Below are 54,268 nucleotides of genomic sequence, written 5' to 3'. Positions count from 1 at the left end.
AGAGGCATCGGCAAAGGGTTCCTGCAATTGCGGTCAACGGTTTGCCGCAATTACATGAACGAATATTCAGATATTAGTGAAGATCAGCCGCACTGCCCGCGATGCATCAGCTTTTGATCGGCCAGCACCAGCGCCATCATTGCTTCGACCACCGGTACGCCGCGAATGCCGACGCAGGGATCATGCCGCCCCTTGGTGACGATCTCGGTCGCCTCGCGCCGCCTCTGCTCGTCGGCGCGCGTCACCGTTTCGACCGGGATCAGGATCGAACTGGTCGGCTTGAATGCGACGCGCACATGGACGGGCTGGCCGGTGGCAATGCCTCCGGCGATGCCGCCTGCATGATTGGCGAGGAATTCGGGCACGCCATCGGCGCCGGGCCGCATCGGGTCGGCATTCTGCTCGCCGCGCAACGCCGCCGCCGCGAAGCCGTCGCCGATCTCCACGCCCTTGACCGCGTTGATCGACATCATCGCGCTGGCCAGTTCCGCGTCGAGCTTCGCATAGAGCGGCGCGCCCCAGCCCGCCGGAACGCCGGTCGCGATGCATTCGACGACCGCGCCGACCGAGGAGCCGTCCAGCCGCGCCTCGTCGACGATCTTCTCCCATCGCGCCGCCGCCGCCGCATCGGGGCAGAAGAAGGGGTTGTTGCCGATTTCCGCCGCGTCGAAATTCGCCGGGTCGATGGCGTCGCCGCCGATCGCGCTGACATAGCCGAGGATCGCCACCTCCGGGATCACCAGCCGCGCCACCGCGCCCGCCGCCACCCGGCTCGCCGTCTCGCGCGCGGAGGAGCGGCCGCCGCCGCGATAGTCGCGAAAGCCGTATTTGGCGTCATAGGCATAGTCGGCATGGCCGGGGCGATAGGCCTTGGCGACCTCCGAATAATCCTTCGAGCGCTGGTCGACATTCTCGATCATCAGGCTGATCGGCGTGCCGGTGGTGCGCCCTTCGAACACGCCGGAGAGGATGCGCACCTCGTCCGGCTCGCGCCGCTGGGTGGTGAATTTCGACGTGCCCGGCCGCCGCTTGTCGAGGAAGGGCTGGATATCCGCCTCGCAGAGCGGCAGCCCCGGCGGGCAGCCGTCGACCAGCGCGCCGATGGCGGGGCCGTGGCTCTCCCCCCAGGTGGAGAAGCGGAACAGATGGCCGAAGCTGTTGAAACTCACCCTTTTTCTCTCGTTTCTATTTGTCGAGCGCGATGTCGGGCGCGTCCTCGGCCTTCATGCCGATGACGTTGTAGCCCGCATCGACATGGTGAATCTCGCCGGTGACGCCCGACGCCAGATCGGAGAGGAGATAGAGGCCCGCGCCGCCGACATCCTCGATCGTCACATTGCGGCGCAGCGGCGAATTATATTCGTTCCACTTCATGATGTAGCGGAAATCGCCGATACCGCTCGCCGCCAGCGTCTTGATCGGCCCGGCGGAGATCGCGTTGACGCGGATATTTTCCGGCCCCAGGTCCATCGCCAGATATTTGACGCTGGTTTCCAGCGCCGCCTTGGCGACGCCCATCACATTGTAATGCGGGATCACCTTTTCCGCGCCATAATAGCTCAGCGTCAGGATGCTGCCGCCCTGCGCCATCAGCGGCCGGGCGCGCTTCGTCACCGCGACCAGGCTGTAGGCCGAGACGTTCATCGTCAGCAGGAAATTGTCGAGGCTGGTGTCGACATATTTGCCGCGCAGCTCGTTCTTGTCGGAAAAGCCGATCGCGTGGACGAGGAAGTCGAGCCTGCCCCAGCGCTTCTCGATCTCGCCGAAGGCGGCGTCCAGATTGTCCATGTCGGTGACGTCGCACGGGATCAGGAAATCGGATCCGAGTTCGGCGGCGAGCGGGCGCACGCGCTTTTCCAGCGCCTCGCCCTGATAGGAGAAGGCGAGTTCGGCACCCTGCGCATGGAGGGCCTTGGCTATGCCCCAGGCCAGCGACTTGTCATTGGCCAGCCCCATGATGAGGCCCCGTTTCCCGGTCATCAAACCCGTCATCCGATCGTTCCCTTACCCTTTGTGATTATTATGTTCCGGTTCCGCTTCCTGCGGAAATTCCGTCAACGCCGCATTGAGTTCCGCGCCAATTACCACGCCCAGCCCAACGAGAAAGAAAAAAATGAGCGTTACCATCACCCCGGCGAGGCTGCCATAGGTGAGATCGTAGCTCGCCAGGTGCGAAAGCACCCAGGGCAGCAGCAGCAGCGTGCCGTACCACCAGAGCGCGGTGAGGATCGCGCCCGGCCATTTCGGGAATTGCCGACCGCGATAGCGCGAGGGCGTGAGGGAATAGAAAAGCCCGTAGAGCGCCATGGTCAGGATGACCAGCGGCACCAGCTTGGTCGCCTTGACGATGGCGATGGCGTTGTCGGCGAAGGGCAGGATGCGGGTGAGGAACTCGTCCGCCCCGGTCAGCGCGACCTGCGCCGAAAAGGCCAGCATGGTGAGGAGCACGCTGGCGACGATCAGGCCGATCGCGCGCAGCCGGTGCTTCCAGAAGGGCGTCCCGCTCTGCGTGCCATAGGCGCGGCGCAATATGTCGCGGATGGTCTCGATCAGGCTGGCGGTCGACCACAGCGCGACCAGCAGGCCGAGCCAGAGGATGCCGGAGCCGGTCCGCGCGCTGATGACCGCCTCTATGGGCCCGCGCAGCACGTCCGCGACGTTGGTGGGCACGGTCATCAGAAAGGCGTTGACGGCCGCGATGCCGTCCTGCGTCCGGCCCAATATGCTGGCGATCGACGCTGCGACGATGAAGAAGGGGAACAGCGAGAGGAGCGAGAGATAGGCGAGGTTGCCCGCATGGATGAACCCGTCATTGTAGACGCCGATCGCAACCCGCTTCGTCACTTCCCACACATAGGCGAAGCAGCGCGTGCGCCCGGCGGCGTCGCGCCAGGGCAGGCGGACGAAACCCAGCTTGCGCCGCGCTTCGGGGGTGAGAGGGGATCGGTCCATTCGCTCTCCTTTTCACGGGAGGGCCATCAGAACAGCCCTTTCGCCTCTATTCCACCCGTCAAACGCCCAGCGATGCGCGCGGGTTGCGATCGTCCTGCCAGCTTTCGACGAACTCCCTGAGGCGCGCGTCGTCGGCGGGGATGTCGATCACCAGCGTCACGAACTGGTCGCCGCGCCGGTCGTCCTTGGTCGTGAAGCCCTTGCCCTTGAGGCGCAGCGTCTTGCCCGACGTGCTGCCCGCCGGGATGGAGAGCATCACCGGGCCGTCGACCGTCGGCACCTTGACCTTGCCGCCTCGCACCGCCTCGGCAAGGGTGATCGGCAGATCGAGCCGCACATCGTCGCCGTCGCGGGTGAAGAAGGGGTGCTTGCGCACCTCTATGGTGAGGATCGCGTCGCCTGCGCCGCCGGGGCCGGGCTGGCCCTTGCCCTTGAGGCGCATCTGCGTGCCGTCCTCGACCCCGGCGGGCAGCCGGACGTCGATCGTCTTGCCGTCCTGCAAGGTGATGCGCTGGGTCGCGCGGGTGGCGGCATCGACGAAATCGACCGCCAGCCGGTAGGTCACATTGGCGCCGCGCGGGGGCGGGGCGTTGCGCCGGCCGAAACCGCCGCCGAAGCCGCCCGCCTGACGCGCCCCGCCGCCGCCGAACAGCCCCTCGAAAATATCGCTGAAATCGGCGCCGCCCTCGCCGCTGCGGAACTCGAAGCCGCCCGCGCCGGGCTGGCCATGGGCGGAATAGCCGCCCCCGCCGCCGAAGCCGAAGGGCGCGGTCGGATTGCCGTCGCCGTCTATCTCGCCCCGGTCGAACTGCGCGCGCTTGTCCTTGTCGGAAAGAAGGTCATAGGCGCCCGTCACCTGCGAAAAGCGTTCCGCCGCCTTGGGATTGTCCGCGTTGCGATCGGGATGCAGTTCCTTCGCCAGCTTGCGATAGGCGGATTTGATTTCCTTCTCGCTCGCGTTGCGGGAAACGCCCAATATGCTGTAGGGATCAGCCATCTTGCCCAGTCGTTCCTGACAAAGTCGTTGTTCCTGCCAAATTCGAAAGTCGAAAACCTGTCTGACATGTGGCGTGCCGCGCCCTTTGCTTCAAGTCGTAAATAACAACGGGAACAGCGCATGATCTCGACAGAATTTGCCGCGCGTTCTAGAAGCGGCGCATGAACGACGATCCCTTCAGCCTGTTCGACGACTGGTACGGGCAGGCCCGCGAAACCGAACTCAACGACAGCAACGCGATGGCGCTGGCCACCGCCGACGCGCGCGGGCGGCCGTCCGTCCGCATGGTGCTGCTCAAGGGGCATGGGCCGGGCGGGTTCATCTTCTACACCAATTTCGAGGGGCGCAAGGCGGGCGAGCTGCTCGCCAATCCTTATGCGGCGCTGCTGTTCCACTGGAAGTCGCTGCGGCGGCAGATCCGCATCGAGGGCGCGGTCGAGCGCGTCGACGATGCGACCGCCGACGCCTATTTCGCCACGCGCAGCCGCGACAGCCAGCTCGGCGCATGGGCATCCGACCAGTCCCGCCCGCTGGCAAGCCGCGACCTCTTCATGGCGCGCTATGAAGCGGCGCGCCTCCGCTACGAAGGGGGCGAGGTGCCGCGCCCGCCGCACTGGTCGGGATTCCGCGTCGTGCCGGACCGCATCGAATTCTGGCAGGATCGCGAACATCGCCTGCACGAGCGCCGGGTCTACAGCCGCGACGGCGCGGGCGGCGGCTGGAGCATGGGGATGCTCTATCCATGACCGGCGCCCCGGCTGATCCGCGCCTGCGCGGTCAGCTGACACGCCGCGCGGCCATAGCCAGCATGAGCGTGGCGCTGGCGCTGATGCTGCTCAAGGCCGCCGCCGTCTGGCGCAGCGGCTCGGTTTCGCTGCTGGGCTCGCTGGCCGATTCCACGCTCGACCTGATCGCCAGCCTGGTGACGCTGCTCGGCGTGCGCTGGGCGGCGATGCCCGCCGACCATGACCATCGCTTCGGCCATGGCAAGGCGGAGGCGCTGGCGGCGCTGTTTCAGGTGACGCTGATCTCCATGGCGGCGGTCGGCATCGCGATGCAGGCGATCCGCCGGCTGGGGACGGACCGCGCGCCCGCCGCGCCGGAACTGGGCATAGGTGTATCGCTGATCGCGATCCTGCTCAGCCTCGCGCTGGTCGCCTATCAGAAGCGCATCGTCGCCCGCACCGGATCGCTGGCGATCGGCACCGATGCGCTGCACTATCAATCCGACCTGCTGCTCAACCTGTCGGTCATCGCCGCGCTGGTGCTGGATCAATATCCCTCCTTTCGCGGCGCGGACCCGCTGCTGGGGCTCGGCATCGCGCTGTGGCTGGGCTGGGGCGCGTGGCGGGCGGCCGGGCAGGCGGTCGATCATCTGATGGACCGGGAATGGTCGGTGGAGGAACGGCGCCATTTCCTCGACGTCGCGCTGCGCCACCCGGAACTGCGCGGCATCCATGACATGCGCACGCGCACCAGCGGGCCGGAGCGGTTCGTGCAGTTCCATGTCTCGGTCGACCCCGACATGACGGTGCGCCACGCCCATCAGGTGATGGACCAGATAGAGGAGGCGCTGCGGCGCGAGTTTCCGGGCGTCGATATCCTGATCCACCCCGATCCCTATGGCTATGACGGGCGCGACGGCCAAGGCGAGCACGGGGGCGACCCGCTGCGCGCAGCCGAGGCGCGCAAGCTGCTGGAGGAAGGGCCGGGTTAGATAAGCTGTGTGAGTATTCCGTTCAGGGCGGAGCGAAAGTGGTGGATTTCGAGCACTGGCTAGGCGCTGGGGAACAGCTCCACCAACCGCGCCAGCGCATCGCGCAGCGCCTCCGTCCGGTCCTCGCCATGGGTTAGGCCGAGGCGCAGCACTACCAGTCCCTGTCCGGGCGCGACCAGCAGATACTGGCCCTGCTGCCCGACCGCGGCGAAGATCCGCTTCGATCCCCGGCCGGGGAACAGCGGATTGTCCCTGCCCTCGCGGTTGAGCCAGAGCTGGCCGCCATAGGCGGGGTTGCGCGGCGAGGGCGTGGTCATGAAGCCGACCCAGCGGGCGGAGAGCACCTGATGGCCGTTGACCCGGCCCCGGTGGCGCAGGAACTCGCCGAAGCGGGCATAGTCGCGCGCGGTCATGTGCATCATCGCGCCGCCGATCATCGTGCCGCGCGCGTCGAATTCCGGCGTCAGGCTGTCGAGGCCGACCGGGGCCATCAGCCGCCCCCGGACGAATTCCATCATCGCGTCGCGGCGCGCGTCCGGCCGCTTGCTGTCGGTCAGCATCCGCGTCATCAGGTCGGCGATGATGAGGGTGTCGCCGGTCGAATAGAGGAAATGGCTGCCCGGCGGGTCGGCGATCGGCTTGGCCTCGGCGAAGGCGGCCATGTCCTGCGCGCCGTCGGTGTAGAGCATGCGCACCGTGTCGCTTTCCTGCGGTCGGCCGGCCTCTTTCCGATGTTCGAGGCCCGACGTCATCTGCAACAGGTTGCGCAGCGTTATGGTGCCGCGCGGGTCGCCCGGCTGGCTCCACGCCTCGACCGGGACCGGCGTGTCGAGCGCCAGCCGTCCGTCCGACACCATCAGGCCGACCAGCGCCGCCGTCACCGTCTTGCCGATGCCGCGCGACAAAAGCTTCGTTTCCGGGCCGATGCCCTCGCCATAGCGCTCCACGATCAGCTTGCCGCCCTGCATCACCAGCAGCGCCTGCGTCGTGCCGACCTTGCGCGCGTCGAACAGCGGCTCGACCGCCTTGGCGAGCGCGACGCGGCTCACCCCTTCGCCGCCCTTGAGCGTGACATAGGTGGCGGGCGGGCGCGACCAGGCATGGCCGCGCAGCCCCACCGCGCTCAGCATCAGCAGGATGATGAGCATGGCGCTTGCACAGAGCCTGCTTTTGCTGTTGATGCTCCCCATCATCGCCGGTCGTGTAACGGGAATTTGGGGAAAATGAAACAGCGCTGCGCGGAAGAAATCGGGGCACCGGCGGCATGAGGCGCAGCGCATGGGCGAAGCCGGGCGCGGCGCTGCTGCTGGTCGCTTTGGTGGCGCTGGCGATCTGGAAATGGGACGACTGGCGGGCCGGGGCGCAGGCGTCCTCGGCCTATGCGGCGCGCCATGTCTGCTCCTGTCGCTATGTCGCCGGACGCAGCGCGGAAAGCTGCGCGCGGGATGTCGCGGGCGAGGCGGGGTGGGCCAGCGTGACCGACCGGCCGGAGGAAAAGCGCGTCACCGCCCGCATCGCGCTGTTCGGCCATGCGGAGGCGCGGTTCAGGGATGGTTATGGATGCCTGATGGAGCCTCGATAGGGCCGATCGATAGTATAATTTACAAGCTTGAACAGGCGTGGGCGATATCCGCGACGCTTGTCGTCTCGGCCAGCCAGCCGCCGCCCAGCACCCGGTCACCGTCATAAAGCACGGCGGCCTGACCCGGCGCGACGCCATATTCGGGGCGGTCGAACAGCAGCCGGTCGCCGTCCAGCCGCGCGGGCACGGGCTTGGCGAGCGAGCGCACCTTCGCCTGCACCGATATCGGTTCCGGCCCTGAAAAATCCCCGCCCAGCCAGTTGATGTCGGTCAGCCGCGCCGCATCCACCGCGAGCGCTTCCCTCGGCCCGACGATCACGCAGCGGCGGGGGGCGTCGATCTTCACCACATAGAGCGGCTCCGGCTGGCCGCCGATCTCCAGCCCCTTGCGCTGGCCGACCGTGTAATGGATGAGGCCCTTGTGCCGTCCCAGCACCCGCCCGTCGAGATGGACGATCTCCCCGTCCGCGTCGGCATCGGGGTGCAGCTTGCGCACCACCTTCGCATAATCGCCGTCGGGCACGAAGCAGATGTCCTGGCTGTCGGGCTTCATCGCCACGGCAAGGCCCAGTTCCGCCGCGATTTCGCGCACCTGCCCCTTGGGCAGCCCGCCGAGCGGGAAGCGCAGATAATCGAGCTGGTCCTGCGTCGTCGCGAACAGGAAATAGCTCTGGTCGCGGGCCGGGTCCGCCGCGCGGTGCAGCTGCGCACGCCCGTCCGCGCCGACGACGCGGCGCACATAATGGCCGGTGGCGAGGCAGTCGGCACCCAGATCGCGGGCGAGCGTGAACAGGTCGGTGAACTTCACCCCCATATTGCATTTGACGCAGGGAATGGGCGTGCGGCCCGCCATATATTCGGCGGCGAAATCCTCGATCACCGATTCCCGGAAGCGGCTTTCATAATCGAACACATAATGGGCGATGCCGATGCGGTCGGCGACGGCGCGCGCGTCCCTGATGTCCTGTCCCGCGCAGCAGCTGCCGGTGCGGCCCACCGCCGCGCCATGGTCGTAAAGCTGCAAGGTGACGCCGATCACCTCCGCGCCGGTGCGCGCGGCGAGCGCGGCCACCACGCTGGAATCGACCCCGCCGGACATGGCGACGACGATCTTGCGCGCGCTCATCGGTCCCGGCAGCTGGAAATCGGCGAGGGAAAGGGGATCGTTCATGGCGCGCATATAATGCGCCGGTGCGGCGGATGCACCCCCAAATATTGCGCCTGCGGCAGCGCGAAAAGGGCGAGAGGCGAAATTTTCCTTCGCCGGTTTACCTTACCTTATCCATTTGAAGATAGCATTGCTTTCATGGATCTGGGTTTCTCTCTGAGCCCGTGCGGGTGGGCGCCTTTCGAGCGCGTTTCCTTCGCGGATATCAAGGCAGCGGCGGATCAGCGGCGTCTGGGCAACGCCTCTGGATGGTTCGCCGAGGGACTGCCGGTCGGGAAGGACCGGCAGCAGGCTGTCGACTGGGTTCATATTCTGGCGTGCGCGATCGCGCCGGGCCATTGCGGCCCGGTCGATGCCGCACCTCTTGGCGGCAGCTTCAATCCGGCCGTCGCCAGGCAATTAATGGTGGGGGATAGAGTGAAGGCGGCGTTAACTCCGCGGCTTTAGCCGATGTCAAAGGCTTGGGTCGAAAAGAGAGCTGCCAAGGAACTTGAACAAGGCTCCGCGCTGTTGATTGAGGTAGGAATGATCGAGAACCAGAAAATTCGACCGGCACAGGTCGTCGGCCCATTGGGAGAACCCCTGACGCTGGAATCGCTGCCGTCGCCCGGCACGACCCGCTGGGTCGTCCGCCGCAAGGCCGAGGTGGTCGCCGCCGTCAACGGAGGATTGCTCACGGTTGACGAAGCGTGCGAGCGCTATTCGCTGACGCTGGAGGAATTCGCCAGCTGGCAGCGGGCGGTCGATCGGTCGGGCATGCCCGGTCTGCGCGTCACCCGTCTCCAGCACTACAAGTCGCTCTACGAGCGGCAGCAGCGCTTCTGAGGCGACGGCGGAAGACGGGCGTGGCGGGAGCGGCGGGCGCGCCGCCGCCCGCACGGTCCGGCGCGCCGAAAATCGCCGCGCCCGCCTCCGCCCGCGTTCAGGCTGCAATAACAACCGTCTGCCCTGCGGCAGGCGGTTTTTTCTTGCCCGCTTCCCGCGCCCTCCACGCGCGCGGAGGGCCCTGCGTGGAACTTATCGTTCCGCTCGACCGTTTCATCCCTGTTCTGAAGCAACGGATCCATATCTGGGAAGGAGGATGCCAAGATGGGATTGATACTCTGGCTCATTATCGGTGGCGTCATCGGCTGGCTGGCCAGCATCATCATGAGGACCGACGCCCAGCAGGGCATTTTGATGAATATCATCGTCGGCATCGTCGGGGCGTTCATCGGCGGCATGATCTTTTCGGGCGGCTCGATCAACAATGCCGGGCTTTCGCTCACCAGCTTCCTGGTGTCGCTGGTCGGCGCGATCATCCTGCTGGCGATCGTCAACCTGATCCGCCGCGGGTCGGTGCGCTAAGGCAATCCCTGTTGCTGTCGGGCCAACGGGGGACCGCCTTGCTGTAGAAGATAAAGCGCATCCGCGGATGCGCGGGGAAGGGTTCGGCTTGCCGAACCCTTTTTCGTGGCCGGCCCCTTTTTCGTGGAAAGCGAGGAGTAGCGCGGCGGGAAACAGGAATTTCCGTCCCGCGCGGAAATAACGCGGCAATCCTGCCGGACGCGTGTAGCCGACGCTACACGGCTTTGCCGCGGCAGGCGCGCGCGAATTATATTCGCCATCCGGCGCGCGACTGTGCATTTGCGGTCTTGATTTAGCGGGCGTCCCGATCCATTTTACCGCCCGCTGTCGCATCGCGTCGGGACCGTGCATCAGGCAGCTTATCATATGACAGGGGCGTCATCGCGGGCATGTGGCCCGTGCGGGAAAGGCTGACATGAATTTCGAGTCCGGGTTTACGGGGGATGGCCTGACGGCCGATCGCCCCCGGCTGCGCTGGAGCAGGCGGCGGATCGCGCTGATCGGCGCGGGACTGCTGCTGCTGGTTGCCGCGATCGCATATTGGAAATCAGGGTCGGGCAGCCCAGCGCCCGTCGATCCCGACATGATGGTTCCGCGTGTCACCGTGATCGTGCCCGGCGCCAGCGATGTCGCGACCGTGGTGAACGCGGTCGGGACGATCGCGGCGCGGCGCGAAATGCCGGTCGGCGTGGTCGGCGAGGGCGGAGAGGTCAGCGCGGTGCTGGTCGAGGCCGGGGACTGGGTGACCGCCGGGCAGGTGCTCGCACGGGTGGAGCGGTCCGTGCAGGTCGAGCAGCGCGCCTCGCTCGCCGCTTCGGTCCGGGTGGCCGAGGCCGATGCGCGGCTGGCCCAGAACGAGCTGGACCGCGCGCAGGCGCTGGTGTCGCGCGGTTTCATCAGCAAGGCGACGCTGGACCAGAAAACCGCCGCCCGCGACGCGGCGGTCGCCCGCGTCAATGTGGCGCGCGCGCAACTGGGCGAGCAGCAGGCGCGCATCGGCCGCCTCGACATCCGCGCGCCCGCCGCCGGGCTGGTGCTGACGCGCGCGGTGGAAAAGGGGCAGGTCGTCACCCCCGGCAGCGGCGTGCTCTTCCGCATGGCGCAGGGGGGAGAGATGGAATTGCTCGCGCGCGTGGGCGAGGCCGATCTGGCGCGCCTTTCGGTCGGCATCCCCGCGACCGTGACGCCGGTGGGCGGCAATCGCAGCTATGAGGGGCACGTCTGGCAGATCGCTTCGGTGGTCGATCCCCAATCGCGGCAGGGCGATGCGCGCATCCTGCTCTCCTATCACAAGGATCTGCGGCCGGGCGGCTTCGCCTCCGCGCGGATCGTCAGCGGCGCGGGGCAGGCGCCGCTGCTGCCCGAATCCGCGATCCAGAACGACGGCAAGGGCAGCTATGTCTACATCGTCAACGGCAACAATGTCGTCGAACGGCGCGACGTGCGCGTCGGCCAGGTGTCGGCGGCGGGCGTGCCGGTGACCGAAGGGCTGACCGGCCGGGAAAAGGTGGTGATCCTCGCCGGCGGCTTCCTCAATCCGGGGCAGAAGGTGCAGCCGGAGTTGCAAAAGGCGGCGGATGCGGCCGGAACGGCAACGCCGGGCGGCCCGCGTGGCTGAAGGCCGGGCAGGCGGGCGTGACGCGCTTTCTGGCGTGGCGCGGCGCCGCTTGCGTTCCGGCGGAAAGGTTTCAGGATGAACTTCCGTAATATTTCGAGCTGGTCGATCCGCAACCCGATCCCGCCGCTCGTCTTGTTCGCCGCGCTGCTGCTCGCCGGGCTGGTCTCGTTCATGCGCATGGACGTGAACAACAACCCGGACGTCAGCTTCCCGATGGTGAACGTGCAGGTGTCGCAGCCCGGCGCCGCGCCGTCGGAGCTGGAAACGCAGGTGACGCAGCGGGTCGAGGCGGCGGTGCGCGGCATCAGCGGCGTCGATGAGATCACCTCCTATGCCAGCGAGGGCGTCAGCGTCACCAATGTGCAGTTCATGATCGGCACGCCGGTCGACCGCGCGGTGAACGACGTGCGCAATGCGGTGTCGCAGATCCGCTCCGACCTGCCCGACGGCATATTGGAACCGCAGGTGACCCGCGTCGACATCGACGGCGGGCCGATCGCCTATTTCAGCGTCGAGGCGACCGACATGACGCTGGAGCAGCTGAGCTGGTTCGTCGACAATACGGTGGCCAAGCGGCTGCTGGGCATTCCCGGCATGGCGGCGGCCCGCCGGGGTGGCGGCGTGACGCGGGAAATCCGCGTGATCCTGAAGCCGGAGCGGTTGCAGGCGCTGGGCGTCAGCGCCGCGCAGATCAACCAGCAGCTGCGCCAGACCAACATCAACGCCGCCGGCGGCCGCACCGAGATCGCCGGGGCCGAGCAGTCGGTTCGCGTGCTGGGCAATGCGCAGACCGCCTTCACGCTGGGGCAGACGCAGATCCAGCTGCCGGGCAACCGCTCGGTGCGGCTGGATGAGCTGGCCGACGTGCGCGACATGTATGCCGAGCAGCGCAGCCTGTCGCTGATGAACGGGCGGCAGGTGACGAGCATCGCGCTCGAAAAGTCCAAGGGGTCGTCCGATGTCGGCGTCTTCGACGCGGCCACGGCGGAGCTGGAGAAGATCCAGCAGGAATATCCCAAGGTCCGGTTCAAGCAGCTGTTCACCAGCGTCGATTACACCAAGGGGCAATATCATTCGGCATTGACCGCGATGATCGAGGGCGCGGTGCTCGCCGTCATCATCGTGTTCCTGTTCCTGCGCGACTGGCGGGCGACGCTGATTTCCGCGCTGGCCATTCCGCTGTCGGCGATACCGGCCTTCTGGTTCATGGACATGATGGGCTTCACGCTCAACGGCATCTCGCTGCTGGCGCTCAGCCTCGTCGCGGGCGTGCTGGTCGATGACGCGATCGTCGAGATCGAGAATATCGTGCGTCATATGCGCATGGGCAAATCCGCCTATCAGGCCGCGCTCGACGCGGCGGACGAGATCGGCCTCGCGGTGCTCGCCACCACCATGTCGATCGTCGCGGTGTTCCTGCCGGTGGCGCTGATGCCGGGCGTGTCGGGGCAGTTCTTCATCCAGTTCGGCATGACCATCGTGATCGCGGTGCTGCTCAGCCTGCTCGTCGCGCGCATGATCACGCCGATGATCGCCGCCTATTTCCTGGAGGCCCATGGCGAGGCGAGCCATGGCGAAGGCTGGCTGATGGACCGCTATATGGACATTCTGCGCTGGTCGCTCGACCATCGGTGGAAGGTCGTGCTGCTGGGCGGCGGCGGCGCGCTGGCGGCGACCTTCCTCGCCTTCGCGACCCTGCCCTTCACTTTCCAGCCGACGATCAACGCCGATTACAGCCAGGTGAAGATAGAGCTGGTGCCCGGCACCACGCTCGATCAGGCGCGCCATGTGACGCAGAAAGTGGCCGACATATTGGCCGCCGACAAGGATGTGGTCGAGGCCGCGTTCAGCGACATAGAGCCGACCGAGGCGAACATCTACCTGACGCTGAGGAAGGACCGCAAGGTCAGCAGCGTGGACTGGGAACGCCAGACAGCGCCGAAGCTGGCGCAGGTCGCCGACGCGCGCATCTATTTCCAGTCGCAGTCCGGCGGCGGCGGCAGCGGCCGCGACATCACCATCATGCTGGGCGGCGACGACCCGGCACTGCTGGAAAGGACCGCGCAGGAACTGGTCGGCCAGATGGTCCGGGTGAAGGAAATCCGCGCGCCCCGCGTCGACGGCGATATCCAGCGGCCGGAGATCATCATCAAGCCGCGCATGGACCTCGCCGCCGAGCTGGGCGTGACGACGGTGGCGCTGAGCGAGGCGGTGCGGATCGCGACGCTGGGCGATATCGACCAGAACAGCGCCAAATTCTCGCTGTCCGACCGGCAGGTGCCGATCCGCGTGTCGATCGCCGAGGATGCGCGGCGCGACATAGCGACGATCCAGAACATGCCGGTGCCGACCGACAGCGGCGCGTCGGTGCCGCTCAAGCTGGTCGCGGACATCAGCTTCGGCGCGGGGCCGACCGAGATCCGCCGCTACAACCAGGTGCGCCGCGTCGTCATCGGCGCCGACCTCGCGCCCGGCGTGGTCAGCAGCCAGGCGATGGCGCAGATCGAGAAGCTGCCGCTCTACAACGATCTGCCCAACGGCGTGCGCAGGCTGGACGTGGGCGATTCCAAATGGCAGCGCGAGATGATCACCAATTTTGTGATCGCCGTCATTTCCGGCGTGCTGCTGGTGCTGGCGGTGCTGGTGCTGCTCTACAAGCGGGTGATGCCGCCGTTCATCAACCTCGGTTCGCTGATCCTCGCGCCGCTGGGCGGGGCGCTGGCGCTGCATCTGGCGGGCATGCCGGTGTCGATGCCGGTGATGATCGGCATATTGATGCTGCTGGGCATCGTCGCCAAGAATTCGATCCTGCTGATCGACTTCGCGCTGGAGGAGATGGCGAACGGCGTGCCGAGGCGCGCGGCGATCCTCGATGCCGGGCACAAGCGCGCCCAGCCGATCGTGATGACCACCGTGGCGATGGTCGCGGGCATGGTGCCCACCGCGCTGTCGCTGACCGGCGACGCGGCATGGCGCGCGCCGATGGGCGTGACGGTGATCGGCGGCCTGATCCTCTCGACGCTGCTGACCCTCATCATCGTGCCCTCCGCCTTCAGCCTCGCCATCGGTGCGGAAGAGAAGCTGGCGCCGCGCCTGCGCCGCCTGCTGACCTATGATCCGCACAAGGAAAGGGAGGCGTCGCAGGGCGGGGAACCGGGGCAGCAGCCCGCCGAATAGGGTGCTGCCCGCCCGCCAGGGATATGGCTGAAAGGAGGGCGAAGGATGGAAGCCGAAACAAGGGCGTTCTTCGACCGGTATGAGAGCGTCTTCAACCGCGCACTCGGCGGCGGCATGGATATGGAGGAGGTCGCCGCGCTCTACGCGAGCGAGTTCGTCGCGGCCTCGCCCGCCGGGGTTGCGACCGGCCGGAACGACGACCGGCTGAGGCAGGTCATGGCCGAGGGATATGCGCGCTATCGCGCGATCGGCACCAAAGCGATGCGGATACGCAGCTTCCGCCTCACCCCGATGGACGAACAGCATTGCGTGGCCCATGTCGGCTGGACGGCCAGCTATGCGCGCAAGGACGGGGCGGACGTGGCGATAGAGTTCGACGTCCATTATCTCGTCCAGACGCTGCGCGGGGAACCGAAGGTTTTCGGCTGGGTGTCGGGCGACGAAGAGGCGCTCCTGCGGGCGCATGGCATCGTCTGAAGGCCGCGTTCGACCCTGCGGCGCGACGCCATCCAGTGGTCCGGCCTGCGCTTCCGGCTTGCAACCGGACGAAAGCTCGGCTGTTATGGAAGGGATGAACGCCATAACGACAACGGCGAATGGCGGCGCGGAGATGGACCGGCGCCTCTACAGGGTCGCGACCGGCCTGTTGCTGGCGATGGCCGCACTGTTTCTGGTCGCGCGGTGGTTCGCCGATGTGCATCCGGCGATGGGCTTCGTCCAGGCGTTCGCGGAGGCGGCGATGGTGGGCGGGCTGGCCGACTGGTTCGCGGTGACCGCGCTGTTCCGCCATCCGCTGCGCCTGCCCATTCCCCATACGGCGATCATTCCCCGCAACAAGGACCGCATCGGCGACGCGCTCGCCGCTTTCCTGCGCAGCAACTTCCTGACGCCCACCGTGGTCGCGCGGCGCATGGGGCGGTTCGATGTCGCGGGCGCTGTGGGGCGCTTCCTCGCGCAACCGCAGGGCGGCCTCGAAGGCGCGCGCATCCGGCAGGGCGCGTCCCGCCTTGCCGCCGACATGCTGGAGGCGATGGATCAGGAACGCTTGGGCGGCATGATGAAGGGCGTGCTGGTGCAGCGCCTCTCCGCGCTCAACCTCGCGCCGCTGCTGGGGCAGGCGCTGGAGGCGGCGATGCGCGAGGGGCGGCACGAGCCGGTGCTGGACGCAGGGATACGCTGGGCGCTGCGCACGCTCGACGCCCATGCCGACATGATCCGCGCGATGGTGCATGAGCGCGCCGGGGCGATATTGCGCTGGACCGGGCTGGACGAAAAGCTGGCCAATGCGATCCTCGACGGGCTGATGAAGCTGCTCGCCGAGATGGAGGACGACCCGGAGCATCCGGTGCGGCTGCGCGCGCTGGCAGGGCTGGACAGCCTCGCCGGGCGCTTGCAGCATGAGGCGGAGATGCAGGCGCGCGTCGCCCGCATCCGCGACGAGATCATCGCCAACCCCGCGATGCAGCGCTGGATCGACGGGCTGTGGGAGCAGGCGCGCGCCGCGATGCTGAAGGCCGCGCGCGATCCGCAGGCGGTGCTGGCGGGCAAGTTCGGCGAATTGCTGGTGCAGATCGGTACCGAGCTGGAACGGGACGAGGAGCGCAAGCGCGTCGTCAACCGCTTCGCCCGGCGCGCGGTGGTGGGCATGACCGCCAGCTATGGCGACACCATCGTCAAGCTGGTGAGCGAAACGGTGCGCGGCTGGGACGCGCGGACCGTGACCGACCGGCTGGAACGCACGGTCGGGCGCGACCTGCAATATATCCGCATCAACGGCACGCTGGTCGGCGGGCTGGTGGGCCTTGCCATCCATCTGGTCGATCTGCTGCTGGAATAGGGCCGCCCGCAACTCCATGCGGGCCTGCGAACGGCGCTCCACCTGAACGAAATGGCGGGCGGCCCTCAGGCTTCTCGGTCAAACTGCCAGAAGCGAATTACACTATTTCGCCAGTTCCGCCTCGATCGCGGCGACCAGTTCCGGGTCGTCGGGCGTGGTGCCGGGGGTGAAGCGCGCGGCGACGCTGCCGTCGCGGGCGATCAGGAACTTCTCGAAATTCCACAGCACCTCCGGATCCTCGGTCGGCGTCATGCCGAAGCCGCGCAGCTTCTCGCGGAAGCTGTCGGCGTCGCCCTGCTTGTCCGGCTGCGCCTGCGTCAGCGCCGCATAAAAGGGATGCTTGCCCTCGCCGGTCACCGCGATCTTGGAGAACATCGGGAAATCCACGCCGAAATTGGTGGTGCAGAAGGCGCTGATTTCCTCGTCCGTCCCCGGTTCCTGCCCGGCGAAATCATTGGCGGGAAAGCCGAGCACGGCAAAGCCCCGGTCGCGATAGGCGCGGTGCAGCGCCTCCAGCCCTTCATATTGCGGGGTAAGGCCGCATTTGGACGCCACATTGACGACCAGCAGCACCTTGCCGCGATAATCGGCGAGCGAACTCTCCTTGCCGTTGATCGTCTTCAGCGGAATGTCGGCGAGATTCTGGGGCATGGTCTGTTCTCCTCGGAGGGTAGCGAAACCCCGAGGATAGGCGATCCCGCCCGGCTGGCAATATGCCGTGCGATCGGATGCGGTTATTCCGGCAGCAGCAGCCACAGCAACAGCATCAGGATCGGAACCCAGCACAGGGCGCCGCCAATCAGCAGGACCGCGCAGCCAGCCTGAAATTCTCCCCCGGCAGAGGCTTCATGTCAGGAACGCGCATGACGACCTCGTGGGGCAAGGGGCGCGGCACGGGAACGGGACGGGCGCGGCGGCGTTGGAGAGGCGGATCGCGCTTCGCGCACCTCGAAACCGGAACGATATGAAATGGCGTGAATTGCGACCGGGCGTTTCGCCCTTCCCCCTTTGTTGAAAACCTCCATCAGCGGGTCTTGTTATTTAGGCGGTGTGCATCGCCATCCTTTTGACTATATTCCGAATGTTCGGATTTCGAAAATTCGGAAACAGGCTGCGATATGACGGATTTAATGGCTTCCTCGACCCTTGCGCTGTGGCGCCCCCGCAGCAGGTCGTGGACGGACTTGGCGGGCAGATTGAACCGGCGTTCGAAGGCGGAGACCGACATGAACCGCTTGCGGATCGCGGCCTTGATATCCTCTGGGTGCATCTTGGAAAGTTTCATATGATCATTCCGAAATATCGTAACGATAAATCGGATATTCCGAAAAACAAAAGGCGTCAATCGCATACAACCCAAAATCCGATGGGATTGAGACTGATCGGATTGCTCGGAAATCGAGATTTCGGATGGCTGGCGCGGGAAACCGGAATTCCGGTCAGCACCCTGAGCGATTATGTGCATCGAGGCATCTCCAAGACGGACAATGCCGTCCGTATAGCCGCGGCGCTGGGGGTGACGGTCGATCATCTGGTGACCGGCAGAATGGACAACGGCGCCGTCCCGGCGCCGCTGTCGCCGGACGACCACGCGGAATGGGAGCAGATACCCTTTTTCGAGGTGCGGACCGTCGCCATCGCCGGAAAGGGGCAGCCCCTCTACCGGCATCCCTTTCGCCGGGACTGGCTGGGGCGGATGCAGTGCCAGCCCGACGCCGGATGGCTGACCAGCCTGCCGTCCGATTATGCGGCGGCCGACCTGCGCGAAGGGGACATCATCCTGTGCCGGGATGCGCGGATCGAGGAGCTTGTCGCCCACGCGCTCTATATCTGGCAGGCGGACCGCTCGCTCTTCGTCGCCCGCTATCAGCCGCTCTCTGCGCTGGAGCAGGTGGGGGATCGCGCCGGCGAGCGCTATGTCACGCAACAGGTGATCGGCTCGGGCGATGGCTATGCGGCGCCGATCGCGCGTCTGCTGGCCGTCGTCCTGCACAAGGCGGGATAGGCCGCAGGGGGATCAGCCGTCGCTGCTGCGCTCGATATCCGCGCCGGCGGCGGAGAGCTTTTCCTCCAGCCGCTCATAGCCGCGATCGAGATGATAGACGCGGTTGACCTGCGTTTCCCCCTCGGCCGCCAGCCCGGCGAGAATGAGGCTCATCGACGCGCGCAGGTCGGTCGCCATCACCGGCGCGCCGGTCAGCCTCTCGACCCCGCGCACCACCGCCGTGCGGCCGTTGACGCTGATGTCCGCGCCCATGCGCGCCAGTTCGGGCACGTGCATGTAGCGGTTCTCGAAGATCGTCTCGGTCAGCACGCTCGCGCCGTCGGCGAGGCAGAGCATCGCCATGAACTGCGCCTGCATGTCGGTGGGGAAGGCAGGAAAGGGCGCGGTGGAGAGGGTCAGCGGCTTCAGCCGGCCATGGGCGGCGACGCGGATCGAATCGCGCTTCGCCTCGACCTCGACGCCGCAGTCGCGCAGCGCGGCGAGCACCGCCTGCATGTCGTCGGCATGGGCGCCGACCAGTTCGACATCGCCGCCGGTGATCGCCGCCGCGCAGGCATAGCTGCCCGCCTCGATGCGGTCGGGCATCACCGCATAGGTGGCGCCGTGCAGGCGCGGCTTGCCGTGAACGACCAGGCGGTCGGTGCCGATGCCCTCGATATCCGCGCCCATCGCGACGAGCAGCTTGCACAGGTCGACGATCTCCGGCTCCCGCGCAGCTTTCTGCATCACGCAGGTGCCGTTCGCCAGCACGGCGGCCATCAGCGCATTCTCGGTCGCGCCGACCGACACCACCGGGAAGGTGAAGTCGCCGCCGGGCAGGCCGCCGTCGGGCGCGGTCGCCTTCACATAGCCCGCCGCGATCTCGATGATCGCGCCGAACGCCTCCAGTGCCTTCAGGTGCAGGTCGATCGGCCGGTTGCCGATCGCGCAGCCGCCGGGCAGCGACACGGTCGCCTCGCCCGCGCGGGCGAGCAGCGGGCCGAGCACGAGGATCGACGCGCGCATCTTGCGCACGATGTCATAGGGGGCGACGGTCGAGGTGATCCGCCCGGCGCGCAGCGTCATCACCCGGCCGAAATCCTCCGGCCGCGCGCCCTCGATCATCGTCGAGGCGCCGAGCTGGTTGAGCAGATGGCCGAAGCTGTCCACATCGGCGAGGCGCGGCAGGTTGCGCAGCGTCACCGGCTCATCGGTCAGCAGCGCGCAGGGCAGCAGGGTCAGCGCGCTGTTCTTGGCGCCGGAGATGGGAAGGCGGCCGGTCAGGCGATTGCCGCCGCGGATGATGATGCGGTCCATCGTCCGGCTATTACCGGTTAATGCGGTGCGCGCAAGGGGGGCGAGCGGTCACGCGGAGAGAATATCCGCCTGCCGCGCCGCCTCCATCGCGAGGGTGAGGGAGCGGCGCCGCGCGGCGGGATCGTGGATCATGCCGCCCAGGATGATCTCGTCCATCCGCGTGCGGCGGACGAAGGCGGCGAGGTCGCGCGCCACATCCTCCACCGTGCCGATGCTCCATGTCTGCATCATATGGGCGAGCATCGCGCGGAAGGGCTCCGGCAGGCTGTCATAATAGCCCGGCACCGGCGGCCTGATCCGTGCGGGCTGGCCGCTGCGCAGCGCGACGAAGCTCTGCATCATCGAAGAGGCGATGAGGTCCGCTTCCTCCTTCGTATCGGCGGCGAAGACGTTGAAGCCCGCCATCACCAGCGGTTCGCGCTGTTGCGCGGAAGGTTTGAAGTCGCGGCGATAGACGTGCAGCGCCTCGTCCAGCGCGTCGGGCGCGAAGTGGGAGGCGAAGGCATAGGGCAGGCCGAGATGGGCGGCGAGCTGCGCGCCGAAGAGGCTCGATCCCAATATCCAGATCGGCACATGGCTGCCCGCACCGGGCACCGCCTCGAAGCCGGGGCTGGGGTCGCCCGCCAGATAGGCCTGCAATTCCAGCACATCCTGCGGGAAACGTTCCGCCCCGCCCGCAAGGGTCCGGCGCAGCGCGCGGACGATATGCTGGTCGGTGCCCGGCGCGCGGCCGAGGCCGAGATCGACGCGGCCGGGGAACAGCGCGTCGAGCGTGCCGAACTGCTCGGCGATGGCGAGCGGCGCATGATTGGGCAGCATGATGCCGCCCGCGCCGATGCGGATGCTCTTCGTCGCTGCGCCGATATGGGCGAGCACCACCGAGGTGGCGGCCGACGCGATACCGGGCATGCCGTGATGCTCCGCCGTCCAGTAGCGGTGATAGCCCAGCGCCTCGGCATGGACGGCGAGGTCGGCGGCGTTGGCCAGGGCCTGGGACACGGTGCCACCTTCGACGACGGGCACCAGATCGAGAACGGAGAGCTTTACCATCGCGCCCATATGGGGTGCGCGGGCCGAGGGTCAATTCGATTGGTTCGAAACTTCGGAAAAAGGCGCTGGCGGCATGGCTGATTTCGGCCGGGAGCGGACGTAGAAGATTGGTTTCACGCGGAGGCGCGGAGACGCGGAGAGATAGTAGCGCGAAGCGCTTTCCCTCGTCATTCACGCCGGCAACCGACGCAAGGAGAATGAAATGGGGCCTGCGGCCCGGAACGTCCTTCTCCGCGCCTCCGCGTCTCCGCGTGAACTTTCTACTCCAGCACGATATGTCCGCTAACCATCCAAACCGGACTAGATCCCCTCACGCGTAGCGCGCCGCCGTCTGGCGGATCAGGGCGATCATGTTGGGGATGCCCTGCGTGCGGTTGGAGGAAAGCTGGTTGCGCAGGTCGAACGGCGCGAGCGCGCCCTCTATGTCGACCGCGCCGATCTCCGCGGGCAGGCGGTCCTGCACCGTCTGCAACACCAGCGCGATGATGCCCTTGGTGATCGCCGCATTGCTGTCGGCGAGGAAATGGAGCCGCCCGTCGTCCAGCAGCGTGGGGTAGACCCACACCGCCGCCGAGCAACCCCGCACCAGCGTCGCATCGGTCTTGAGCGCGTCGGGCATCGGCTCCAGCGCCTTGCCGAGGTCGATCAGCAGCCGATAGCGATCATCGGCGTCGAGAAACTCATATTCCTCATAGAGGTCGGCAAGGGGCGAGACTGTGTCGGACATGGCGGCGATATAGGCGGAAAATCGCGCGGCGTAAGCCCCCTAATGGCAGGGAATCATGCTTGCCTTCCCATCGCGTCATGCCAGCGCAGGCTGGCATCGGTGGAGACGGCGCGCACCATGGCCGGCGGCCCCGGCCTGCGCCGGGGCGACGGTGGAGCGGAGGTCCACCGCTCCTGCCGTCAGCGCAGCGAGTCGATCTCCCGCGCGAGGCGGGCGTTGGCGCTGGTATAGTGCAGCTCGATATCCGACAGGCGCCGGTCGATGTCGCGGAAGCGGGCGCGCACTTCCTTTGCGCTGCGGCGGGGGTTGGTGCGCACGCCCTGCCAGAATTGAGCGTCCTCGCTGGTGTCGTAGAGGTCGAGCGGCTTGGGCGAGGCCAGCCATGCGGCGACGAAATAGGCGATCAGCGTCCACGGAAACCCGCCCAGCACCGTCAGCACGATCGCGCCGACGCGGACCCAGGTGACGTCGAGGCCGGTATAGTCGGCGATGCCGGAGCAGACGCCCAGCCATTTGCCGTTCTGCTTGTCGAGGTAGAATTTGGTGCGGCTCGCGCTCATGTCAGTTGCTCCTGCGATAGGTGTTCGGGTCGGCGTCCGGCCCGGCGTCGAGCGGGGACGGGGCGCGCCTCGGCGTGAAGTCGGGCCCTTTGAAGTCCGGGTAATCGGCGGCGATGATGCGCTCCACGGTGATGAGGCGTTCCTCCAGCCGCCGGGCGGTGTCGTGCAGCGCGTCCAGCATCATCTCGTCGTCGCGGGTGAGGCTGGAGGCGGCGCGCCATTTGGTGAGGTGGTGGAGGACGATCCACGGCAGGCCGATGAACAGCATCCCCACGATGATGACGGGAAGCAGGAAATCCTCCATCGGATCAGCCTTCCGTCCTGTCGGCGCCATCCTGCGGCGCAGGGGCCGCCGGGGCGTCCGCCGTGCCGGAGGAACGGGCCTTCAGCGCGGCCAGTTCCGCCTCGACCTTGTCGTTCATGCGCAACTCGGCGATCTCCTCCTCCAGCGTCCTGGGCCGGGCGCCCAAGCTGAGCGACTCGGCATGGCCCTCGGCCAGGTCGACCCGGCGTTCGAGCAGCTCGAACCGGGCAAAGGCCTCGCGGGTGCGCTCGCCCGCATACATTTCGCGCAGGCGGATGCGGTTCTGCGCGCCTTCCATGCGCTTGACGAGGCTGTTCTGCCGCGCGCGCGCCTCCTGCAACTTCATCTGCAGCTTGGAGATATCGTCCTCGGCGGCGGTCAGCGCCTCGTCCAGCTCGGCGATCTCGCCTGCCAGCTGCGCGGCCATGTCGGCGGCCTTCTGCTTCTCGACCAGCGCGGCCTTGGCCAGATCCTCGCGGTCCTTCGACAGCGCGAGCGCGGCCTTTTCGGTCCAGCCCGCCTGCGCCACCTCCAGCTTGGCGATGGCACGGCGCATCTCCTTCTGGTCGGCGATGGTGCGCGCGGCGGAGGCCCGCACCTCCACGAGGGTTTCCTCCATTTCGAGGATGATCATGCGGATCATCTTCGCCGGGTCTTCCGCGCGATCGAGCATGTCGGTCACATTGGCGGCGATGATGTCGCGGGTGCGGGAAAAAATACCCATGGTCGGTTCACTCCTTCAACGTCTCTATAATCCCGTTTGCCGGGGCGGAGCGCAAGGGACGGTTATACCCTCCGCCCCGGCGGCGATGCTCAGCTGTCGGGTTGCCGGGCACCGGTCTTGTTGGCGAGCATCACGCGCTGTTCCTCGCGCCAGGCCAGGACCTTGCGCTCCGCCTTCTTCTGCATGTCGGCGGTCACCGTGCGGTTGAAGCCGAGCACCATCGCGACGGTGACGGTGCGGCCGGGAGCGGGGTAGGCAATGGCGCGCGCGGTGCGCAGCGCTTCCTGGTCGAAATCCTTCCAGCCGGCCGATTGCACGATATCGGTGGCCAGTATCTTCCCGGCGGGGTCGAGGGTGACGGCAACGGTGACGACATCGCGGCGGCGCTCGTCGGGCGCATTGGGCAGCCGCATCGTGCGGTCGATGCCCTTTTCGACGCGGGCGCGGAAATCGGCGCCATCGTCCCTGGCCTGCGCGGCGCCGGCGAGGCCGAGGCCAAGCGAGAGGGCCAGCGCACTCGCGACGAGGTGGCGGCCGGTGTTGTGGAAAATGCTGGTGGTGCTCATCTGTCTTCCCCTGATCCTGAATTTTCGACCCGCTGCGTTCCGCCACGGGTCATGCCCATGAAGTTGCATGAGGCGTGCCAATTTCAGGAAGCGGCGGATTTCCGCCATTTTCGGTCGGTGAGGCGGAAAACAGGGAAATAATATTTGCCAATAGTTGGCGAAAAATGCCAATATTCGGCATTATGGATCGACCTTCCTTCATCGGCCAGTCCCTTCCCTTTCTGGATGCGATAGAACAGGCTGGGCGGGCGGCGATGCTCGACCGGCCGGTGCTGGTGATCGGCGAGCGCGGCACCGGCAAGGAACTGATCGCGCAGCGGCTGCACCATCTGTCCCACCGCTGGGACCGGCCGCTGGTGACGATGAACTGTGCGGCGCTGCCCGAAACGCTGATCGAGGCGGAGCTGTTCGGTCATGAGGCGGGCGCCTTCACCGGCGCGACGCGGGCGCGGGCGGGACGATTTGAGGAAGCGGACGGCGGCACGCTGTTCCTCGACGAACTGGGCACGCTGTCGATGGCGGCGCAGGAAAGGCTGCTGCGCGTGGTCGAATATGGCGAGGTGACGCGCATCGGCGCGTCGCGGCCGATTTCGGTCGATGTGCGGATCGTCGGCGCGACCAACGAGAATCTGCCGCGCGCCGCCGCCGCGCAGCGCTTTCGCGCCGACCTGCTCGACCGGCTGTCGTTCGAGGTCATTACGCTGCCGCCGCTGCGCGCACGCGACGGGGATGTCGCGGTGCTGACCGAGCATTTCGGGCGGCGCATGGCGGCGGAACTGGGCTGGCAGGGCTGGCCCGGCTTTTCGGTGGAGATGATGGCGCTGCTGGAGGCGCATGACTGGCCGGGCAATGTCCGCGAATTGCGCAATGTGGTGGAACGCGCCGTCTATCGCTGGCCCGACGAGGAGCGGCCGGTCGGCGCGATCGCGCTCGATCCCTTCGCCTCCCCCTGGGCGCCCGCCGGAGGGAAGGGGAGTGCGCAGGCCCCGTCCCCGTCCCCGTCGTCGGCCAAGTCCGCGCCCGACGCCCCGCCCACCGCCGAGTCGCCCGCCGCCCTCCCGTCCGGGGGGGTGCGCGCGGCGGTCGCCGCCTATGAGCGCGGCCTCATCGAGCAGGCGCTGGCCCGCCATCGCCACAACCAGCGCGCGACGGCGAAGGCGCTGGGCCTGAGCTACGACCAGTTGCGCCATTGCATGCGCAAATATGGGCTGGGCTGATCGCCATAGCCGTACTCGATCACAGTAAACGAAAACTTTGCCCAATTGCGGCTTGCAAATTAGCCTGAGCATGTCGATTACGCAGGGGCATAAGAGTCTTGAACCTTGCGTCCTCTCCCGCGTTGGCGGGGGGATGCACGGAAAAAAGAGGAGAACGTCACATGGCTTTTGAACTTCCCGCCCTTCCCTATGCCAAGGACGCCTTTGGCGACCTGATCTCGGTCGAGACCTTCGACTATCATCACGGCAAGCATCACAACGCCTATGTGGTGAAGGCGAACGAACTGGTGGCGGCCGACCCGGCGTTGCAGGGCAAGTCGCTGGTCGAGCTGATCCGCTCCTCCAAGGGCGGCCTGTTCAACCAGGTCGGCCAGATCTGGAACCACAGCTTCTACTGGCAGTGCCTGTCGCCCACGCCGACCACGCCGAGCGCCGAATTGCAGGCGAAGATCGACGAGGCCTTCGGCAGCACCGACGAACTGATCAAGAAGCTGCAGGCCGAGGCCGTCGGCCATTTCGCCAGCGGCTGGGCCGCGCTGAACCTTAAGGACGGCAAGCTGGAGGTGACCTCCTACCACGACGCCGACACGCCGGTCGCCCATGACGGCGTGCAGCCGCTCTTCATCTTCGACGTGTGGGAGCATGCCTATTATATCGATTACCGCAACGCGCGCCCGACCTATGCGGAAATGCTGCTGAAGAATGCGGTGAACTGGGATTTCGTGTCGCAGAATCTGGACGGCCAGGGCGTTTCGCGCGCCGATCAGCCCGCCTGATCGCCTTCAGGCCGACACGGATCATCATGGCAAGGCCGCTTCCGCAGGGGGCGGCCTTCCTCATTGGAAGGAAAGTCTCATGAACGACAGCTACAGCTTCACCTTCACGGCGGACGAGGCGGAAATCCTGATCGACGCGCTGGAGGCCGATCTGGAAGGCTATGAGGAATCGGTCCGCGACGCGCGCGCCAATGGCAGCCGCACCGACGTGGCGACCTTCTCGGAAGCGGCGGAGCGGATCAAGGCGGTGCGCGACAAGATTCGCGCCGTGGTCGGCAGCGAGGATTGACCTTTGTGACGCGGGGGCGGGGCGCGCAGGGGCGTGACGGCCTGCCATTTCCCGCCTTGGCGAAAATAAATATTAGGATTCATTCCGTTATCTCCCTGCTGGCAAGGATCATGGGGACTATCGGTGGATATCGACGCACTGCGCGCGCAACATAATGAACTGGCGGAACTGGCCCATCAGCTGCTGGCCGTGATCGCGCGGGAACAGCCGCAAAAGGTCGCCGCGCTGCGCTGGCGGCTGGCGCGACTGCTGATCGCCCATCTGTCGGTGGAGGATCGCTATCTCTACCCGGCGATGATCGCCCAGGCTGGCCCGGCAATGCCGGTGGCGGAACGGTTCCGGGGCGAGATGGGCGGGCTGGCGAAGGAGTTCACCGCCTATCTCCGCCGCTGGACCGATCAGGGTATCGCGCGCCATGGGCGATCTTCCGCGAGGATACGCAGCGGCTGCTGAACGCGCTGACCGACCGCATCCGGCGCGAGAATGAGGAGCTTTATCCGCGCGCGCCCGTCGGATGGCGGGGCATCGGTGCGGCGGTCGCCAACGCCGCTTGAAATCGGGACTCGGAACCTGGCGGCCCTTACCCCTGCGGCGGGTCGCCTTGCGCGGCGGCTTCCTCGACCGTTTCGCCCTTGTCGAGCTTCAGCCCATATTTCATCAGCATCGGGATGTTGGCGGCGGCGAAGAGGAAGGACACGATCGTCACCCCCCACACCTTCACCGCCAGCCAGGTGTCGAAGCTCAGCGCCGCGCGCATGATCTCGTTCGCCACCGCCATGGCGATGAAGAAGATCGCCCAGTTGCGCGACAGCTTGCGCCAGCCTTCCTCGCTCAACCCGTCATAGGCCGCCTGCAGCAGATATTTGAGCAGCGGCTTGCCGCGCGCGAGGCCGATGAGCAGCATCGCGGCGAAAAAGCCGTAGATGATCGTCGGCTTGATCTGGATGAAACGCTCGTCGTGGAAATAGATGGTGAGGCTGCCGAAGAACAGGATCAGCACCGCCGACAGCCACAGCATAGGCGACACGCGGCCCAGCTTCACCTTCGACACCACCACCGCGATGGCGATGGCGGCCATGAAGGCGCCCGTGCCGACGATCATTCCCCAGAATTTATAGGCGACGAAGAATATCAGCAGCGGCCCGAAATCGAGCGCGAGGCTGAGATTGCCGCTATGCGCGGGCTTGCCGGCGGGCGCGGAAGGGGGGGCGGCGTCAGGCATAGGCGCTCCCCGCGATCGCCTTCGCCATGTCGGCCGGGTCGAACGGGCGCAGGTCGTCGATCGTCTCGCCCACGCCGATCGCATGGATGGGCAGGCCGTATTTCTCCGCCGCGGCGACCAGCATGCCGCCGCGCGCGGTGCCGTCGAGCTTGGTCATCACGAGGCCCGTCACCTGCGCGACCTCCTTGAAAACCTCGATCTGGGACAGCGCGTTGTTGCCGGTGGTGGCGTCGAGCACCAGCACCACGTCATGCGGGCTGGCCGGGTCGAGGCGGCCGAGCACGCGGCGGATTTTCGCCAGCTCGTCCATCAGCTCGCTGCGGTTCTGGAGGCGGCCCGCCGTATCGACGATCAGGATATCGATATTCTGCTCGGTCGCTTGGCGAACCGCCTCGAAGGCGAGACCGGCCGCATCGCCGCCTTCCTTGCCCGCGACGATGGGGACGCCGATGCGTTCCGCCCAGACCTTCAATTGCCCGATCGCGGCGGCGCGGAAGGTATCGCCCGCCGCCAGCATGACCGAGCGGCCCTGTTCCTGAAAGCGCTTGGCGAGCTTGGCGATGGTCGTCGTCTTGCCCGATCCGTTGACGCCGATGACGAGGATCACCTGCGGCCGCGCGGCCCTGAATTCCAGCGGCCGCGCCACCGGGGTCAGTACCTTCTCGATCTCCTCTGCGATGATCTCGCGGATATATTCCTCGGTCAGCACCTTGTTGAACTTGCCCTCGGCCAGCCGGTCGCGGATGCGCAGCGCCATCGCCGGGCCGAGGTCGGAGACGATCAGCGCCTCCTCGATCTCGTCCAGTGTCTGCTCGTCCAGCGCGGCCTTGGTAAAGACGCTGGTGAGGTTGGTGCCCAGCTTCTCGGATGTGCGCTTCAGGCCGCCGAACAGCTTGTCGCGCCAGCTCTTGGGTGCGGAATCACTCATATCTGGCCTCTTGCGCGATCAGCCGGTCTTTCTCAACCCCGCTGATGGCGACGCGGGCGATTTCTCCGCGTTCCAGCACGCGCGGCAGGCGGACGGGCGCGAAATTCTCGGCATGGCCACAGGAGCCGTCGCCCTCGGCCACCACCTGCTGCTCCGTCCCCACCAGCGAGGCGAGCCAGCGGGCGCGGTTGGCGGCGCAGGCCGCGCGCAGGCGGGCGGCGCGGTCCTTGATGACGGCCTTGTCCACTTGTGGCATCTTCGCGGCGGGCGTGCCTGCTCGCGGGCTGTAGGGGAAGATATGGCCGTGGACGATGGTGCAGTCGGCGACGAGCGAGAGGCTGTTGGCGAACATGGCTTCGGTCTCGGTCGGGAAACCGGCGATGATGTCGGCGCCGATGCTGATTTCCGGCCGGATCGCCTTCAGCCTCTCGACCATGCGGACGGCGTCGGCGCGGCTGTGGCGGCGCTTCATGCGCTTGAGGATCATGTCGTCGCCTGCCTGAAGCGAGAGGTGCAGATGCGGCATTACCCGTTTTTCCTGCGTGACGAGCGCGAAGAGGCGGTCGTCTATCTCCACGCTGTCGAGCGAGGAGAGGCGCAGGCGCGGCAGGTCCGGCACATGGGTCAGCAGGCGCTCGACAAGGCTGCCAAGGGTAGGCGCGCCGGGCAGGTCCGCGCCATAGCTGGTCACGTCGACGCCGGTGAGGACGATTTCCTTATAGCCTTCGTCCACCAGCGCCTTCACCCGGTCGATCACCGCGCCCGCGGGCACGGAGCGGCTGTTCCCCCGGCCATAGGGGATGATGCAGAAGGTGCAGCGATGGTCGCAGCCATTCTGCACCTCGACAAAGGCGCGGGCGCGCTCGGCAAAGGCGGTGATGAGATGCGGCGCGGTGTCGCGCACGCCCATGATGTCGGAGACGCGCACTTTCTGCGGTTCGGGCGCGAAGCTTTCCGCTTTCAGCTTTTCCCGATTTCCCAGAACGCTGTCCACCTCCGGCATCGCCGCGAACATCGCGGGATCGGTCTGCGCGGCGCAGCCGGTGACGACGATGCGCGCGTCCGGGCGCTCCCGCTTCGCGCGGCGGATCGCCTGCCGCGCCTGCCGCACCGCCTCGCCCGTCACCGCGCAGCTGTTGACGATGACGAGATCGTCCTGCCCCTGCGCAAGGCCGCGCATCGCTTCGCTTTCCGCAATGTTGAGGCGGCAGCCGAAGGTGATGAGCGTCGGGTCGGTCATAAGTCAGGGTTCCGCACCAGCCCGCTCCCCCACCCGGCCACCCAGACATGGTATCCTATTGGGAGGCCGGCCAGTATCCACGAAACATCCCCCGGATGTTTCGTTTCAAACTGACGGGGAGCGGGCTGGTGCCGTTCAAACATCGAAACTTTCCCAGTCGGCCTCGCCCGCGAAAACGGAGGTGGCGGGTCCGGTCATCCGGATGGTGCCGCCCGGCGCCCAATCGATGACGAGATCGCCGCCGGGCAGCGTCACCGTCACCGGGCCTGTCGCCAGCCCGCGCCGGATCGCGGCGACGGCGGTGGCGCAGGCGCCGGTGCCGCAGGCGCGGGTGAGGCCCGCCCCGCGTTCCCACACGATCAGGCGGATATTGCGGGGATCGAGGAGCTGCGCGAAATTGACGTTCACCCGCTCCGGGAACAGCGGGTCCTGCTCGATCAGCGCGCCGAGCCGGGCGGTGTCCACCGCGTCCAGATCGTCGACGAAGAAGATCACATGCGGGTTGCCGACATTGACGCAGGAGGGCGGCGGCAAATCCTCCCAGCTGGCCGGCATCGCCAGCGTGTCCATCGCATAGGCGAGCGGGATCGCCGCCCAATCGAAGCGCGGCGCGCCCATGTCGACGCTGGCGCCCGTGTCGGTGAGGCTCGCGTCGAGCAGACCGGCCTGCGTCTCGATCAGCACGTCCCGCCCGACGAACAGCGGGATGCAGCGCGTCGCATTGCCGCAGGCCGCGACCTCCGAGCCATCGGCGTTGAAGATGCGCATCGACACGTCGGCGCGATCCGACGGGCCGATGACGATCAACTGATCGCAGCCTATGCCGGTATGCCGGTCGGCGATGGCGCGCGCGCGGGCCTCCGTCATCTCGACCGGGCTTTCCCGCGTGTCGATCACCACGAAATCATTGCCGAGGCCGTGCATTTTCCTGAATATGCCCATGGCCGCCATGTAGGCGCGAGGCGCGCGAAAGTCCACGGCCTGCCGCCTTTCACTTGCCTTCCCGCGCATTTTCCCCTAAGCGCGCCACAGCAACCGGGCGGCTTGCGCCGTTCGGTGCCCCGATGACATCCATGGGTTGGCCGCTCCACAGGGCGCGGTGAGATGGTCCAAGGATCGACGCTGGCCGGCGAGGTTTCGCCCGCCGGCGTGTTCGTCGTTTGGGGCATGCTCAAGCTTTCCTGCGGGTTTCCCGCGACAAGAGGTGTCGATGTTCGAGTCCCTGAGCGATCGCCTGACAGGCGTGTTCGACAAGCTTCGCGGACGTGGCGCGCTGACGGAGGATGACGTCCGCGCCGCGATGCGCGAGGTGCGAATCGCGCTGCTCGAAGCCGACGTCTCGCTTCCCGTGGTGCGCGAATTCGTGGATCGCGCCACCGATCGCGCGGTGGGCAGCGACGTGCTGCGTTCCGTCACGCCGGGGCAGATGGTCGTCAAGATCGTTTCCGACACGCTGACCGAATTCCTCGGCGCCGAGAGCAGCGATCTGATGATCGACGTGACGCCGCCCGCCGTCATCATGATGGTGGGTCTGCAAGGCTCCGGCAAGACCACCTCCACCGCGAAGATCGCCAAGCGGCTGAAGGACAAGGAGCGCAAGAAGGTGCTGATGGCGTCGCTCGACGTCAACCGCCCGGCGGCGCAGGAGCAGCTTGCCGTGCTCGGTCAGCAGGCCGATGTCGCGACGCTGCCGATCATCGCGGGGCAACAGCCGGTCGATATCGCGAAGCGCGCGATGCAGGCGGCGAAGCTGCAGGGCTTCGACGTGCTGATGCTCGACACGGCGGGTCGCCTCCATGTCGATCAGGCGCTGATGGATGAGATGAAGGCCGTCGCGGACGTCGCCACGCCGCAGGAAATCCTGCTGGTGGTGGACAGCCTGACCGGTCAGGACGCGATCAACGTCGCGACCAGCTTCACCCAGCAGGTGCCGCTGACCGGCGTGGTGCTGACCCGCATGGACGGCGATGCGCGCGGCGGTGCGGCGCTGTCGATGCGCTTCGTCACCGGCACGCCGATCAAGTTCGCGGGCACCGGCGAAAAGCTCGACGCGATCGAGCCGTTCCACCCCTCGCGCGTCGCCAACCGCATTCTCGGCATGGGCGACGTGGTGTCGCTGGTCGAGAAGGCCGCCGAGGTCATCGACGCGGAAGAGGCCGACAAGCTTGCCAAGAAAATGGCGAAGGGCAAGTTCGACCTGAACGACCTGCGCATGCAGCTTCGCCAGATGCAGCAGATGGGCGGCCTCGGCGCGCTCGCCGGGATGATCCCCGGCCTCAAGAAGGCGCAGGCGGCGATGGCGCAGAGCGGCGCCAATGAAAAGACGCTGGTGCACCTCGACGCGATCATCGGGTCGATGACGCCCAAGGAGCGGGAGAAGCCCGCGCTGATCAACGCCAAGCGCAAGATCCGCATCGCCAAGGGCTCCGGCACCACGGTGCAGGAGGTCAACCGTTTGCTGAAGATGCATCAGGAGATGGAAACGGCGATGAAGAAGATCCGCAAGATGGGCGGTCTGGGCGGTCTCGCCAAGATGTTTGCTGGTGGTCTTGGGGGCGGCAAGGGCGGCGGCGCCGGCCTTGGCGGCCTGCTCGGCGGCGCCGGCGGCGCGGGGGGGCTGCCCGGTCTGGGCGGCGGCATGCCGCAGTTGCCTCCCGGTTTCGACAAGTTCATGAAGAAGTGATTTTCGGTTTTATTTTCAACATTTTGACTGGTTCAGAAAGGTAAGGTCAGGTTTTATGGCAACTTCCATTCGTCTGTCGCGCGGTGGTTCGAAGAAGCGTCCCTATTATCGCATCGTCGTCGCCGACAGCCGCGCCCCGCGTGACGGCAAGTTCATCGAGCGCATCGGCAGCTACAACCCGCTGCTCGCCAAGACCGACGAGAAGCGTATCGTGCTGGACGTCGAGCGCGCGAAATATTGGGTCGAGAACGGTGCGCAGCCGACCGACCGCGTCGCCCGCTTCCTCGACGCCGCCGGCGTGAAGGAACGCGCCGCGCGCAACAACCCGAACAAGGGCGAGCCGGGCCAGAAGGCCAAGGACCGCGCCGAGGACAAGGCCGCCAAGCTGGCCGAGGCCGAGGAAGCCGCCAAGGCTGCCGCCGAAGCCGCCAACGCCCCGGCAGTGGAAGAAGCCGCCGCCGAAGCTCCGGCCGAGGAAGCGGTTGCGAGCGAAGAGCAGGCCCCGGAACAGACCGAAGGCTGAGCCCCTTTGCCGGACCAGCCTGTCATGCCGCCTGCCGATGATCGCCCGGTCGTTCTCGCCGCGATCATCGGCGCGCATGGCGTGACGGGCGAGGTCCGCCTGAAGCTCTTCGGCGAGGGGGCGGACGCCCTGCGCGCCTATAAGGGCTTCGACGCGGGCGGGCGCGCGCTGACGCTGAAGTCGGTGCGCCCCGGCCCCAATGGCGCGGTGGCGCGGTTCGCGGAACTGACGAACCGCAATGACGCCGAGGCGCTGCGCGGGGTGGAACTGACCGTCCCGCGCTCCGCCCTGCCGCCCCTGGCGGAGGGCGAATATTATCATGTCGACCTGATCGACCTGCCCTGCGTCGCCGATACGGGCGAGGAGCTGGGCCGCGTCGTCGCGGTCGAGAATTTCGGCGCGGGCGACATCCTCGAAATCGAACGCCCCGCCGTCGAAGGCAAGAAGCCCAGGCGCTTCATGGTGCCGATCCACGCCGCGACGATAGAGGCGGAGCGCGCCGTCATTGACGCTGCCTTCGTGGAATAGTATATACATAAGGTATATACGGAGATCGCCATGAACGCCCTCAATCCCCGCGCCGCAGACGGCGGCAGGGTCACTCGCACCTTCAAGTCCGGCAACAGCGTCGCCGTGCGCCTGCCCAAGGATATGGGTTTTGTCGAGGGCGATGAAGTCACCATCATCGATCATGAGGACGGCACCTTCTCTATCTGGAAGGTGGATGACGGCCGCAAGATATTGATGAACCTGTTCGGCAGCATGTCGTCGGGCTTCATGGCCGAAGGGCGGGGGGAAGTGGAGCAGGAGGAGCGCGACTGGACGCCGCGCGGCGCCGGGCCGGATGCCGCCTGACCGCTTATGTATCTTCTCGACACCAATGCCTGCATCGACTTTCTGCTGGGACGCAGCGAGCCGCTGCGTGAGCGGATAGGCCGGCATTTCGGCACGCTTGCGGTTTCGGCAATCACCGTTGCCGAATTGCGCGTCGGCAGCCGCACGTCGAGCGATCCGCAAAGGGATGGACAGCGGATCGACAATTTTGTCGCATTGGTGGGTCTGGTGCCGTTCGATGACAAGGCGGCGGAATGCTACGGACGCGTCGTGCGCGAAGTGGGTGTCCGCCGCAAAAGCTTCGATCGCCTGATCGGTGCCCATGCCCTGTCGCTCGGCCTGACGCTGGTGACGGACAACGAAGCGGACTTCGCCGACATTCCCGGCCTGGGGCTTGAGAACTGGACGATCTGATGAGTTTCGCCGCGCAAATCCTCACTCTTTATCCGGAGATGTTTCCGGGGCCGCTGGGGCACAGCCTTGCCGGGCGGGCGCTGGCCGAGGGGAAATGGGCGTGCGAGCCTATCCAGATCCGCGATTTCGCGATCGACAGGCATCGCACCGTCGACGATACCCCGGCGGGCGGCGGCGCAGGCATGGTGCTGCGCTGCGACGTGCTGGGCGCGGCGGTGGATGCGGCGATCGAGCGGCGGCCCGGCCTGCCGGTCCTCGCGATGACGCCGCGCGGGCGCCCGATCACGCAGGCGCGGGTGCGCGAACTGGCCGAGGGGCCGGGCGTCACCATCCTCTGCGGGCGCTTTGAAGGCTTTGACGAGCGCATTTTCGAGGCCCGGCCCATAGAGCAGGTCAGCATGGGCGACATCATCCTGTCCGGCGGGGAAATGGCGGCGCTGATGCTGCTCGATGCTTGCGTTCGGCTGTTGCCCGGTGTAATGGGCGCGGCATCCAGTGGAGTCGAGGAAAGCTTCGAAAGCGGCCTCCTCGAATATCCGCATTATACCCGACCGCAAATGTGGGAGGGTCGCGCGATCCCTGAAGTGTTGCGATCGGGGGATCATGCGAAGATCGCCGCCTGGCGGAAACAACGGGCGGAGGATGACACACGGTTACGCAGGCCGGACCTTTGGGAACGTCATGGGGACGTTCGGGACCGCCCTGCCTCTGGCGCGCGACGAACAGATAGGGAAGAAGGTTCATGAACCTGATTCAGCAGATCGAGGCCGAGAACATCGCCGCCCTCGGCAAGGAAATCCCGGAATTCCGCGCGGGCGACACGCTGCGCGTCGGTGTGAAGGTGGTCGAAGGCGAACGCACCCGTATTCAGAATTTCGAAGGCGTCTGCATCGCCCGTTCCAACAAGGGCATGGGCAGCAACTTCACCGTTCGCAAGATCAGCTTCGGCGAAGGCGTGGAGCGCGTCTTCCCGCTCTATTCGCCGAACATCGACAGCGTCACCGTGGTCCGCAAGGGCATCGTGCGCCGCGCGAAGCTCTATTATCTGCGTGGCCGCACCGGCAAGCGCGCCCGTATCGCCGAACGCCGCGATACCCGCACCGAAGGCTGACGGCGCCTTACCGCATCACCGGTTTCGGAACGGGCGTGCCTTCGGGCGCGCCCGTTTTCTTTGTTGCGCTGCAACAAAACTGTCAGGGAAACGCCATCATCCTGTAACGCCCGCCTGCTAATCCGCGCCCATGCAGGGGCAAGGACAGGGAGGGCGAATGGAGGCCCTTTTCAGGCGCAACGACTGGGCGAGCGCGGTGGAAGCCGCAACCCGCATTCCCGATTGGCTCGACGTGCCGGAGCCGAAAAGCTACCGGCCCAAGCTCCGATACCGCACCGTCTGGATCTCCGATCTCCATCTGGGCACGGCGGGCTGCAATGCGGCGATGCTGCTCGATTTCCTGCGCTCGATCGAATGCGAGACGCTCTATCTGGTCGGCGACATCATCGACGGCTGGCGGCTGCGCAAGGGCTGGTACTGGCCCGACAGCCATAATGAGGTGATCCGCCGCATCCTGAAGATGGCGCACCGGGGCACGCGCGTCGTCTACATCACCGGCAATCATGACGAGATTCTGCGCGACTATGCCGGGCTGGGCTTCGGCGGCATCGACCTGCGGAACGAGGCGATCCACGTTACCGCCGACGGCCGCCGCCTGTTCGTCATCCATGGCGACGCGTTCGACGGCGTGGTGCTTTATGCCCGCTGGCTCGCCTTCCTGGGGGACCAGGCCTATTATCTGCTGCTGAAGGCGAACCGGGTCTTCAACCGTGTCCGCAAGGCGATGGGCATGCCCTATTGGTCGCTCTCCGCCTATCTCAAGCGCCGGGTGAAGAATGCGGTGCATTATGTGTGCAGCTTCGAGGAGGCCGTCGCGCATGAGGCGGCGGGGCGTGGCGTCGACGGCGTGGTCTGCGGCCATATCCACAGCGCGGAAATCCGCGAGATCGGGGATATCGTCTATTATAATGACGGCGACTGGGTCGAAAGCTGCACCGCGCTGACCGAGGACGCGCAGGGGCGCATGGCGATCCTCGACTGGGCCGAGTGGCTGCGCGAGGAGGCGCAGGGTGGCCGCGCGCAGGCGGAAGCGGTGGCGGAATGACGGGGCAGCCGCCCGCTCCGCCGCTGCGGATCGCCATCGCGACCGATGCGTGGGAACCGCAGGTCAACGGCGTGGTGCGCACGCTGCGCATGACGGTGGCGCAGCTGGAAGCGCGCGGCCATGCGGTCGGGCTGGTGACGCCGGACCGCTTCCTCACCGTGCCGATGCCCGGCTATCGCGAGATTCGCCTCGCCGTCGCGCCGCGCGCGGCGGCGCGGCGGTTGCTGGATCGCTTCGCGCCCGATGTCGTGCATATCGTCACCGAGGGGCCGATCGGCTGGGCGGCGCGGCGCTGGTGCATCGACCGGGACATCGCCTTCACCACCGCTTTCCACACCCGATTTCCCGATTATGCGGCGGTGCGGACGGGGCTGTCGGCGGACTGGTTCTGGCCGCTGATGCGGCGCTTCCACCGCCCGTCCTCCGCCGTGTTCGTATCGACCCCGCGCCTGCGCGACGAACTGGCTGGGCGGGGCATAGGCCCGGCGCGGCTCTGGTCGCGGGGCATCGACACCGGGCTGTTCCGCCCCGATGGGCCGGTCGATATGCGGCTGGCGCGCTTGCCCCGCCCGATCCTGCTCAGCGTCGGCCGGGTGGCGGCGGAGAAGAATCTGGACGCCTTTCTCGGCCTCGACCTGCCGGGCAGCAAGCTGGTGGTGGGCGACGGCCCCGCGCTGGCCGGCCTGAAACAGCGCTATCCGCAGGCGGTGTTCACGGGCGCGCTGGCGGGCGAGGCGCTGGCGGCGGTCTATCGCGCCGCCGACCTGTTCGTCTTTCCCAGCCTGACCGACACCTTCGGGCTGGTGATGATAGAGGCGTTGGCCTGCGGCCTGCCGGTCGCCGCCTTCCCGGTGCCGGGGCCGCTCGATATCATCGGCCCGGCAGGGCGGGGGCCGGAGGGTGATCTGCCCGCGCCGGTCGGGCGGCTGGACGAGGATCTGGGCGCCGCCATCGCGGCCGCGCTGCCGTTCGACCGTGCCGCCGCCGCGCGCTATGGTTGCGGCTTCCGCTGGGATGCCTGCACCGACCAGTTCGAGGATGGGTTGCGCCATGCGATGCGGGCGGTGGAGGAGTCTGTCCTGCCCCGCCCGCAGCGCATGGCAAGCTGAGGAATTATCCCGCCGCCGGGCGCAGAGCGCAGGCGGCGCGGGCCAGCGCCTCGATCGCCGCAGGATCGGCTGGCCCCTTGGGCACCACCCAGCTGCCGCCCACGCATTTGACGAAGGGCTGGGCCAGCCATTGCGCGGCATTGGCCTCGCTGATGCCGCCGGTCGGGCAGAAGCGCGCCTCGTGAAAGGGCGCGGCCAGCGCCTTCAGGGCGGGCAGGCCGCCCGATGTTTCCGCCGGGAAGAATTTGAAGCGTGAAAGACCAAGGTCCATGCCGCGCATGATATCGGCTGCCGTCGCCACGCCGGGCAGGAAGGGCACGCCGCTGGCGACCGCCGCCTTGCCGAGGGTGTCGGTGAGGCCAGGGCTGACGATGAAGCGCGCGCCCGCCGCCAGCGCGGCGTCGAGCTGGGCCGGGTTGAGCACGGTTCCGGCGCCGACGACCGCGCCCTCCACCTGCGCCATGGCGCGCATCACGTCGAGCGCGGCGGGGGTACGCAGCGTCACCTCCAGCGCGCGCAGGCCGCCCGCCACCAGCGCGCGGGCGATGGGCAGCGCGTCCTCGACCCGCTCCACCACCAGCACCGGCACCACCGGGGCCAGCTCCATCACCTCATCGACCGTCATCATGCAATTTCTCCATCCATCGCGGCCAGCATCGCGGAGGCGCCGCGCTCGGCCTCGTCGCAGCCCTGCCGCATCATCGCGAACAGCTCGCGCCCGGTGTCGTAAGGCGGCGGGGGCGGCGGCAGCATCTCGCGCGCCTTCCACTCCGCATCCTCGACCAGTGCCTCCAGCATCCCCTGCCGGGCGCAGACGCGCACCATGTCGCCATCGCGCAGCCGGGCGAGCGGGCCGCCGCCATGCGCCTCGGGCGAGACATGGATGGCGGCGGGCACCTTTCCGCTCGCGCCGGACATGCGCCCGTCGGTGACGAGCGCGACGCGATAGCCCTTGTCCTGCAACACGCCGAGCGGCGGGGTGAGCTTGTGCAGTTCCGGCATGCCGTTGGCGCGCGGCCCCTGGAAGCGGACCACCACCACCACGTCGCGGTCCAGTTCGCCCGCCTTGAAGGCGCGCAGCACATCGTCCTGGTCGGAAAAGACGCGGGCCGGGGCCTCGATGGTCCAGCGCGCCGGGTCCACCGCGCTCGTCTTGATGACGCAGCGGCCCAGATTGCCCTGGAGCAGCTTCATCCCCCCATCGGCGCTGAACGGCTCCGCGACCGGGCGCAGCATCGCCGGATCGCGCGAGGCGGCGAGCCGCTCCGGCCAGACCAGCGCGTCGTCCACCAGTTCGGGCGTGCGGGCGTAGTCGGTCATGTCCGCCCGCGCGACGGTCAGGATGTCGCGGTGGAGCAGCCCGTTGTCGAGCAGCTCGCCGATCACATAGCCGATGCCGCCCGCCGCGTGGAAATCGTTCACGTCGCCCGACCCGTTCGGGTAGACGCGGGCGAGCAGCGGCACCACATCGGACAGTTCGGACAGGTCCGTCCAGTCGATCAGGATGCCCGCCGCCCGCGCGATGGCGGGCAGGTGGATCGCATGATTGGTCGAGCCGCCCGTCGCCAGCAGGCCGATGGCGGCGTTGACGATCGCCTTTTCATCGACGCAATGGCCCAGCGGGCGATAATCATCATTGGGTTTTCCGTCTTTGGTCCAGCCGATGGCGGCGAGCCGATGCACGGCGGCGCGGGTCAGCTCCGCGCGCAGCTTCGTGCCGGGGTTGATGAAGGACGCGCCCGGCATGTGCAGGCCCATCATTTCCATCATCATCTGGTTGCTGTTGGCGGTGCCGTAGAAGGTGCAGGTGCCGGGGCTGTGATAGGAGGCGATCTCCGAATCCAGCAACTCGTCCTGGCCGACCTTCCCCTCGGCATAAAGCTGGCGCACGCGCTGCTTTTCCTTGTTGGGCAGGCCGGACGGCATCGGCCCGGCGGGAATGAGGATGGTCGGCAGATGGCCGAAGCGCAGCGCGCCAATCAGCAGCCCCGGCACGATCTTGTCGCAAATGCCCAGCAGCGCGACCCCTTCGAACATCGCGTGGGACAGCGACACGGCGGTCGCCATCGCGATCACGTCGCGGGAGAAGAGCGACAGGTCCATACCCGCCTGTCCCTGCGTCACGCCGTCGCACATCGCCGGCACGCCGCCCGCGACCTGCGCGGTCGCGCCGACCTCGCGCGCAGCGAGCTTGATCTGCTCCGGATAGCGGCCATAAGGCTGATGCGCGGAGAGCATGTCGTTATAGGCGGTGACGATGCCGATGTTCATCGCCGTGGCCGACCGGATCGCGGGCTTGTCCTCGCCCGCCGCCGCGAACGCATGGGCGAGGTTGCCGCAGGAGAGGCGCTGGCGGTTGGTGCCCGCGTCGCGCCCGCGCTCGATCAGGTCGAGATAGCGGCGGCGCGAAGGCGCGCTCTTTTCGACGATCCGCCGCGTGACCGCCGCGATGACGGGGTGAAGATCATTCATACCAGCTTGCTCCGTCGCGTTCGATCAGGGCGATGGCCGAGGAGGGCCCCCAGTTCCCGGCCGCATAGGGAGAGATTTTCATCCCCGCCTCCCGCCACCCGGCGATGATCGAATCGATCCATTGCCATTGCGCCTCCACCTCGTCGCGGCGGACGAACAATGTGGGGTCGCCCTCCAGCAGGTCGAGCAGCAGCCGCTCATAGGCGATGCGGCGGCGCTGCCCCTCGAAGGCGGCGGTCAGCGACACGTCGAGGCCGACCTCGCGCAGTCGCGCGCCGCCCCGGTCGAGGCTGGGTTCCTTCGTCATGATGAGCAGGCGGATATTCTCCTCCGGCTGAAGACGAATGATGAGGGTATTGGGTTCCAGCGCCGACCCCGGCCCGTTGCGTGCGAAGATGGAGTGGGCGACCGGCTTGAACTGGATCAGGATTTCGCTGTGCCGCGCGGGCATGCGCTTGCCGGTGCGCAGGTAGAAGGGCACGCCCGACCAGCGCCAATTGTCGATATGCGCCTTCAGCGCGACGAAGGTTTCGGTGTCGGACGCATGGCCCAGCTCGTCGGCATAGCCCCGGACGATCTCGCCCTTGACCGCGCCGGGGCCATATTGGCCGCGCACGCTGTTCTGCCTGACGATCTCGCCGTTCATCGGGCGGAGCGAGCGCAGCACCTTCACCTTCTCGTCGCGCACGGCGGTCGCGTCCATGCGCGCGGGCGGCTCCATCGCGATGATCGACAGGATCTGGAGCACATGGTTCTGCACCATGTCGCGCAGCGCGCCGACGCCGTCATAATAGGAAACCCGCCCCTCAAGGCCGACAGTCTCGCCGACCGTGATCTGCACATGGTCGATATGCCCGGCGTTCCACAGCGGCTCGAACAGCATGTTGCCGAAGCGCAGCGCGATCAGGTTCTGGACGGTTTCCTTGCCGAGATAATGGTCGACGCGATAGATGCGCTCTTCCGCGAACAGCGCGCCGATGGCGTCGTTCACCTCGATCGACGAGGCGAGGTCGTGGCCGATCGGCTTTTCCATCGCGATGCGGGTGGTGGTGGTGACGAGGCCCGCCTCCGACAGGCTGACCGCCGTGGGCGCGAACAGCGCGGGCGGGGTGGACATGTAGATGGAGAGATTGTCCTCACGCCCCTTCACCCGCCCGGCGATGGCGGCGAACTGCTCGCTGTTGCCCGCCTCGGCCGCACAATAGACGATGCGGTCGGTCAGCCGCCTCGCCGCCTCCGCCTCATAGCGCCCGTCGGTGATGAACCGGCGCAGGCCGAGGTCGACATCCTCGCGGAAGGCGGCGTCGCTGCGCTCCGACCGGCCGGAGGCGACGACCAGGAAGTCCTGCGGCAACAGGCCGTCCTGCTGAAGATTGTAGAGCGAGGGGAAGAGCATGCGCCCGGCAAGATCGCCGGTGGCGCCAAAGAGAATGAGCGTGGCAGAACGGTCGGTCAAGACTGGCTCCCCGGAAGAAGGACTATGACGATGTCTGCACGGTGGCAGCCTCTACCGTCTCCGTCCGGTTTGTGCAACAGGCAAGACCGACGCGCAATCGATCAGCGCTTTTTGCGGGGTGATTGGGACGAGGTAGGGCGATGGAGGGCTGGGAGATGGATCGGAACTGGCGGGAGAGTCCAGCAGAGGTGGCTGGCCGTCACGCTCCCGCCCCAGTTCACCCTGAGCTTGTCGACCCGTAGGGCGGGCGAAGCCCAACGGCTGCTTTTCTCCTGGGGCAAGAACAAGGACAGGGCTTCGACAGGCTCAGCCCGAACGGTTTTCCTGATCCCCGAAATACCGGGAAACCTGCACATGTCTGCAATCCTGTAGCCATAAAAAAGAGGCCGACCCAATGGACCGACCTCCCTTTCTCTATCCGATCAAGCCGCGTCTCAGCGGACGCGGGGGCCGCCGAAAGGCATGGGCGGGGGCGGGCGGCGGGTGCCGCGCGGCAGTTGGGCCTGATAGGCGCGGCCGCAATGCTCGACGCAATAGGGGAAGCCGGGGTTCACCTTCTCGCCGCAGAAATGGAAATCCGGCTCGCCCGGATGGCCGATCGGCCATTTGCAGATCTTCTCGGTCAGATCGAGCAGGCTGGTCTTGTCGGCGATTTCCGGGCTGGGCTTGGCGGGCACCAGGCGGCGCGGCGGCGCGGGGGGGATCGGCGCCTGCTGGTCGCCCGGACCCTGGCGGAGGAAGCCGCCCGGCCCCACCGAGACGATGCGCGGTTGCGGCGCGGCCGGGGCCTGCGGCTCGGCGGCCGGGGCGGGCTGGGCCGCCGGAGCGGCGGGCGCGCGCGGCGCGGGGGCGGCGGCGGGCGAGGGTGCCGGCTGGCCGGGCTTTTCCTTCGCGGCCGGCGCGGCGGCGGGCTTCTTGGCGGCGACGGGCTTCTTGCGCGGGGCGTCGTTGCTCTTCACCGGCGACGGGCGCGACTGGAGGCCGAGGCGGTGCGCCTTGCCGATCACCGCGTTGCGGCTGACGCCGCCCAGCTCTTCCGCGATCTGGCTGGCGGTCATGCCCTTTTCCCACATCGCCTTGAGTTGATCTATCCGTTCATCGGTCCAGGACAAAGTTCACTCCATCATCTTGCGGCCATCGTCTTGCAGAACCGCCCGCGCAATATGGGCGTCGCGAGTCGGGAGTTCAACCGAGCCCCGGCCGCCACCCAACGATTCCGCGCCATGCCCATTTGCACTTGCCCGCATCCGGGACAGCCGATAGTCGATCTGCGCATGAACGACCAGAGCAAATCCGCACGGAGCCCGTCCCGACCGCTCGTCCTGCCCGAACCGGGTGTGCCGCGCATCCGCAACATCAACTGGGCGGGGATGCGCGCGCTCTACATGAAGGAGGTGCGGCGCTTCCTGAAGGTGCAGTTGCAGACGATCTGGGCGCCGTCGCTGACGACGCTGCTGTTCCTGATCATCTTCACCGTGGCGCTGGGCGGCGAGCGGCGGACGGTGCTGGGCGTGCCCTTTGCGGATTTCATCGCACCGGGCCTCATCATGATGGGGATGATCCAGAACGCCTTCGCCAATGCGAGCTTTTCCTTCCTCTCCGGCAAGATACAGGGCACCATCGTCGATTATCTGATGCCGCCGATCTCCACCGCCGAACTGCTGTTCGCGCTGGTCGGCGCGTCGATGACGCGGGCGTTCATGGTGGGTGCAGCGATTTCCGCCGCCATCTCGCTGTGGCCGGGGGTGAGCCTCGTCGCGCTGCACCCCTGGGCGATCGTCGCCTTCGCTGTGCTGGGCACGATGTTCGTCGCCTTTCTGGGCGTGCTGACCTCGATCTGGGCGGAGAAGTTCGACCATGCGGCGGCCGTCACCAATTTCGTGATCGCGCCGCTGTCGCTGCTGTCCGGCACCTTCTATTCGGTGGAGCGGCTTTCCCCGCTGTTCCAGGGCATCAGCCACGCCAACCCGTTCTTCTACGCGATTTCCGGCTTCCGCTATGGCTTCCTGTCCGCCGCCGATACCGAGGTGCTGCGCGGGCTCGCCGTGCTGCTGGTGCTGAACGGCGCGCTGGCGCTGCTCTGCTATGTGCTGCTGCGCAAGGGCTGGAAGATCAGGCCCTAGGTCGAACTCGCCTCAGTGCCGGTAGAGCGGCCGCAGCGCATAGCGGCCGTCGCTATATGCGCCGAACAGCCCGGATATGGCCGGGTGGTCCACGGGTTCGTCGCTGTCGTCCCGGTCGAGATTCTGCTGGCTGACATAGGCGATATAGCTGCTTTCGCCATTTTCGGCGAGCAGATGGTAGAAGGGCTGGTCCTTCGACGGGCGCATGTCCTCGGGGATTGACTCATACCATTCCTCGCTGTTGGCGAAGACCGGGTCGATGTCGAAGATGACGCCGCGAAAGCCGAACAGCCGGTGGCGCACCACGTCGCCCACGCTGAAACGGGCATGGGCGATGGCGGGGGCTTCGACGGCAAAGGGTGTGGGGCCGGATGCGGGGGTGATGCTGCGGTTCATGCGTCCAATGTAGGATGCCGCGGGCGGCATACAAGAAAAATGCCATCAGGCGGCTTGGCAAATGCCTCCGGGTCGGTTAATGGCGCCGCTCGACCCGCTTGACGTGGGAAGGGCGGCCCTTCGCGGCCCCCCCCTTCGCAATGGCCCGGAGAGGTGGCAGAGTGGTCGAATGCGCCGCACTCGAAATGCGGTTTACGGGCAACCGTAACGTGGGTTCGAATCCCACCCTCTCCGCCAGAACCCGCTTTCCTACGAACCACTGCGAACGCTGAAAGCGGCGGAATTGCGTCGCTTTTTCTTTGTTTATCGTTCGCGAAGAGCCGTCATAAATCGTCGTTTTCCGCTTATTATTTTATGACGAAACTTATGACTGTATCTTCCCTTTCCCCTTAGCTATCACCGCCGATGGAGGCTGATATGAGGCAATATAAGCGGCTCACGGTGAAAGCCGTGCAGGCGGAAAAACGACCTGGCGTCCATGCCGATGGCGATGGGCTTTATATGCGCGTGCGGGATTCCGGTACGAAGTCGTGGCTTTATATCGGCATGCTCAATGGCAAACGTCGCGAAATCGGGCTTGGCCCGGTTCGTGACGTGCCGCTGGCAACTGCGCGTGAGAAGGCGACGGAATTGCGTGCAGCCTTTCGTATGGGACGCGATCCGGTGGTTGAGCGCAGAATGAAAGCCGCGAGAGAAAATGCCATTCCGACTTTCGGTGCCTTCGCCGATTCGCTGATCGAGGATATTGAAGGCGGCTTCCGCAACGAAAAGCATCGCAAACAGTGGCGATCGACGTTGCAAAATCATGCGGCCAGCTTACGCGACAAGCCCGTCGATCAAATTGATACGGCGGCTGTGCTGGAGGTGCTGAAACCCGTCTGGGACAAACTACCCGAAACGGCATCAAGAGTGCGCGGACGAATCGAGCGGGTGTTAGACGCGGCAAAAGCGAAAGGATTGCGTTCGGGCGACAATCCCGCGCGCTGGAAAGCCCATCTGGAACTGCTGCTTCCCAAAAGGACAAAAGCTGCTCCCGTTCATCATGCCGCCCTTCCATTCACGGAAATTGCGGATTTCATGAAATCGCTTTTGCAGCGCCCGGCATCGGCGGCACGAGCCTTGGAATTCGCTATTTTGACGGCAGCACGTTCGGGTGAGGTGCTGGGTATGAAATGGAGCGAACTGGATAGGGAGAGCGCGGTGTGGACGGTGCCCGCCGACCGTATGAAGGCAGGGAAGGAGCATCAGGTGCCGCTGAGTGCTGCGGCGCTGGCGATCCTCCAAAAAATCCGGCCGGAAAATGCTGAAGCGGATGGAAATGTTTTCGTCGGAAATCAGGGGCAACCTCTTTCCAACATGGCGATGAGTATGTTGTTGCGCCGGATGGGCTATAATAAAATTACCGTTCACGGCTTCCGGTCGGCATTCCGTGATTGGGCAGGGGAGATGACGGAGTTTGCGCGCGAGGACGTTGAGATGGCCCTCGCGCACATTGTAGCATCAAAGACAGAACGCGCTTATCGTCGCGGCAATGCGCTTGCAAAACGACGGGCGATCATGGATTCTTGGGCAGATTATTGTCGGAAAACGGCATAGCGCATGCTGCTGGCGAGATGGCATGTGTGTGTGTTGTATACACATATAGCCATTCAACATCTCTACACTATATATCCTTGATCTCAAACGTGCTTGCGGAACCTATTCTCGCATAAAATTAATGTACAGAATTAGTGGCTGATTTCCAATTTTCCTGCCTTCACGCTGAGCTTCATAAGCAGTGTCAGATCCTCCACTCGCCACTGATCAACCCAGAGCAAAAACAGGCTATGATAGGGTTCCGGGATACGGTGCTTCTCTCCCCTCTTCCAATTTCCTGTATCGGGATCGTCATAGGCTTTTTTAGGCCAATAGGATTGGAAGCAATAGCTGATAGGTTCGGGCAGATTTCTGAGTTTCTTTCGCCTTATAAGAACTGGTGATCGCCTGATTTTCGAGTTTGCAATTTTTTTCAGCCGCCGATTTTCCAACTTCCGCAACCGTTCCACGACCGCAATCATACCCTTCGAAATCAGACAATGCACATGGAGGTGAAAACGTTCATCGTTCGGATTGAATTCACCGTGAAGACCGGCAAACAGAAAGCCATCCGCCTCAGTGGCGCCCATGCGTATCAGATTAGCCCGCAACTGTGCGAGAAGCTTTCTTGGATCGGTACCCATCAGTTCCTGAGGATGGATAATCCATTTTGTTGGAAGGATATGAGCCGTCGTCACCGGCGCGTTGGCGGGATTAGCGTATAGCGACCACAGCCATCCGACAGTGCGGATGCGCTGTTCGCGCATATAGATGCTGCTGGCTGGCGTATTTCCTCGTTCATCGAATTCGGTAGCTCTCCGGAGCCGTATCGCCAATTTTCTGGCGGCTTGTGCATCTATGATATCGGGGAACTGGTCGGCAATACGCCGAAGCCGTTCAATCCGAAGCTCATCTTCCCGACGGGCATCATCCAATGTTTCAAACTTGATGAGGCCATCCCGGCGCCTAGTTCGAAGGTCGGGACGATATTTCTTCGGCGGCAGACGTAGTTTGCTGATACCGGGACGAGCCATGATTTTCTCCATAATGATAGGCATGCGGAAGCGAGCGCTTCCACGTCATGCGAAGTGAAAGATTGGGATTGGCGCTGGTCAGGTTTCGACCAGCGCTAGCATTTGCAAATCAGGACATTCGGCGTGATTTTGTTATAGAGACATAACTTCGGTCACGCCCAAGACTCATGCCTAGTGTCTCGATTGGGTGTGGCTGGAACGGTTCTTTGGGGAAGTCGTATCATGTGCCCACCTCGGATTTCGTCTCCAAGAGGCATAAATTCTCCTTCACCGGAATCATTGTGATTCCGGAGAGATTTTGCTGTAGGTGTTGCTTGAGAATTTGCCTAAATGGCTACGAGTACCCGCGCTCAATGAGGGCACGGATGCTTTGTATGGTGACAAGGGTGCGGCGCCCCACCTTCACGCGTTTCAAGTGGCCGGAGGCGAGCAGTTCAAAGATTTTGGTGTTGCCCAGACCTGTAAGCTGGCGTGTCCCTTCAATTGTTACAGTCAATGGTTCCATAACGTTCCTCTTTCGTCGCTGAGCCACGGTGGCTGGCGAGTGAGAACGACCAAACCTGAATTCATCCTGTTGATAAAACCAACGGGTCCACGAGGTTCAAGGTTCAATAGTGGAGTTTTTTTGTTCCTTATACTCCTTGATGATCCTTTGAGCCTGTCGCCGAACAGTTGTCTCTGATGGCGGTTTTCCATCAATTTCGCCTGCTCTTTGTAGGATGGCGGCTTCAAGCTTGGCTTGAGTACCTTCCCTCTCTAGAGGGCCAAATTCCTCCTCCAATTTCCTGTCAAGGATCATCGCCCTGTAAGAAGATAAAATTTTTTCCCAGTCCCACTTTGGTTTTCTTAATATACTTCCCGGTCTAATCAATGAAAAACGAATATTTTTATCAATTATATATTTTATCTCATCATGTAAAAATGAAACACCAAATGCAACATATCTTTTACCAACTTTTGTTGTGTAAAAATCTTCTCCTTCTTCATAAATAAGTAATATTTCTGGTTCGTCTGTTGTAGCGAATGTGTTTTTTTCCCAATTCCATAAGTTGTCGTCATAGAAAGATACGCTTCTTTGGCGCCAAAATCCCTTTATTATGTTTACACGATCAGGTCTGGCATCATAATACCATCTCTTCACCTTTATCTCTTTTGATTTTCTCCAAGATCCAACTTTTCCCATATCTGGTTCAACGATGATATCATCGGCAAGTGCGCAGAGTTTGCCGTTACGAAGTGCTTCTTCTAGTAGGGACTTGGCCATATCATAATTCCGGAATGCTACTCTGGCCCAATTCAGAGCCTCGCGAGCTTCAATCCAGTCGTCAGAGCGTCTATCTTCGTCCTGCATTATGCCCTCTCTCATTTACAGTATAGCCGATGCCATACTGACGCCACCTCGCAGGTAACAGCATTGAACGCATTTAATCGGAATTACTAGATGAATCCTTTAGGATTTAGTTTTCAATGCTTGAATCCTAAGTATCTCTAGCGACGCCATCTGACTGGAATGAACGAAGCCGCTGTCTTCGCACTTGTTTGTTTGCCGTCAACATTTGCTTTATGTTTGATGGCAAACTCAGCGTCGATTTCCGCTATCCTTTCATCTCTTTCCAAATTGAGGATGGAATTCCATAGCCAGATAGTATGGAAAGCGCTTGGTACTTGATTGGAGTATCATTCATGTTATAACGTGGGTATGAACATGTCTCTCAAAATCACCAAAGTTGGGAATTCTGCGGGAGTTTTGCTTCCCAAGGAAATTCTGGCCAAACTGCGCGCAGGCGTAGGGGATACCCTCTATGTGTCTGAAGCTCCAGACGGCATTCGTATCACGGTTTCCAACCCCGAATTCGAAGCCAAGATGACGCTGGCCGAACAGATCATGCGCGAGGATCGGGACATATTGAGGGTCTTGGCGAAATAACATGCCTGATAATAGTGAGCCGGTCTGGATAGAGACCGAACTGGCTCTTGCCATTCATGATCGCCAATTGGCCGAACATGGCGGGCCAACGGGTCTGCGCGATGCGTCGGGTCTGGAATCCGCGCTAGCCCGTCCTCGCAATCGCTGGGTTTACGGAGAAACGGATATTTGTGCTCTGGCGGCGGCTTATGCTTATGGTCTCGCTCGCAATCACCCTTTCATCGATGGAAACAAGCGTACAGCTTGGGTGCTGGCACGCCTGTTCCTTGCACTGAATGGCGTAGCGATTCAGTTTATAGCGGAGGATGCGATACGCATCGTACTGAGTCTTGCCTCAGGTGAAATCGATGAAGAGAAACTCTCGGACTGGTTCAGAGCCAGGCATATTGTCGCGAGCAACTAAGCAGGTTTCGCCGCTCGTTCGATCTTGCATTGTACCAATCAGCGGCCGGAGAATCTCGCAGCGTGGGCAAGTGGAGGAACAGAATGCAGGGCTAGAAACAGAGGGACGCCGCGGCGGCCACATATGACAAAAGAGACTGGCGGCTTACGGGTGCTCGACGTGGATAGCTGCCCTTCTTAGCCGTGGCTGAGTGGCGGCTGCCGCTAGTATAGCTGCCGTTCGAGGCATAAGCTGGAGCCTTCAAAACTTGCCCTACGTTCATCGATCAATGTGTGGGCCTGAGTGACTTGGTGTGGGACAAAACTGCCGTACCCAATGCGGTCCAGCATGACGGGTTTCAAGCCAAAAGCCGCCTTCTGCGGATCTTGGGAGCGAGCAATCCTGACCGGTTGCGTACTGTCGCGTTTCCGCCTTCTGATGTAGATTGCTGCCGCTAGGTCATGTTGCGAAACCTCGTCTGAAGCGGTTTCCTACCCTTCCCCAATCCGACAGGGTTTGTCGTACATCGTCGCCACGTCAGCGGCAAAAATCGGTGCGCACGGCATGTTTCGGGTGGGACTGCGTGCTTTGCTGTCGGAAAACATGTGATCGCCGACAGGCGGCTTTGCGTTCAGGTCTTGCCATTCAATTGCATCCCGCGCACTCCGTGTAGCGGGTCCTCCCGTTGCCTCAACAAGGTAAGTTGCGGTCCAGCTAGCCATCTTGCGCGACATTGATTGTAACGCCCGCTATATGGGCGCGACCGCAAGCTTTTGATGTTATGGGCATTGGGGGAGACGAAGGGATTTCATGGCTGAATGGCACCACGATAGACTTGAAGGCTTCAATCTGAAGAAGCTTGCCAGCAGGCTGTCCGTAGGCGTGACGGCCAAACTTCAATTCGATTTCGCCTGCAACCGGGGTCATTCATTCGGCGAGTACCACGTTCACGGCGTGGTAAACGAGGTTCTCTCCGCCAATATCGACCCGGATAGGTTCAGAGTTCATTCGGGCTATCCGCATCCGGCCATTCAGACTGAGGAAGCGAAAGGACGGAAACGCGAGTTGGACTTTCTCATTGAGGATAAGGGCGATAGCTCCATCATGCTCTGCATTGAGGCCAAGTGGGCCGGCTCTGGGCATTGTACTGCCCATAATCTCCTCTTGGACCTATGCCGCCTACACCTCGTCAAACGGACGGCCCCTGATGCGCTATGTCTCTTCGTCTTGGCAGGTCGGCAGGACAAGATGAACAAACTGTTCGAGAGCCCCATTCTTGCGGATGGGACCGGTTGCCTCGTTCGCCCTGGAGCGAAGGTCAATGGGCGGAAGCGCGACCGCAAGAAGACGTTCGCCCTGATCGGTCATCCTACTCACCAAACCGAGCTTGATAGGTTTAAGGACGTCAATTCAGAGAAACTCCCTACGATCCCGGATGAAATTTGCACCACTTATGCACCTGTCTTCGACCGCGTGGGCCGGTCTGACTATTGGCAAGCTTTGGTCTGGACCGTGTTTTAAGTAGCGGTGTTGCGGTCACGGCGGCTTTCTGTTTCTAGGCCACATGTTCGCCTGAGGTTAGACGAGCCCGCCATGTACGACAAACAAGTGTTTTCCGACTGGCCGCTTTGTAATTTTTTCAAATGCAAACTAACTTGCCGCACGAAGGAATGGAGATGCGTCATTTTTACGCCCCCGACAAGGTTGAATGATACCAAATGCCCGGTACCCTAGAACAAATCCCGAGAAAATAGAGCTTTATGCCTTGGCCCTTACTGAGCTTCGTATGCGGCTAAGATATATTAGTGACATCGCGAGCAGCAGTTTGCCCGATAGAATTAAAGGAGAGTGTTGCTATTTGCAGTTACGCCTTTCTGTCGAGTGCTTTGCCATCGGTATGCTGGCCGCACAGGGCGATTTTAAAACTCATAAAGCATTCACTAAGTATTATAGTCCTGTAGAAATATTTAAAGCACTGGAAATTGCCTATCCGCATTTCTTCCCCAAGCCATCGATTCCGAGAAAAATGGCAGACGATATTTGGCACTTTGATGATGTCGGTCATGGTAACTGCATCACGCGCACAGAACTTGAGAAGCTTTGGCAGCAATCTGGCGATTATCTTCACCGAACATCACTAAAGAAATATATAAAAAATTCGCCTGCAGCGAACTATAAACCTATCTACGAGGCTACAGAGCGATTCTGGAATCTCGTCCGCTCGCATCAAATTTTTTTATCGGATCACACTTCATACCTTCAGATCGAAATTGGTCGAGACGACGATGCTATGCGTTGCTTCTATATCCACTTGGATCAGAAAAACGGAACGGCGCGCATCGAACGCTACAATATCGAACTGATAAATCCTCGCGGACCTTAGGATAGCCCGAAGCTTACACGAAAAACTGGTGTTTTCCGACATGTCCTGTTTGTGGTGCGCACCTGTGGCTACGAAACGAGCGACTTTTGGCACGTAGCCGACCGGCGGAAGTTCAATTTCCGGAAGACCGGTTTCGGTGTAAGCCGACGCTCCAGAGGCCGCAACGGAACGGCTTGAGTTGGTCGAAGAGCAGCCGCTCTTGGTTTACTAATTCACTTATGACAAAAATGCAATTTTGTCATTTTTGTCATATATGTCACTGTAAAGGCAGGATTTGGCCGATAGCGGATTGTCCGTTTTGGATAGCAAGTAGTATGATAGCGGCCGTTGCAATTGCGCCGCATACACCCAAACTTTGCCGGGAACACATTCTTAGGTGATCATACCATGCCACTGGCGCAACAACCCCTTGCGTTTTGAAAATAAACCTGATAGGTTGATAAATATGAGGTTTAGGTTGACGAATTCTCCAATTCGGCTATACTGCTTATATACAGGGGTAGAAAGGAGAAGCCATGATCACAGAGCTAGGAAAGGAGCTTCGGAAAATCAGGATTGATCAAGACGAGCGACTTCTGGACATGGCGGAACGCTTGGAGAAGTCGGCGGCGTTTGTGTCGGCCGTTGAGGTTGGCAAAAAATCGCCACCGAGTGGCTTTGAGGAAGCCGTCATACAGGCATACAGTTTGGCCACGGACGTTGCCGAACGATTGCGTCAAGCTGCCGACAGGGCACGGAAAGCTTTTACGATCGAGCCGAACTCAATGCTCGGACGGGACACGGCAGGCCTGTTGGCTCGCCGGATGAACGATCTTTCGGAGGATCAACTGAAGGACATTCGTGAGATTTTGAATAAGAAATAGGGGTTGCGAATGAGTGGTCAGGACTTCATCGTTCCGGCACGTAGCTGGGACAACATTGAGCAAGTGGCTCAGGGTTGGCGGTCGAAGTTTGGCCTCGCCGACACACCCTATACGCCCATCATGGAAATGATGGAGAAGGTTCTCGACAACCGGCTGAATTGCTTCACGCTCATCCCGATGGCTGCGGCCGAAATGGGTCCGGCAGAAGGTTATACCGAGCCTGATGGTAAATTCATCTGGTTGCGAGAAGACGTGTATTATGGCGCATGGGCCGGCGAAGGACGTCATCGTTTCACCGCCGCCCATGAGCTATCGCATTGGGCGATCCATACGAATATTCCATTGGCAAGGGCGATGCCCAACCAAAAGCTCCCCGCTTATCGGCTGAGCGAGCCGCAGGCAAACCAGTTTGCCAGTGAGTTGTTGATGCCCGCAAAGTTTTTTACGCGATTTGATTGCGAACACGATGTCATGGAACGGCACGGTGTAAGCTATCAAGCCGCCAGTAATCGCCTCGACTATCTTCGCAAAAAAGGGAAAATCGTCGGATAAAATAAAGACCTGAGCAGGGCTCAGGCCTCCATTTTCTCATCGGGCTCACAGGGGCTTGCCGGTGAGGAAGCCGAAGACAAGCACTGAATCGAACGTTTCGCAACGCCGCGCTTAGCGGGATTGGATTCACTTGTCAAGGTAATAGCGCCCCTCGGAGACGTGGTATGGCGACGGGAACCCTCCCGCCAGCGCCCCCCGGATACCGTTACATCTTCCGCCCTTGGCGGAAGTGTGCGCACACCGGCAAGGTGCTTTACGCTAAGGCTTTCGGGCTGAAAGCGTGGCCTATCCTTATTCCGGTTTAACCGCGACTAAGGCGACGGTGGGCTTCGGCCCACCGTCGGAGGTTAGCCATGCAGCGTTTCATTGTTAAACTGCTTTGACAGGAGATAATGATGAGTAATCTAAAAGGCCCGCGTAAAACCGTCTATCGTAATTCCGAAGACGGGCGTTTTGTCACTGAGCGCTATGCTGAACGGCATCCGAAAACGACGGAAAAGGAGCGCGTAATCGTTCCCCAAGCAAGATAAGCGTGTGGTGCGCTTCGATCCAAGGAGCGGGGCGCACCCACAGCAAACTATGCGGCTTGCGTCAGGGGCTTGTTCATGCCCCACCTCTCTTTCAGGCGTTCGATTGTGTGCCGCCATTTTGGCGTCACCGGCTTACAAACCGTATTTTGGTTACCGAATAACCCAATTTCATCGACCGCCTCGCTGAGCGGCACGGTGTGTATCCAGCGAACTGGCACGAAATATTCCATGTGCTCTGGATCTTCGGCATGCTCCCGATGATAGACCCCGTCCTTCAATACCTCGAGTGCCGGGCGTTCGCCCTCGGGTGTCGCGATTTTGAACTCGGTGATTGGTTGCCTCGCACCGATCACCTCTCCAACGCCGACGAAGCCATAACCGGGGGCCTTTACCCACACGCGATCACCGACCGAAAGCAGATTGAGCGTATTGCTATACCAACTCCCACCTCCGCCGCTGATGAATCCGTAACGTCGGCCCTCGTCCCAGCTCCGCGTCGTGCTATGCCCGAAACAAGCGTAGAACTCGCCGTTCCATGGCTCGCGTTCCCGCGTCCCGCGCGTCGTGGCGGGCGTAGCGGCGCTGACCTGTATTTGCACGGGGTCCACGAGCCAGGTACGGCTAAGAAGTTGTTGTTCCCCATTAGCGAACACCTGAAAACACAGCACGTTGATGGGAATGCCCTTGTCGCCAAGATATTTGACGATGCGCTCGCTGCTGTCATCAAGATGTGTCGCTACTATTACGATCTGATGGCTCTCGTTTAGCGTATCCTCGTCGAGCGGCTGGCCAAAGCGGTGAAGAAAATCGTCCGCGAGATCTCGACCCGGTGCGAACCGTCCATAGATTGCGGCAATGTCGCTGGCCTCAAGCTCCTCGACCCAGCTAGCGTAATCGAGCGCCTGTGCAACCACTTCGCGGGGTGTGCGATCGCGTTTCAGTTCAATCAGGATCAGAGCGCCATCCGGCGCAAGTGCCAGCAAATCGAGCCGCCCGGCGGTTGTCGTTTCCTGTCGGCCGATCAACATCCACTCGTCCGAGAGAATGCGCGGAGCGGCGACGATCATGTCTTCAAGCGCGCGTTCGCTGGCGATTCGCGTTTCGGGGAGGGGTTGCGGTTGTGGTGCTATTGTCCAGATGTGGTTACGAATGGGCATGGTTCAGATATTTACTCGTGTCTGGTTGCTGTTTGAATGCATCGTATAGCGGCTTCGCAAGCCGGTATTCTTTAATAGTTATCGCAATCAAAAGGTCCAATTGGAATGTCACGGCCGATCATTACGCTGATAATGGAAGATTCCATAAATGCTTGCCGGACTCGTGGGGAAGGTTCCACATCACAAGTTCCGATATCCTGATTACCTTCCGCGTTTCTCCGTAAGGAGATAATCTTTTCGGCCCATGAATCAGTATTAACTCCATAATCGTAGAGGGTGAAAGCCATATCGATAAATTTTCCAACTGTCCGGCGTCAGCGCCAATGGCACAGATTTGAGGTTGTGAATTAAGGAGGATTTGGGCTTCGTCGTAGTGACGAAGGAACGAAGATGAAGCCCA

Annotated in this window: 60 protein-coding genes and 1 tRNA gene; 33 read left to right on the top strand and 28 right to left on the bottom strand. The window is 64.0% G+C overall.

Annotation, left to right across the window (positions count from 1 at the left end; genetic code table 11):
* Positions 1–83: 83 nt before the first annotated feature.
* The 4 genes from aroC to GGR43_RS00285 are packed head-to-tail and all read right to left on the bottom strand — an operon-like array spanning position 84 to position 3,949.
* Entirely contained in the window at positions 84–1,169 is a 1,086-nt protein-coding gene (gene aroC, locus GGR43_RS00300) for a chorismate synthase (RefSeq protein WP_188069952.1), read from the bottom strand.
* Positions 1,170–1,185: 16 nt separating this feature from the next.
* Complete coding sequence (gene fabI, locus GGR43_RS00295; RefSeq protein ID WP_188069951.1) at positions 1,186–1,992, bottom strand: enoyl-ACP reductase FabI; 807 nt, start codon at positions 1,990–1,992, stop codon at positions 1,186–1,188.
* A gap of 12 nt (positions 1,993–2,004) precedes the next feature.
* A complete protein-coding gene (locus GGR43_RS00290; protein WP_188069950.1) occupies positions 2,005–2,952 on the bottom strand; it encodes a YihY/virulence factor BrkB family protein in 948 nt (315 codons plus the stop codon).
* A gap of 58 nt (positions 2,953–3,010) precedes the next feature.
* A complete protein-coding gene (locus GGR43_RS00285) occupies positions 3,011–3,949 on the bottom strand; it encodes a DnaJ C-terminal domain-containing protein (protein ID WP_188069949.1) in 939 nt (312 codons plus the stop codon).
* Between the two features lie 161 nt (positions 3,950–4,110).
* On the opposite strand from GGR43_RS00285, the gene pdxH reads away from it, so the two are divergent.
* Positions 4,111–4,695: a pyridoxamine 5'-phosphate oxidase gene (pdxH, locus tag GGR43_RS00280; protein ID WP_188069948.1), complete on the top strand. Its 585-nt coding sequence runs from the start codon at positions 4,111–4,113 to the stop codon at positions 4,693–4,695.
* A complete protein-coding gene (locus tag GGR43_RS00275) occupies positions 4,692–5,666 on the top strand; it encodes a cation diffusion facilitator family transporter (protein ID WP_188069947.1) in 975 nt (324 codons plus the stop codon). The genes pdxH and GGR43_RS00275 overlap by 4 nt, the downstream gene beginning before the upstream one ends.
* 59 nt (positions 5,667–5,725) lie before the next feature.
* Here GGR43_RS00275 and GGR43_RS00270 read toward each other — a convergent pair whose 3' ends face one another.
* A complete protein-coding gene (locus GGR43_RS00270) occupies positions 5,726–6,814 on the bottom strand; it encodes a serine hydrolase domain-containing protein (protein ID WP_188069946.1) in 1,089 nt (362 codons plus the stop codon).
* A 116-nt stretch (positions 6,815–6,930) separates the two neighbouring features.
* Here GGR43_RS00270 and GGR43_RS00265 point away from each other — a divergent pair, with 116 nt between their 5' ends.
* Positions 6,931–7,248 carry a hypothetical protein gene (locus GGR43_RS00265; RefSeq protein ID WP_188069945.1) on the top strand — a complete coding sequence of 106 codons (318 nt, stop codon included), beginning with the start codon at positions 6,931–6,933 and terminating at the stop codon, positions 7,246–7,248.
* A 19-nt stretch (positions 7,249–7,267) separates the two neighbouring features.
* Here the strand turns inward: GGR43_RS00265 and mnmA are convergent, their stop codons facing one another.
* Positions 7,268–8,419, bottom strand: a complete 1,152-nt coding sequence (gene mnmA, locus GGR43_RS00260; protein WP_188069944.1) for a tRNA 2-thiouridine(34) synthase MnmA — start codon at positions 8,417–8,419, stop codon at positions 7,268–7,270.
* A gap of 135 nt (positions 8,420–8,554) precedes the next feature.
* On the opposite strand from mnmA, the gene GGR43_RS00255 reads away from it, so the two are divergent.
* The 7 genes from GGR43_RS00255 (at position 8,555) to GGR43_RS00225 (ending at position 16,395) form a co-directional block, all read left to right on the top strand.
* Positions 8,555–8,863, top strand: coding sequence for a hypothetical protein (locus GGR43_RS00255; protein WP_188069943.1), 309 nt, complete (start codon positions 8,555–8,557; stop codon positions 8,861–8,863).
* Between the two features lie 78 nt (positions 8,864–8,941).
* Positions 8,942–9,241, top strand: coding sequence for a CtrA inhibitor SciP (gene sciP / locus GGR43_RS00250; RefSeq protein ID WP_188069942.1), 300 nt, complete (start codon positions 8,942–8,944; stop codon positions 9,239–9,241).
* A 264-nt stretch (positions 9,242–9,505) separates the two neighbouring features.
* A complete protein-coding gene (locus tag GGR43_RS00245; RefSeq protein WP_188069941.1) occupies positions 9,506–9,763 on the top strand; it encodes a GlsB/YeaQ/YmgE family stress response membrane protein in 258 nt (85 codons plus the stop codon).
* Between the two features lie 415 nt (positions 9,764–10,178).
* Entirely contained in the window at positions 10,179–11,381 is a 1,203-nt protein-coding gene (locus GGR43_RS00240; protein ID WP_188069940.1) for an efflux RND transporter periplasmic adaptor subunit, read from the top strand.
* Between the two features lie 75 nt (positions 11,382–11,456).
* Positions 11,457–14,558 (top strand): efflux RND transporter permease subunit, encoded by a 3,102-nt coding sequence (locus tag GGR43_RS00235; protein ID WP_188069939.1) that lies wholly within the window; start codon positions 11,457–11,459, stop codon positions 14,556–14,558.
* Positions 14,559–14,603: 45 nt separating this feature from the next.
* Entirely contained in the window at positions 14,604–15,035 is a 432-nt protein-coding gene (locus GGR43_RS00230; RefSeq protein WP_188069938.1) for a nuclear transport factor 2 family protein, read from the top strand.
* 94 nt (positions 15,036–15,129) lie between these two features.
* Positions 15,130–16,395 (top strand): DUF445 domain-containing protein, encoded by a 1,266-nt coding sequence (locus GGR43_RS00225; protein WP_188069937.1) that lies wholly within the window; start codon positions 15,130–15,132, stop codon positions 16,393–16,395.
* A 102-nt stretch (positions 16,396–16,497) separates the two neighbouring features.
* On the opposite strand, the gene GGR43_RS00220 is transcribed toward GGR43_RS00225, so the two are convergent.
* Together GGR43_RS00220 and GGR43_RS00215 are read right to left on the bottom strand one after the other, a co-directional pair.
* A complete protein-coding gene (locus GGR43_RS00220; RefSeq protein ID WP_188069936.1) occupies positions 16,498–17,046 on the bottom strand; it encodes a glutathione peroxidase in 549 nt (182 codons plus the stop codon).
* 373 nt (positions 17,047–17,419) lie between these two features.
* Complete coding sequence (locus GGR43_RS00215; RefSeq protein ID WP_246343252.1) at positions 17,420–17,680, bottom strand: helix-turn-helix domain-containing protein; 261 nt, start codon at positions 17,678–17,680, stop codon at positions 17,420–17,422.
* A gap of 102 nt (positions 17,681–17,782) precedes the next feature.
* Here GGR43_RS00215 and GGR43_RS00210 point away from each other — a divergent pair, with 102 nt between their 5' ends.
* Positions 17,783–18,400, top strand: a complete 618-nt coding sequence (locus GGR43_RS00210; protein ID WP_188069935.1) for a helix-turn-helix domain-containing protein — start codon at positions 17,783–17,785, stop codon at positions 18,398–18,400.
* Between the two features lie 12 nt (positions 18,401–18,412).
* Here the strand turns inward: GGR43_RS00210 and murA are convergent, their stop codons facing one another.
* From murA to GGR43_RS23695, 8 genes are all read right to left on the bottom strand, one after another.
* The gene (gene murA / locus GGR43_RS00205) at positions 18,413–19,696 is read right to left on the bottom strand and encodes a UDP-N-acetylglucosamine 1-carboxyvinyltransferase (RefSeq protein ID WP_188069934.1); all 1,284 of its coding nucleotides are present in this window, start codon (positions 19,694–19,696) and stop codon (positions 18,413–18,415) included.
* Positions 19,697–19,744: 48 nt separating this feature from the next.
* A complete protein-coding gene (locus GGR43_RS00200) occupies positions 19,745–20,746 on the bottom strand; it encodes an LLM class flavin-dependent oxidoreductase (RefSeq protein WP_188070323.1) in 1,002 nt (333 codons plus the stop codon).
* Between the two features lie 310 nt (positions 20,747–21,056).
* A complete protein-coding gene (locus GGR43_RS00195; RefSeq protein WP_188069933.1) occupies positions 21,057–21,473 on the bottom strand; it encodes a SufE family protein in 417 nt (138 codons plus the stop codon).
* 179 nt (positions 21,474–21,652) lie between these two features.
* Positions 21,653–22,033: an envelope stress response membrane protein PspC gene (pspC, locus tag GGR43_RS00190; protein ID WP_188069932.1), complete on the bottom strand. Its 381-nt coding sequence runs from the start codon at positions 22,031–22,033 to the stop codon at positions 21,653–21,655.
* A 1-nt stretch (position 22,034) separates the two neighbouring features.
* Positions 22,035–22,337, bottom strand: a complete 303-nt coding sequence (pspB, locus tag GGR43_RS00185; RefSeq protein ID WP_188069931.1) for an envelope stress response membrane protein PspB — start codon at positions 22,335–22,337, stop codon at positions 22,035–22,037.
* Between the two features lie 4 nt (positions 22,338–22,341).
* Positions 22,342–23,061, bottom strand: a complete 720-nt coding sequence (gene pspA / locus GGR43_RS00180) for a phage shock protein PspA (RefSeq protein WP_188069930.1) — start codon at positions 23,059–23,061, stop codon at positions 22,342–22,344.
* An 89-nt stretch (positions 23,062–23,150) separates the two neighbouring features.
* On the bottom strand, positions 23,151–23,627 hold the full coding sequence (locus tag GGR43_RS00175; protein ID WP_188069929.1) for an energy transducer TonB: 477 nt from the start codon (positions 23,625–23,627) through the stop codon (positions 23,151–23,153).
* A 49-nt stretch (positions 23,628–23,676) separates the two neighbouring features.
* Positions 23,677–23,808, bottom strand: coding sequence for a hypothetical protein (locus GGR43_RS23695; RefSeq protein WP_281392385.1), 132 nt, complete (start codon positions 23,806–23,808; stop codon positions 23,677–23,679).
* A 1-nt stretch (position 23,809) separates the two neighbouring features.
* Between GGR43_RS23695 and pspF the strand changes: the two genes are divergently transcribed.
* From pspF to GGR43_RS00155, 4 genes are all read left to right on the top strand, one after another.
* Positions 23,810–24,844, top strand: a complete 1,035-nt coding sequence (gene pspF / locus GGR43_RS00170) for a phage shock protein operon transcriptional activator (RefSeq protein WP_188069928.1) — start codon at positions 23,810–23,812, stop codon at positions 24,842–24,844.
* Between the two features lie 161 nt (positions 24,845–25,005).
* Complete coding sequence (locus tag GGR43_RS00165; RefSeq protein ID WP_188069927.1) at positions 25,006–25,620, top strand: superoxide dismutase; 615 nt, start codon at positions 25,006–25,008, stop codon at positions 25,618–25,620.
* A 79-nt stretch (positions 25,621–25,699) separates the two neighbouring features.
* A complete protein-coding gene (locus GGR43_RS00160) occupies positions 25,700–25,909 on the top strand; it encodes a hypothetical protein (protein WP_188069926.1) in 210 nt (69 codons plus the stop codon).
* A 123-nt stretch (positions 25,910–26,032) separates the two neighbouring features.
* Positions 26,033–26,362: a hemerythrin domain-containing protein gene (locus GGR43_RS00155; protein WP_188069925.1), complete on the top strand. Its 330-nt coding sequence runs from the start codon at positions 26,033–26,035 to the stop codon at positions 26,360–26,362.
* A 127-nt stretch (positions 26,363–26,489) separates the two neighbouring features.
* Here GGR43_RS00155 and ispZ read toward each other — a convergent pair whose 3' ends face one another.
* The 4 genes from ispZ to dapF all read right to left on the bottom strand — a co-directional run bounded on the left by ispZ (position 26,490) and on the right by dapF (position 30,241).
* Positions 26,490–27,131, bottom strand: a complete 642-nt coding sequence (gene ispZ / locus GGR43_RS00150) for a septation protein IspZ (protein WP_188069924.1) — start codon at positions 27,129–27,131, stop codon at positions 26,490–26,492.
* On the bottom strand, positions 27,124–28,059 hold the full coding sequence (ftsY, locus tag GGR43_RS00145) for a signal recognition particle-docking protein FtsY (RefSeq protein ID WP_188069923.1): 936 nt from the start codon (positions 28,057–28,059) through the stop codon (positions 27,124–27,126). Before ftsY ends, ispZ begins: the two co-directional genes overlap by 8 nt.
* Positions 28,052–29,299 carry a tRNA (N(6)-L-threonylcarbamoyladenosine(37)-C(2))-methylthiotransferase MtaB gene (gene mtaB / locus GGR43_RS00140; protein WP_188069922.1) on the bottom strand — a complete coding sequence of 416 codons (1,248 nt, stop codon included), beginning with the start codon at positions 29,297–29,299 and terminating at the stop codon, positions 28,052–28,054. The genes ftsY and mtaB overlap by 8 nt, the downstream gene beginning before the upstream one ends.
* Positions 29,300–29,434: 135 nt before the next feature.
* On the bottom strand, positions 29,435–30,241 hold the full coding sequence (gene dapF, locus GGR43_RS00135; protein WP_188069921.1) for a diaminopimelate epimerase: 807 nt from the start codon (positions 30,239–30,241) through the stop codon (positions 29,435–29,437).
* Between the two features lie 268 nt (positions 30,242–30,509).
* On the opposite strand from dapF, the gene ffh reads away from it, so the two are divergent.
* The 9 genes from ffh (at position 30,510) to GGR43_RS00090 (ending at position 37,018) form a co-directional block, all read left to right on the top strand.
* Complete coding sequence (ffh, locus tag GGR43_RS00130; RefSeq protein ID WP_188069920.1) at positions 30,510–31,982, top strand: signal recognition particle protein; 1,473 nt, start codon at positions 30,510–30,512, stop codon at positions 31,980–31,982.
* 55 nt (positions 31,983–32,037) lie between these two features.
* Complete coding sequence (gene rpsP, locus GGR43_RS00125; RefSeq protein ID WP_188069919.1) at positions 32,038–32,505, top strand: 30S ribosomal protein S16; 468 nt, start codon at positions 32,038–32,040, stop codon at positions 32,503–32,505.
* 24 nt (positions 32,506–32,529) lie between these two features.
* Positions 32,530–33,033, top strand: coding sequence for a ribosome maturation factor RimM (gene rimM, locus GGR43_RS00120; protein ID WP_188069918.1), 504 nt, complete (start codon positions 32,530–32,532; stop codon positions 33,031–33,033).
* A 30-nt stretch (positions 33,034–33,063) separates the two neighbouring features.
* Positions 33,064–33,360, top strand: coding sequence for an antitoxin (locus GGR43_RS00115; protein WP_188069917.1), 297 nt, complete (start codon positions 33,064–33,066; stop codon positions 33,358–33,360).
* A 6-nt stretch (positions 33,361–33,366) separates the two neighbouring features.
* Positions 33,367–33,753 carry a type II toxin-antitoxin system VapC family toxin gene (locus GGR43_RS00110; protein ID WP_188069916.1) on the top strand — a complete coding sequence of 129 codons (387 nt, stop codon included), beginning with the start codon at positions 33,367–33,369 and terminating at the stop codon, positions 33,751–33,753.
* Positions 33,753–34,499, top strand: a complete 747-nt coding sequence (gene trmD, locus GGR43_RS00105) for a tRNA (guanosine(37)-N1)-methyltransferase TrmD (RefSeq protein WP_188069915.1) — start codon at positions 33,753–33,755, stop codon at positions 34,497–34,499. Before GGR43_RS00110 ends, trmD begins: the two co-directional genes overlap by 1 nt.
* Complete coding sequence (gene rplS, locus GGR43_RS00100) at positions 34,496–34,864, top strand: 50S ribosomal protein L19 (protein WP_188069914.1); 369 nt, start codon at positions 34,496–34,498, stop codon at positions 34,862–34,864. The genes trmD and rplS overlap by 4 nt, the downstream gene beginning before the upstream one ends.
* 157 nt (positions 34,865–35,021) lie before the next feature.
* Complete coding sequence (locus tag GGR43_RS00095) at positions 35,022–35,909, top strand: UDP-2,3-diacylglucosamine diphosphatase (protein WP_188069913.1); 888 nt, start codon at positions 35,022–35,024, stop codon at positions 35,907–35,909.
* Positions 35,910–35,932: 23 nt separating this feature from the next.
* Complete coding sequence (locus tag GGR43_RS00090; protein WP_188070322.1) at positions 35,933–37,018, top strand: glycosyltransferase family 4 protein; 1,086 nt, start codon at positions 35,933–35,935, stop codon at positions 37,016–37,018.
* A 4-nt stretch (positions 37,019–37,022) separates the two neighbouring features.
* On the opposite strand, the gene eda is transcribed toward GGR43_RS00090, so the two are convergent.
* The 4 genes from eda to GGR43_RS00070 all read right to left on the bottom strand — a co-directional run bounded on the left by eda (position 37,023) and on the right by GGR43_RS00070 (position 42,058).
* A complete protein-coding gene (eda, locus tag GGR43_RS00085) occupies positions 37,023–37,643 on the bottom strand; it encodes a bifunctional 4-hydroxy-2-oxoglutarate aldolase/2-dehydro-3-deoxy-phosphogluconate aldolase (RefSeq protein ID WP_188070321.1) in 621 nt (206 codons plus the stop codon).
* Positions 37,643–39,490, bottom strand: a complete 1,848-nt coding sequence (gene edd, locus GGR43_RS00080; RefSeq protein ID WP_188069912.1) for a phosphogluconate dehydratase — start codon at positions 39,488–39,490, stop codon at positions 37,643–37,645. The genes eda and edd overlap by 1 nt, the downstream gene beginning before the upstream one ends.
* Positions 39,483–40,946: a glucose-6-phosphate dehydrogenase gene (gene zwf, locus GGR43_RS00075; RefSeq protein WP_188069911.1), complete on the bottom strand. Its 1,464-nt coding sequence runs from the start codon at positions 40,944–40,946 to the stop codon at positions 39,483–39,485. Before zwf ends, edd begins: the two co-directional genes overlap by 8 nt.
* Positions 40,947–41,380: 434 nt before the next feature.
* Positions 41,381–42,058, bottom strand: coding sequence for a GcrA family cell cycle regulator (locus GGR43_RS00070; RefSeq protein WP_188069910.1), 678 nt, complete (start codon positions 42,056–42,058; stop codon positions 41,381–41,383).
* A gap of 162 nt (positions 42,059–42,220) precedes the next feature.
* On the opposite strand from GGR43_RS00070, the gene GGR43_RS00065 reads away from it, so the two are divergent.
* On the top strand, positions 42,221–43,069 hold the full coding sequence (locus GGR43_RS00065) for an ABC transporter permease (protein WP_188069909.1): 849 nt from the start codon (positions 42,221–42,223) through the stop codon (positions 43,067–43,069).
* 12 nt (positions 43,070–43,081) lie between these two features.
* On the opposite strand, the gene hspQ is transcribed toward GGR43_RS00065, so the two are convergent.
* The gene (hspQ, locus tag GGR43_RS00060) at positions 43,082–43,465 is read right to left on the bottom strand and encodes a heat shock protein HspQ (protein WP_188069908.1); all 384 of its coding nucleotides are present in this window, start codon (positions 43,463–43,465) and stop codon (positions 43,082–43,084) included.
* 147 nt (positions 43,466–43,612) lie between these two features.
* On the opposite strand from hspQ, the gene GGR43_RS00055 reads away from it, so the two are divergent.
* Both GGR43_RS00055 and GGR43_RS00050 read left to right on the top strand, forming a co-directional pair.
* Positions 43,613–43,702, top strand: a tRNA-Ser gene (locus GGR43_RS00055).
* Between the two features lie 180 nt (positions 43,703–43,882).
* Complete coding sequence (locus GGR43_RS00050) at positions 43,883–45,061, top strand: tyrosine-type recombinase/integrase (RefSeq protein WP_188069907.1); 1,179 nt, start codon at positions 43,883–43,885, stop codon at positions 45,059–45,061.
* A 131-nt stretch (positions 45,062–45,192) separates the two neighbouring features.
* On the opposite strand, the gene GGR43_RS00045 is transcribed toward GGR43_RS00050, so the two are convergent.
* A complete protein-coding gene (locus GGR43_RS00045) occupies positions 45,193–46,074 on the bottom strand; it encodes a hypothetical protein (protein WP_188069906.1) in 882 nt (293 codons plus the stop codon).
* Between the two features lie 601 nt (positions 46,075–46,675).
* Positions 46,676–47,425 carry a hypothetical protein gene (locus tag GGR43_RS00040; RefSeq protein ID WP_188069905.1) on the bottom strand — a complete coding sequence of 250 codons (750 nt, stop codon included), beginning with the start codon at positions 47,423–47,425 and terminating at the stop codon, positions 46,676–46,678.
* Positions 47,426–47,773: 348 nt separating this feature from the next.
* Between GGR43_RS00040 and GGR43_RS00035 the strand changes: the two genes are divergently transcribed.
* From GGR43_RS00035 to GGR43_RS00010, 6 genes are all read left to right on the top strand, one after another.
* Entirely contained in the window at positions 47,774–48,001 is a 228-nt protein-coding gene (locus tag GGR43_RS00035) for an AbrB/MazE/SpoVT family DNA-binding domain-containing protein (protein ID WP_223177224.1), read from the top strand.
* A 1-nt stretch (position 48,002) separates the two neighbouring features.
* Positions 48,003–48,404 carry a type II toxin-antitoxin system death-on-curing family toxin gene (locus tag GGR43_RS00030; RefSeq protein WP_188069903.1) on the top strand — a complete coding sequence of 134 codons (402 nt, stop codon included), beginning with the start codon at positions 48,003–48,005 and terminating at the stop codon, positions 48,402–48,404.
* 789 nt (positions 48,405–49,193) lie between these two features.
* Positions 49,194–49,904 (top strand): hypothetical protein, encoded by a 711-nt coding sequence (locus GGR43_RS00025; protein WP_188069902.1) that lies wholly within the window; start codon positions 49,194–49,196, stop codon positions 49,902–49,904.
* A 337-nt stretch (positions 49,905–50,241) separates the two neighbouring features.
* The gene (locus tag GGR43_RS00020) at positions 50,242–50,766 is read left to right on the top strand and encodes a hypothetical protein (RefSeq protein ID WP_188069901.1); all 525 of its coding nucleotides are present in this window, start codon (positions 50,242–50,244) and stop codon (positions 50,764–50,766) included.
* Between the two features lie 515 nt (positions 50,767–51,281).
* Positions 51,282–51,629 (top strand): XRE family transcriptional regulator, encoded by a 348-nt coding sequence (locus GGR43_RS00015; RefSeq protein WP_188069900.1) that lies wholly within the window; start codon positions 51,282–51,284, stop codon positions 51,627–51,629.
* 9 nt (positions 51,630–51,638) lie between these two features.
* Positions 51,639–52,181, top strand: a complete 543-nt coding sequence (locus tag GGR43_RS00010; protein ID WP_188069899.1) for an ImmA/IrrE family metallo-endopeptidase — start codon at positions 51,639–51,641, stop codon at positions 52,179–52,181.
* A 577-nt stretch (positions 52,182–52,758) separates the two neighbouring features.
* On the opposite strand, the gene GGR43_RS00005 is transcribed toward GGR43_RS00010, so the two are convergent.
* Positions 52,759–53,868 carry an endonuclease NucS domain-containing protein gene (locus tag GGR43_RS00005; protein ID WP_188069898.1) on the bottom strand — a complete coding sequence of 370 codons (1,110 nt, stop codon included), beginning with the start codon at positions 53,866–53,868 and terminating at the stop codon, positions 52,759–52,761.
* Positions 53,869–54,268: the final 400 nt, after the last annotated feature.

This window comes from Sphingobium jiangsuense (assembly GCF_014196495.1).
Lineage (GTDB): Bacteria > Pseudomonadota > Alphaproteobacteria > Sphingomonadales > Sphingomonadaceae > Sphingobium > Sphingobium jiangsuense.
The sequence above is the reverse complement of the archived record's forward strand: the minus strand, read 5'-3'. Positions and strand labels throughout refer to the sequence as shown.

What these genes read in the sequence shown, in the direction of transcription:
- fabI (WP_188069951.1), bottom strand. Translation starts at nt 1,992, where the DNA reads ATGACGGGTTTGATGACCGGGAAACGGGGCCTCATCATGGGGCTGGCC.
- GGR43_RS00290 (WP_188069950.1), bottom strand. Translation starts at nt 2,952, where the DNA reads ATGGACCGATCCCCTCTCACCCCCGAAGCGCGGCGCAAGCTGGGTTTC.
- GGR43_RS00285 (WP_188069949.1), bottom strand. Translation starts at nt 3,949, where the DNA reads ATGGCTGATCCCTACAGCATATTGGGCGTTTCCCGCAACGCGAGCGAG.
- pdxH (WP_188069948.1), top strand. Translation starts at nt 4,111, where the DNA reads ATGAACGACGATCCCTTCAGCCTGTTCGACGACTGGTACGGGCAGGCC.
- GGR43_RS00275 (WP_188069947.1), top strand. Translation starts at nt 4,692, where the DNA reads ATGACCGGCGCCCCGGCTGATCCGCGCCTGCGCGGTCAGCTGACACGC.
- GGR43_RS00270 (WP_188069946.1), bottom strand. Translation starts at nt 6,814, where the DNA reads ATGCTCATCATCCTGCTGATGCTGAGCGCGGTGGGGCTGCGCGGCCAT.
- GGR43_RS00265 (WP_188069945.1), top strand. Translation starts at nt 6,931, where the DNA reads ATGAGGCGCAGCGCATGGGCGAAGCCGGGCGCGGCGCTGCTGCTGGTC.
- mnmA (WP_188069944.1), bottom strand. Translation starts at nt 8,419, where the DNA reads ATGAACGATCCCCTTTCCCTCGCCGATTTCCAGCTGCCGGGACCGATG.
- GGR43_RS00255 (WP_188069943.1), top strand. Translation starts at nt 8,555, where the DNA reads ATGGATCTGGGTTTCTCTCTGAGCCCGTGCGGGTGGGCGCCTTTCGAG.
- sciP (WP_188069942.1), top strand. Translation starts at nt 8,942, where the DNA reads ATGATCGAGAACCAGAAAATTCGACCGGCACAGGTCGTCGGCCCATTG.
- GGR43_RS00245 (WP_188069941.1), top strand. Translation starts at nt 9,506, where the DNA reads ATGGGATTGATACTCTGGCTCATTATCGGTGGCGTCATCGGCTGGCTG.
- GGR43_RS00240 (WP_188069940.1), top strand. Translation starts at nt 10,179, where the DNA reads ATGAATTTCGAGTCCGGGTTTACGGGGGATGGCCTGACGGCCGATCGC.
- GGR43_RS00235 (WP_188069939.1), top strand. Translation starts at nt 11,457, where the DNA reads ATGAACTTCCGTAATATTTCGAGCTGGTCGATCCGCAACCCGATCCCG.
- GGR43_RS00230 (WP_188069938.1), top strand. Translation starts at nt 14,604, where the DNA reads ATGGAAGCCGAAACAAGGGCGTTCTTCGACCGGTATGAGAGCGTCTTC.
- GGR43_RS00225 (WP_188069937.1), top strand. Translation starts at nt 15,130, where the DNA reads ATGAACGCCATAACGACAACGGCGAATGGCGGCGCGGAGATGGACCGG.
- GGR43_RS00220 (WP_188069936.1), bottom strand. Translation starts at nt 17,046, where the DNA reads ATGCCCCAGAATCTCGCCGACATTCCGCTGAAGACGATCAACGGCAAG.
- GGR43_RS00215 (WP_246343252.1), bottom strand. Translation starts at nt 17,680, where the DNA reads ATGAAACTTTCCAAGATGCACCCAGAGGATATCAAGGCCGCGATCCGC.
- murA (WP_188069934.1), bottom strand. Translation starts at nt 19,696, where the DNA reads ATGGACCGCATCATCATCCGCGGCGGCAATCGCCTGACCGGCCGCCTT.
- GGR43_RS00200 (WP_188070323.1), bottom strand. Translation starts at nt 20,746, where the DNA reads ATGGTAAAGCTCTCCGTTCTCGATCTGGTGCCCGTCGTCGAAGGTGGC.
- GGR43_RS00195 (WP_188069933.1), bottom strand. Translation starts at nt 21,473, where the DNA reads ATGTCCGACACAGTCTCGCCCCTTGCCGACCTCTATGAGGAATATGAG.
- pspC (WP_188069932.1), bottom strand. Translation starts at nt 22,033, where the DNA reads ATGAGCGCGAGCCGCACCAAATTCTACCTCGACAAGCAGAACGGCAAA.
- pspB (WP_188069931.1), bottom strand. Translation starts at nt 22,337, where the DNA reads ATGGAGGATTTCCTGCTTCCCGTCATCATCGTGGGGATGCTGTTCATC.
- pspA (WP_188069930.1), bottom strand. Translation starts at nt 23,061, where the DNA reads ATGGGTATTTTTTCCCGCACCCGCGACATCATCGCCGCCAATGTGACC.
- GGR43_RS00175 (WP_188069929.1), bottom strand. Translation starts at nt 23,627, where the DNA reads ATGAGCACCACCAGCATTTTCCACAACACCGGCCGCCACCTCGTCGCG.
- GGR43_RS23695 (WP_281392385.1), bottom strand. Translation starts at nt 23,808, where the DNA reads ATGCCGAATATTGGCATTTTTCGCCAACTATTGGCAAATATTATTTCC.
- pspF (WP_188069928.1), top strand. Translation starts at nt 23,810, where the DNA reads ATGGATCGACCTTCCTTCATCGGCCAGTCCCTTCCCTTTCTGGATGCG.
- GGR43_RS00165 (WP_188069927.1), top strand. Translation starts at nt 25,006, where the DNA reads ATGGCTTTTGAACTTCCCGCCCTTCCCTATGCCAAGGACGCCTTTGGC.
- GGR43_RS00160 (WP_188069926.1), top strand. Translation starts at nt 25,700, where the DNA reads ATGAACGACAGCTACAGCTTCACCTTCACGGCGGACGAGGCGGAAATC.
- ispZ (WP_188069924.1), bottom strand. Translation starts at nt 27,131, where the DNA reads ATGCCTGACGCCGCCCCCCCTTCCGCGCCCGCCGGCAAGCCCGCGCAT.
- ftsY (WP_188069923.1), bottom strand. Translation starts at nt 28,059, where the DNA reads ATGAGTGATTCCGCACCCAAGAGCTGGCGCGACAAGCTGTTCGGCGGC.
- mtaB (WP_188069922.1), bottom strand. Translation starts at nt 29,299, where the DNA reads ATGACCGACCCGACGCTCATCACCTTCGGCTGCCGCCTCAACATTGCG.
- dapF (WP_188069921.1), bottom strand. Translation starts at nt 30,241, where the DNA reads ATGGGCATATTCAGGAAAATGCACGGCCTCGGCAATGATTTCGTGGTG.
- ffh (WP_188069920.1), top strand. Translation starts at nt 30,510, where the DNA reads ATGTTCGAGTCCCTGAGCGATCGCCTGACAGGCGTGTTCGACAAGCTT.
- rpsP (WP_188069919.1), top strand. Translation starts at nt 32,038, where the DNA reads ATGGCAACTTCCATTCGTCTGTCGCGCGGTGGTTCGAAGAAGCGTCCC.
- rimM (WP_188069918.1), top strand. Translation starts at nt 32,530, where the DNA reads ATGCCGCCTGCCGATGATCGCCCGGTCGTTCTCGCCGCGATCATCGGC.
- GGR43_RS00115 (WP_188069917.1), top strand. Translation starts at nt 33,064, where the DNA reads ATGAACGCCCTCAATCCCCGCGCCGCAGACGGCGGCAGGGTCACTCGC.
- GGR43_RS00110 (WP_188069916.1), top strand. Translation starts at nt 33,367, where the DNA reads ATGTATCTTCTCGACACCAATGCCTGCATCGACTTTCTGCTGGGACGC.
- trmD (WP_188069915.1), top strand. Translation starts at nt 33,753, where the DNA reads ATGAGTTTCGCCGCGCAAATCCTCACTCTTTATCCGGAGATGTTTCCG.
- rplS (WP_188069914.1), top strand. Translation starts at nt 34,496, where the DNA reads ATGAACCTGATTCAGCAGATCGAGGCCGAGAACATCGCCGCCCTCGGC.
- GGR43_RS00095 (WP_188069913.1), top strand. Translation starts at nt 35,022, where the DNA reads ATGGAGGCCCTTTTCAGGCGCAACGACTGGGCGAGCGCGGTGGAAGCC.
- eda (WP_188070321.1), bottom strand. Translation starts at nt 37,643, where the DNA reads ATGACGGTCGATGAGGTGATGGAGCTGGCCCCGGTGGTGCCGGTGCTG.
- edd (WP_188069912.1), bottom strand. Translation starts at nt 39,490, where the DNA reads ATGAATGATCTTCACCCCGTCATCGCGGCGGTCACGCGGCGGATCGTC.
- GGR43_RS00065 (WP_188069909.1), top strand. Translation starts at nt 42,221, where the DNA reads ATGAACGACCAGAGCAAATCCGCACGGAGCCCGTCCCGACCGCTCGTC.
- hspQ (WP_188069908.1), bottom strand. Translation starts at nt 43,465, where the DNA reads ATGAACCGCAGCATCACCCCCGCATCCGGCCCCACACCCTTTGCCGTC.
- GGR43_RS00050 (WP_188069907.1), top strand. Translation starts at nt 43,883, where the DNA reads ATGAGGCAATATAAGCGGCTCACGGTGAAAGCCGTGCAGGCGGAAAAA.
- GGR43_RS00045 (WP_188069906.1), bottom strand. Translation starts at nt 46,074, where the DNA reads ATGGCTCGTCCCGGTATCAGCAAACTACGTCTGCCGCCGAAGAAATAT.
- GGR43_RS00040 (WP_188069905.1), bottom strand. Translation starts at nt 47,425, where the DNA reads ATGCAGGACGAAGATAGACGCTCTGACGACTGGATTGAAGCTCGCGAG.
- GGR43_RS00035 (WP_223177224.1), top strand. Translation starts at nt 47,774, where the DNA reads ATGAACATGTCTCTCAAAATCACCAAAGTTGGGAATTCTGCGGGAGTT.
- GGR43_RS00030 (WP_188069903.1), top strand. Translation starts at nt 48,003, where the DNA reads ATGCCTGATAATAGTGAGCCGGTCTGGATAGAGACCGAACTGGCTCTT.
- GGR43_RS00025 (WP_188069902.1), top strand. Translation starts at nt 49,194, where the DNA reads ATGGCTGAATGGCACCACGATAGACTTGAAGGCTTCAATCTGAAGAAG.
- GGR43_RS00015 (WP_188069900.1), top strand. Translation starts at nt 51,282, where the DNA reads ATGATCACAGAGCTAGGAAAGGAGCTTCGGAAAATCAGGATTGATCAA.
- GGR43_RS00010 (WP_188069899.1), top strand. Translation starts at nt 51,639, where the DNA reads ATGAGTGGTCAGGACTTCATCGTTCCGGCACGTAGCTGGGACAACATT.
- GGR43_RS00005 (WP_188069898.1), bottom strand. Translation starts at nt 53,868, where the DNA reads ATGCCCATTCGTAACCACATCTGGACAATAGCACCACAACCGCAACCC.